This is a genomic window from Serratia sp. CY76391 (assembly GCF_052166695.1).
GTDB lineage: Bacteria > Pseudomonadota > Gammaproteobacteria > Enterobacterales > Enterobacteriaceae > Serratia > Serratia nematodiphila.
This window is the reverse complement of sequence record NZ_JBJNOJ010000014.1, coordinates 1-57,181: the sequence shown is the minus strand read 5'-3', so window position 1 is coordinate 57,181 and position 57,181 is coordinate 1. Positions and strand designations below refer to the sequence as shown.

Here is a 57,181-nt window from a genome sequence, read left to right as displayed (position 1 = left end):
CGGATCGTGGTGTTCGACATAGCGCTGCGCGAAGATATAGCGCACCAGCCTCAGTTGCTTGCTGGGTTGGCCGTGGGCGGTGAAGAAGCCGCCGCCGTCGACGTATTGGTACAGCAACGGGTCACAGCCGCGCAATACCACCAGCAACGCGCGCAGAGAAGAGTAATACCGCACCATGTTTACCACACACACCACACATAAGGCCCAAAACAGCGCGACGGTACTGATCATGATTACCCCCTCAAGGCGTTGTTATCCGCGGCCATCCGCCGGGTCCAACCGCCCTACCTCATTACCCGATACTCTGCTGGAGCTTACCGCTCTCATCCCCTTTTTTTGCCTGCACGGGCCACGCCCATAACCCACCGCCTCCAAAGACGTTGCCGCGCCGCACAGAGAGATTTGCACGGCATGGTTCTACTCAGAGGAGAAATGGTGAGGCCCATATTCATCATTGTAGGTTAATGGAACGCAAACTGGCCTGAGCAGTGGATAAAATTTACCGCCCTGTGCCGAAAAGTCACCTGCCGGGGCGTTATAAGCGATAACCGTCCGTTTCGATTATGTCGCTTTTCTGGATAGTCTATCCCGCGCCACGCCGCTGATCTTTCCCCCCACGCTGGCTAGACTCAGGTTTCCGTTACGCTCATCCAAGGAAACTGTTATGGCAAACCATTCAATCAAGGGAAAAACCGTCCTCATCGCCGGCGGCGCCAAAAACCTCGGCGGGCTGATCGCGCGCGATTTGGCTGAACAAGGCGCCAAAGCGGTGGTGATCCACTACAACAGCGCCGCGTCCAAAGCCGAAGCGGAAAAAACCGTCGCCGCCATTCAGGCCACCGGCGCGCAAGGTGTCGCGCTGCAGGCCGATCTCACCACCGCAGGCGCGGTCGAGAAGCTGTTCGCCGATGCGGTCGCCGCCGTCGGCAAGCCGGATATCGCCATCAATACCGTCGGCAAGGTGTTGAAAAAGCCGATGATCGACATCAGCGAAGCCGAGTACGACGAGATGACGGCAGTCAACGCCAAAACCGCGTTCTTCTTTCTGAAAGAGGCGGGCAAGCACCTTAACGACAACGGTAAAATCTGCACGCTGGTCACCTCGCTGCTCGGCGCCTTCACGCCGTTCTACGCCGCTTATGCCGGCACCAAAGCGCCGGTGGAGCACTTCACCCGCGCCGCCGCCAAGGAGTTCGGCGAACGCGGTATCTCCGTGACGGCGGTCGGCCCCGGCCCGATGGATACCCCGTTCTTCTACCCGGCAGAGGGTGCGGACGCCGTGGCCTACCACAAAACGGCGGCGGCGCTGTCGCCGTTCAGCAAAACCGGCCTGACCGATATCGAAGACGTGGTGCCGTTCATCCGCCATCTGGTCAGCGACGGCTGGTGGGTAACCGGCCAAACCATCCTGATCAACGGCGGCTACACCACCAAATAGTTCGACGGGGGCGGAGAGGCCCCCGCACCTGCTCGCGCGCAACCGCGCCATGCGGCTACACTTTCTGTCGGGAACGGCGCCAAGGAACAGCAGGTCAACGAGATGGACAGATTCAATCAATACCGCGTATTCGTACAGGTGGCGGAAATGGGCAGCTTTATCCGGGCGGCCCATGCGCTGGAGGTGCCGCGCGCCTCGGTGTCCGCCGCCGTTCAGCAACTGGAAACGCAGCTGGGCGTGCGCCTGCTGCACCGCACCACACGGCAAGTGCGGCTGACCGCCGACGGCGAACAGCTGCTCGAACGGCTGCGCCCGCTGCTGGCCGAGGTGGAGGATATCGATCAGTCGTTTCAGGCCAGCCAACGGCAGGCCTCCGGGCGGCTCAGCGTCGATGTGCCGAGCCGCATCGCCCGCCGGCTGATCGCTCCGGCGCTGCCCGGCTTGCTGCGGCGCCATCCTCACCTGCAGCTGGTGCTCGGCTCCGCCGATCGCGCCATCGATCTGGTGCAGGAGGGGGTCGACTGCGCAGTGCGCGTCGGCGATCTGCACGACAGCAGCCTGGTGATGCGCCCGCTCGGCCATATCGCGCTGATCAACTGCGCCAGCCCCGCCTACCTGAGCGAATTCGGTCATCCGCTCCACCCCGGCGATCTTGCCGAGGGGCACTGGAGCATCGGCTACGCCTCGCCCAGAACCGGCCGCGAATCCCCCTGGGAATACCTGACCGGCGACGGCCATACGCAACGGCTCGAACTGCCCAGCCGGGTGGTGGTCAACAACGCCGAAAGCTATATCGCCTGCTGCCGCGCCGGGCTGGGGCTGATGCAAATCCCGCGCTACGACGTACAACACCTGCTCGACGCCGGTGAACTGGTGGAAGTCCTGCCCGGTTACCGCGCCGCCTCCATGCCGATCGCCCTGATCTACCCCCATCGCCGCCAGCGTTCCCGCCGTTTGGCGGTGTTTCATGAGTGGTTTGAAAGCCTGTTGCAGCCGCATCTGGAGCGCTGATTGCACATTTAGCGCTATACTTTGTTTAATAACGCTTATAATTCAAGCGGTCAGACCGTTAAAACCCGCATAACCCATAGGCTTTTACGCCACGCGGGTGTACAACAAAAGGTATCGTGCGCAGAGATTTTCGATGCGGCGCAGTGTGATCGCCCCAACATATCATTGCGTTATCCGAATGATACTATGGAACCAACAGCGCCAGGCGGGTACACGGAACGCCTGCTAACCCTTTTTAATCGGCATGTTTATGGAAGGAGTATTCTTATGGCTTACAAACACATATTGATCGCGGTAGACCTATCCCCGGAAAGCAAGATCCTGGTAGAAAAAGCCGTCTCTATGGCGCGGCCGTATAACGCCAAAGTTTCTCTGATCCACGTCGATGTCAACTATTCCGACCTCTATACCGGCCTTATCGACGTCAATCTCGGCGACATGCAAAAACGCATCTCTGAAGAAACCCATCAGGCGCTGACCGAGCTGTCGCAAAACGCCGGCTACCCGATCACCGAGACCCTGAGCGGCAGCGGCGATCTGGCGCAGGTGCTGGTGGACGCCATCAAGAAATACGATATGGACCTGGTGCTGTGCGGCCACCATCAGGACTTCTGGAGCAAGCTGATGTCTTCCGCGCGCCAGCTGATCAATACCGTGCACATCGATATGCTGATCGTGCCGCTGCGCGATGAAGAAGACGAATAAAGTAAGCGTTTGCTAACTTAACTGACCAACGCCCGCGCCCTGCGGGCGTTTTTCATGCCGCCACGCCGATTAATCGCTTGATAATCAACCGCCCTCCGATGATATAGTCGCTAAAGACACAACATCCTCCCCCGAGCATCGCCTATACCCATATTTATAAGAAATAGCGGGGGAAATTTAATGCGAAAAGGAGTTATCCATGGAATATGCCGTATCGGTAGAGTCTTTCCTGTCCTCGTTACAACGCCATAACCCTCACCAGCCGGAATATCTGCAGGCGGTGCGCGAAGTGTTCACCTCGCTGTGGCCATTTATCGAGCGCAACCCGCGCTATCGCGAACAGGCGCTGCTGGAGCGCCTGGTGGAGCCCGAGCGTATTATTCAGTTCCGCGTCAGCTGGGTGGACGATCGCGGCCAAGTGCAGGTCAACCGCGCCTTCCGCGTGCAGTTCAACTCGGCCATCGGCCCCTACAAGGGCGGCATGCGCTTCCACCCGTCGGTAAACCTGTCGATCCTGAAGTTCCTCGGTTTTGAGCAGACCTTCAAGAATGCGCTGACCACCCTGCCGATGGGCGGCGGCAAAGGCGGCTCCGATTTCGATCCCAAGGGCAAAAGCCAGGGCGAGATCATGCGCTTCTGCCAGGCGCTGATGACCGAACTGTATCGCCACTTGGGCCCGGACACCGACGTGCCGGCCGGCGACATCGGCGTCGGCGGCCGTGAAGTCGGCTTTATGGCCGGCATGATGAAAAAACTGTCCAACAACACCGCCTGTGTGTTTACCGGCAAGGGCCTCTCCTTCGGCGGCAGCCTGATCCGCCCCGAGGCGACCGGCTACGGCCTGGTGTACTTTACCGACGCCATGCTGCAGCGCCACGGCCTGGGCTTTGAGGGCATGCGGGTGGCGGTATCCGGCTCCGGCAACGTGGCGCAGTACACCATCGAGAAAGCGCTGGAGCTGGATGCGCGCGTGATCACCGTATCGGATTCCGGCGGCACCCTGGTTGACGAAGACGGTTTCACCACCGAGAAGCTGGCGCACCTGGCGGAGATCAAGAACCAGCGTTACGGCCGGGTGGCGGACTATGCCCGTGAGCGCGGTCTGACGTATCTGGCGGGCCAGCAGCCGTGGAGCGTGCCGGTGGATATCGCCCTGCCGTGCGCCACCCAGAACGAGCTGGATCTCGAGGCGGCGCAGACGCTGATCCGCAACGGGGTGAAAGCGGTGGCGGAAGGCGCCAACATGCCGACCACCATCCAGGCCACCGACGCCTTCCTTGACGCCGGGGTGCTGTTCGCGCCCGGCAAGGCGGCCAACGCCGGCGGCGTGGCCACCTCGGGGCTGGAGATGGCGCAAAACGCCGCGCGCATCGGCTGGCGGGCGGAAAAAGTGGATGTACGTTTACAACATATCATGGCGGATATTCACCATGCCTGCGTGGAATACGGCGGCGAGGGCAAGCAAACCCACTATGTACACGGCGCGAATATCGCCGGTTTCGTTAAGGTTGCGGAGGCGATGCTGGCGCAGGGCGTGCTGTAATCGGGCGCAATGGTGATCTTGTTCACACATCGATTAAATGCTTCAATGCCGGCTCCTTCGCCGGCATTTTTTTCCGCGTCCAAGCCATCAAAATGATGCAAGAACGTTAATTAAAAGTTAATAAAAAGTTATTTACAACCGTTTGGTTGGTAGTAAATTTACCACCACCGAATAATTAAACATTTATTTAACACTAAAACCGCCAATATTTTACTTAAATGTGCGCAGATCACATTTCGTTAACTTCGGCTACGCCCCCTCTTCCATTCCTTTGTAATCTGCAGCGGTGGAAAAACCGCCACCCCTACAGATAAAAAAAGGTACAGCTAATGAAATTTAACCTCGCATTATTAAATGCATGTGTGGTTTCTGCGTGCATGTTATCGACAACACCTGTGTTCGCCGCTGATAAATATGAGATTGCCGTGGTCGCCAAAGTGACCGGCATTCCGTGGTTCAACCGCATGGAAGTGGGCGTCAACGAAGCGGCGAAAAAACTCGACGTCAACGCCTACCAGACCGGCCCTTCTACGCCGGATCCGGCCGCACAGGTCAAGGTGATTGAGGATCTGATCGCCAAGAACGTCAACGCCATCATCGTGGTGCCGAACGACGCCAAAGTGCTGGAGCCGGTGCTGAAAAAAGCGCGCGACAAAGGCATCGTGGTGCTGACCCATGAATCCCCGGACCAACAGATCGGCCAGTGGGACATCGAGACCATCGACAGCGAGAAATACGCGCAGGCCAACGTCGATGAACTGGCGAAAGACATGGGCGGCAAAGGCGGCTACGCGATCTACGTCGGCTCGCTGACCGTGCCGCTGCACAACGCCTGGGCCGATTCCGCCATCAAGTATCAGAAAGAAAAATACCCGGACATGTTTGAAGTCACCTCGCGCTTGCCGGTGGCGGAAAGCATCGACAAATCCTACGCCACCACGCTGGATCTGATGAAAACCTATCCGCAGATGAAGGGCATCATCGGCTTTGGTTCGCTCGGCCCGATCGGCGCCGGCCAGGCGGTGGCCAAGAAGCGCGCCAAGGACAAAATCGCGGTGGTGGGCATCGCCATGCCGGCGCAGGCCGCTCCTTACCTGATGCGCGGCGACATCAAGAAAGCGCTGCTGTGGGATCCGAAAGACGCCGGTTATGCGCTGGTGACGGTGGCCGACCAGCTGCTGCAGGGCAAGGACGTGAACAAAGACCTGTCGATCGAGGGCCTCGGCAAGGCCGACGTCGATATGGAACACAAAGTGATTCGGTTTAATAAGATTTTGGAAGTGACCAAAGACAACGCCCAATCGCTCGGATTCTGATTTTTCGCGTAATTTCGCCACACCGGGAAAGTAGTTAAACCCTCGTAGGGGCGCAGCCTGCTGCGCCCAGGGCTTCGGCCGCTACGCAAGCACAGGTTAACGTTATGACAGCCTCCCCCGCATTTATCACCCTGGAGAATATCAGCAAGCGATTCCCAGGCGTGCTGGCATTAGACCAGATCAACCTGACGCTGAATAAAGGCGAAGTGCACTGCCTGGCCGGGCAAAACGGCTGCGGCAAAAGCACCATCATTAAAATCATCTCCGGCGTCTATCAGCCGGAAAAAGGCGCCAATATTTCGCTGGAAGGCAAACTCTTCCACGCCCTGACGCCGCAGCTGTCCGGTTATTACGGCATACAGGTGATCTACCAAGACCTGTCGCTGTTCCCTAACCTGACGGTGGCGGAAAACATCGCCATCCATCGTTACCTGCCCGGCGGCCGCTTCTGGGTGCGCAAGCGGGTGATGCGCCAGACGGCGCTGGACGCCATGGCGCGGGTCGGCGTGCGCATCGATCCCGATAAAAAGGTGGAAAAACTGTCGATCGCCGATCGGCAGCTGGTGGCGATTTGCCGCGCCATCGCCGCCGAAGCGCGGTTGGTTATCATGGACGAACCGACCGCCTCGCTGACCCGCCAGGAGGTCGATGGCCTGCTGCGGGTGGTCAACGAATTGAAAGCAGCCGGCATCTGCGTGGTGTTCGTCAGCCACCGATTGGACGAAGTGATGGAAGTCGCCGATCGCATCAGCGTGATGCGCGACGGCAAGCTGGTGGGCACCTGGCCGGCCAGCGAACTGGACAGCCATGAACTGGCGTTCCTGATGACCGGCCAACGCTTCCACTACAGCCCGCTACCGCCACTGCCGCCGGCCGAACAGGCGCCGCTGCTCGAGGTGCGCAACCTCAGCCGCGGCGAAAAATACCGCAACGTCAATCTGGCGCTGCGCGGCGGCGAGATCGTCTCGATCGTCGGCCTGCTCGGCGCCGGCCGCACCGAACTGTGCCTCAGCCTGTTCGGCATGACGCGGCCGGACAGCGGCGAGATCCGCATCGAAGGCCGGGCGGTGCAGCTGCACAACAACCGCGAAGCGGTGCGCCACGGCATCGGCTATGTGTCGGAGGATCGTCTGACGCAGGGGTTGATCATGGAGCAATCGATCTACGACAACACCATCGTCACCGTCTTCGATCGGCTGCATACCTCGTTTGGATTGCTGGATCACGCCAAGGCGACCGAGCTGGTCAACCGGCTGATCCGCGATTTGAACATTAAGGTGTCCGACAGCGCATTGCCGGTGAAAACCCTGTCCGGCGGCAACGCCCAGCGTATCGCCATCGCCAAGTGGGTGGCGACCCAGCCGAAGATCCTGATCCTCGACTCGCCTACCGTCGGCGTGGACATCGCCAACAAAGAGGGGATCTACCAGATCGCCCGCGATCTGGCGCAGCTGGGCATGGCGGTGCTGATGATCTGCGACGAGATCCCGGAAGCCTATTACAACAGCCATCGGGTGATGGTGATGCGCAAGGGCGAACTGATCGCCGAATTCGCGCCGCACCAGAGTACCGAACAACAGATCGCCGAGGTGGTGAATGGATAAGTCATTATTGGCCCGCCTGGCCGGGCGGCACGAGTTTTATCTCGGCCTGCTGGTGCTGCTGTTGGGCATCGGCCTGAGCGCCGGCACCGACGAGTTTCTGACGCTCGGCAACCTGACCGACGTCGCCACCAGCTACGCCATTCTCGGCATCCTGGCCTGCGGGCTGTTCGTGGTGCTGATCGCCGGCGGCATCGACATATCGTTCCCGGCGGTCACCGCCATCGCGCAGTATGTGATGGCCAGCTGGGTGATCCAGCACGGCGGCAGCTTCCCGCTGGCGTTCGCCCTGGCGATTGGCGTCGGCCTGCTGCTCGGGCTGGTGAACGGTTTCCTGGTGTACTGGCTGAAGGTGCCGGCGATCATCATCACCATCGCCACCCTTAACCTGTTCTACGGCCTGCTGGTATACGCCACCAACGGCACCTGGCTGTACGGCTTCCCGGACTGGTTCATGAACGGCATTAACTGGTTCTCGTTCCAGGGCGCCGACGGCTACGACTACGGCCTGACGTTGCCGCTGCTGTGCCTGCTGGCGACCATCGTCGTCACCGGCGTGCTGATGAACCGCACCCGGCTGGGACGCCAGATCTACGCCATGGGCGGCAATCGCGACGCGGCGTCGCGCCTGGGATTGAACCTGCTGCGGCTGCATTTTTGCGTCTACGGCTATATGGGCATTCTGGCCGGCGTCGCGGCGGTGGTGCAGGCGCAGATCACCCAGTCGGTGGCGCCCAACTCGCTGCTCGGTTTCGAGCTGACGGTATTGGCGGCGGTGGTGCTGGGCGGCACCAGCATGAGCGGCGGCCGCGGATCGTTGACCGGCACCCTGCTCGGCGTGGTGCTGCTGGCCTTCCTGCAAAACGGGCTGACGCTGCTCAGCGTCTCGGCCTATTGGCACCAGGTATTCAGCGGCGCGATCATTTTGATCAGCATCAGCACCACCGCCTGGAACGAAAAACGCAAGCTGCTCAAGGAGATCTGACATGACGCAGTTAACTCGGTTGATCCCAAACGATCGGATCATTCGCCTGCAGGGCGCGATCATCATCGCGGTGGCGCTGCTGTTCGCCGGGCTGCTCGGATCGCGCTTCTTCAGCCTCGGCAACTTCCAGTCGATCGCCTCGCAGCTGCCGATCCTCGGCCTACTGGCGCTCGGCATGGGCATCACCATGCTGACCGGCGGCATCAACCTGTCGATCATCGCCGGCGCCAACGCCTGTTCGCTGGTGATGGCGGCGATCATAGTCAGCCATCCCGACCAGCCGCTGTTCCTGGCGCTGGCGCTGTTGGCCGGCCTGTTGGTGGCGGTGGCGATCGGCGCGCTGAACGGCGTGCTGGTAGCCTGGATCGGCGTTTCGCCGATCCTCGCCTCGCTCGGCACCATGACGCTGATCACCGGCCTGAACATCCTGCTGTCCAACGGCGCGGTGATCTCCGGCTTCCCGGCGGCGATTCAATTTCTCGGCAACGGCGCCGTGCTCGGCGTACCGGTGGCGCTGATCCTGTTCCTGCTGGTGGCGGTAGGTCTGTGGCTGCTGCTGGAGCACACCACGCTGGGCCGCAGCCTGTACCTGATCGGCTCCAACGAGCAGGCCACCCGCTTTAGCGGCGTGAACACCGCGCGGGTGCAGATCGCGGTGTACATCCTGTCGGCGCTGCTCGGCTGGGGCGCCGCGCTGCTGATGATGGCCAAGTTCAACTCGGCCAAGGCCGGCTACGGCGAATCTTATCTGCTGGTGACCATTCTGGCCTCGGTGCTGGGCGGCATCAACCCGGACGGCGGTTTCGGCCGCATTCTGGGGCTGGTGCTGGCGCTGATCGTGCTGCAAATGTTGGAAAGCGGCCTCAATTTGCTGGGGGTCAGCAGCTACCTGACCATGGCCCTGTGGGGCGGCGTGCTGATCCTGTTTATCGCGTTACAGAATCGAAAAGCTTAGGAGAAAACAGATAATGGCGAGCTATTTTATTGGCGTAGATGTGGGCACCGGAAGCGCGCGCGCAGGCGTATTCGATCTCAATGGGCGCATGGTCGGCCAGGCCAGCCGGGCCATCGATCTGTACCGGCCGAAGGCGGATTTCGTCGAGCAGTCGTCGGATAACATCTGGCAGGCGGTGTGCAATGCGGTGCGCGACGCGGTCAACCAGGCCGACATCAACCCAATCCAGGTCAAGGGGTTGGGCTTCGACGCCACCTGTTCGCTGGTGGTGCTGGATAAAGAGGGCAAACCGCTGACCGTCAGCCCCTCCGGCCGAACCGAGCAGAACATCATCGTGTGGATGGATCACCGGGCGATCGCCCAGGCCGAGCGCATCAACGCCACCAAACACCGGGTGCTGGACTTCGTCGGCGGCATCATTTCGCCGGAGATGCAGACGCCGAAACTGCTGTGGTTGAAACAGCACATGCCCACCACCTGGGCCAACGCCGGCTACCTGTTCGATCTGCCGGACTTTCTCACCTGGCGCGCCACCCAGGACGCCACCCGTTCGCTGTGCTCGACGGTGTGCAAGTGGACCTATCTCGGCCACGAGCAGCGTTGGGACAAGAGCTACTTCCAGCAGATCGGGCTGGAAGACGTGCTGGAACATGACGCGGCCAAGATCGGCAGCGACGTTAAAATGATGGGCGAGCCGCTGGGCCACGGTCTGACCCAGCGTGCCGCCAGCGAGATGGGGCTGATCGCCGGCACGGCGGTGAGCGTATCGATCATCGACGCGCACGCCGGCACCCTCGGCACGCTGGGCGCCACCGGCGTCTCCGGCGAGGTGGCCGACTTCAACCGCCGCGTCGCGCTGATCGGCGGCACCTCCACCGGCCATATGGCGATGTCGCGCACCGCGCGCTTTATCGGCGGCGTCTGGGGGCCGTATTACTCGGCGATCCTGCCGGAATACTGGCTGAACGAGGGCGGCCAGTCCGCTACCGGCGCGCTGATCGACCACGTCATCCAGTCGCATCCGTGCTATCAGGAGCTGCTGGCGCAGGCGAAAACCCAGGGCCAGACCATCTATGAGGTGCTGAACGCCATTCTGCGCCGCATGGCCGGCGAGCCGGAGAACATCGCCTTCCTGACGCAGGACATTCATATGCTGCCGTACTTCCACGGCAACCGCTCGCCGCGTGCCAACCCGACGCTGACCGGCATCCTGACCGGGCTGAAGCTGTCGCGCACGCCGGAAGATATGGCGCTGCACTACCTGGCCACCATTCAGGCCATCGCGCTCGGCACTCGCCACATCATCGAAACCATGAACCACAGCGGCTACAGCATCGACACCATCATGGCCAGCGGCGGCGGCACCAAGAACCCGATCTTCGTGCAGGAGCACGCCAACGCCACCGGCTGCGCCATGCTGCTGCCGGAGGAGAGCGAAGCGATGCTGCTGGGCGGCGCGATGATGGGCACCGTGGCGGCCGGCGTGTTCGACACCTTGCCGGAGGCGATGAGCGCCATGAGCCGCATCGGCAAGACGGTCACGCCGCAGACCAACCAGATAAAAAGCTATTACGACCGTAAATACCGGGTGTTCCACGAGCTGTACAACGACCACATGAAATACCGCCGGTTGATGCAGGAGGAGGCGTGATGCAGCAGGAGTGGCGGCAGGCCGTACAGGGCTGGCAAACCTACAGCCAAGAGCTGGCGCAGCTGGGCGAACGCCTCGACGCGCACACCTGGCAGCGGCTGCTGGCGCTGCTGGCCGACTGCCGCGGTAAAATCGCCGTCACCGGCGTCGGCACCTCGGGGATTGCGGCGCGCAAGATAGCCCATATGCTGGCCTGCGCGGAGCGGCCGGCGATCTATCTCGACGCCACCGGCGCGGCGCACGGCGATCTGGGCTTCCTGCGCGCCGACGATCTGCTGATCCTGATCTCGCGCGGCGGCAATTCCGACGAGCTGACCCGCCTGCTGCCGACGCTGCAGGCCAAGGGGGTGACGCTGATCGCGGTGACGGAAAACCCGCATTCCGCCATCGCGCAGGCGGCGCAGCTGACGATCGCTACCGGGGTGCAGAAGGAGATAGATCCGCTGAACATGCTGGCCACCACCTCAATTGTGCTGGTGTTGGCGATCTTCGACGCCGCCTGCGCCTGCCTGATGGCACGCAGCGGTTACGACAAGAGCGCCTTGCTGGCGGTGCATCCGGGCGGCGGCGTGGGGAAAAGTTTGCGAGAGGAAAATTGAGAGCCCGACACGGCGGGCTCGGCAGACATTACAGCGGCATGTAGATATCGAAACGGTGGCTTTTGGTCAGCGTGGCGGCGTGCGCCGGCACGTCGGCCAGCGGCGGCGCGTAGTCCGGGCGTTTCACCACCACGCGCTTGGTGGCCAAACGGCGCGCCGGTTCCAGCAGGCCGTCGGCGTCATCGTCGCTGCCCACCAGCGATTGAAACACCCGCATCTCTTTCTTCACCAGCGCGCTTTTCTGCTTGTGCGGGAACATCGGATCGAGATACACCACCTCGGGGCGCGGGCTGAGATCCGCCAGCGCCGTCAGGCTGGAGGCGTGCAACAGCGTCAGGCGTTCACGCAGCCACGGGCCGATTTCCGCATCCTGATAGCCGCGCTGCAGGCCGTCGTCCAGCAATGCCGCCACCACCGGATTGCGTTCCAGCATCCGCACCCGGCAGCCCAACGCCGCCAGCACGAAGGCGTCGCGCCCCAGCCCGGCGGTGGCGTCCACCACGTCCGGCAGGTAACTGCCCTTGATGCCGACCGCCTTGGCCACCGCCTCGCCGCGGCCGCCGCCGAAGCGGCGCCGGTGCGCCATGGCGCCGGAGACGAAATCGACATAGATCCCGCCCAGCTTCGGCTCGTCGCGCTTACGCAGCTCCAGCCGCTGCGGGGTCAGTACCAGCGCCATCGGCGCGTCGTCGTCAGACGCCAGCCGCCAGCGCTGCGCCAAAACAGACAAGGCGCCGGGATCGGCGCCTGCTTCACACAATAAACACACGCTCACGTGTCGGGTTATCCTTTAATGCCGTAATGGCGCAGCATAGCATCCAGCTGCGGCTCGCGGCCACGGAAGCGTTTGAACAGCGCCATCGGCTCTTCCGAACCGCCGCGCGACAGGATGTTGTCGAGGAAGGATTTGCCGGTCTCGGCGTTGAAAATCCCCTCTTCTTCGAAGCGCGAGTAGGCGTCGGCCGACAGCACTTCCGCCCACAGGTAGCTGTAGTAACCTGCCGCGTAGCCGCCGGCGAAGATGTGGCTGAAGGCGTGCGGGAAGCGGCCCCAGCTCGGCGAAGGTACCACCGCCACCATTTTCTTCACTTCCGCCAGCGTCGGCAGGATCTGCGCCCCTTTCTCCGGGCTGTATTCGAAGTGCATGCGGAAATCGAACAGGCCGAACTCCAGCTGGCGCAGGATAAACAGCGCCGCCTGGTAATTCTTGGCCGCCAGCAGCTTGTCGAGCATTTCCTTCGGCAGCGGCTCGCCGCTCTGATAGTGGCCGGAGATAAACGCCAGCGCTTCCGGTTCCCAGCACCAGTTTTCCATAAACTGGCTCGGCAGCTCGACCGCATCCCACGGCACCCCGTTGATGCCGGAGACGCCGGCGGTATCGATCTGCGTCAGCATGTGATGCAAACCGTGGCCGAATTCGTGGAACAGCGTCGTCACTTCGTTATGGGTGAACAGCGCCGGCTGGTCGCCCAGCGGGCGGTTGAAGTTACAGGTCAGGTAAGCGACCGGTTTTTGCAACGTGCCGTCGGCCTTGCGCAGGCTGCCGACGCAGTCGTCCATCCAGGCGCCGCCGCGTTTGTTTTCGCGGGCGTACAGATCGAGGTAGAAACTGCCGCGCAGCTCGCCGTTAGCGTCGAACAGATCGAAGAAGCGCACGTCCGGATGCCAGGTATCCACGTCTTTACGCTCTTTGGCGGTGATGCCGTAGATGCGTTTCACCACTTCGAACAGCCCTTCCACCACCCGCTGCTCCGGGAAGTACGGGCGCAGCTGCTCGTCGCTGATGGAGAACAGGTGCTGCTTCTGTTTTTCGCCGTAATAGGTGATATCCCAGGCTTCGAGCTCGTCCACGCCATAGTGCTGTTTGGCGAAGGCGCGCAGCTGCGCCAGCTCCTGCTCGGCCTGCGGGCGGGCGCGCTTGGCCAGATCGCTCAGGAAGCCGATCACCTGCTCCGGGCTCTCCGCCATTTTGGTCGCCAGCGACTTGTCGGCGTAGGTATCGAAGCCCAGCAGCTGAGCCAGCTCGTGGCGCAGCGCCAGCGTTTCCGCCATCACTTCGCTGTTGTCCCATTTGCCGGCGTTCGGCCCCTGATCGGAGGCGCGGGTGGCGAAGGCGCGGTACATCTCTTCGCGCAGCGCGCGGTTGTCGGCGTAGGTCAGCACCGGCAGGTAGCTCGGCATGTCCAGCGTCAGCAACCAGCCGTCTTGCTCTTTGGCCTGCGCCATCGCCTGCGCCTGTGCCAGGGCGCTTTCCGGCAGGCCGCTCAGTTCCGCTTCGTCGGTAATCAGTTTGCTCCAGCCCATGGTGGCGTCGAGCACGTTATTACTGTAGGTGGAACCCAGTTCGGACAGGCGCGCGACGATCTCGCCGTAGCGCTGCTGTTTATCCGCCGACAGGCCGATGCCCGACAGTTCGAAATCGCGCAGCGCGTTGTCCACCGCCTTGCGCTGCGGCACGCTCAGCGCCTCGAACGCCGCGCCCTCTTTCAGGCTGCGGTAGGCCTGGTACAGCCCTTCGTGCTGGCCGACCCAGGTGCCGTACTCGGACAGCAGCGGCAGCGCCTGCTCATAGGCGGCGCGCAGCTCCGGGCTGTTTTTCACCGAGTTCAGGTGCCCGATCGGCGACCAGATGCGCGACAGGCGATCGTCCGACTCCGCCAGCGGCTGACACAGATTGTCCCAGGTGAACGGCCCCGGCTGCGCGACCACGCGCTCTACCGCGGCGCGGCAGTCCGCCAGCGCGGATTGCACCGCTGGCACGATATCTTCAGGGCGGATCGCCGAGAAAGGCGGCAGGGAAAACGGGGTCAGCAACGGATTTGTCATAGGGCAGTCCTGATTAGCGTTGGGCCCGCCGCACAGGCGAGCCTTAAAATGCGTATGAATCTCTAACATGGAGCCGGGCAACAGGAAAATCAATGCCCGGCGTTGATCGTTCGTGCCTTAAACGGCGCATTGGCGAATGCGGGCGGCCAGCGCCGCCAGCTGCTCGTCGTCGGCGCGCGCCGCGTCGTGGGAGGAGATATAGCCTTCGTAACGCGTGAAAAACTTCGGCGAGGTCGATTCGATCGGCCGCCACTGCTCCAGCGACGCGGTGCCGTGCAGCGGGATCAGTTTGGCATGCACATGGTCGACGCCGTAGCCCTCGAACACCATGCCGCAGCGGCCGACGTCGTCGAACGCGCGATCCAGTTGCCGCGCCACCCGCTTGGTCGCCAGCATCAGCGCGCTCAGCACCTCGTCCGGCAGCTCAAACGCGTAGCTCGGGTAGTGCGCCTTGGGGATCACCACGCTGAAACCGTCGGTGTTGGGAAAGATGGACAGGAACGCCAGATGGTCGTCGTCTTCCCAGATTTTATGGCACGGCGCCTTGCCCGCCACGATGTCGCAAAAAATGCAGCTCATCCTTTCTCCTTGTGATTCACAGCGTTTCAACCCGTTCGAATTCTTCGAACACCAGCCACATGTCCGGCGCAAAAGTGCCCTCGCGGGTAAAGAATGCCTGATGCCCCTCGCGCCAAAACGCCAGGCTTTTGTCGCCTTCGCCCTCTTTGGCCGCCATCTCGGCGGTCACCTGGTCGTAGCGCACCAGGCGCAGCGCCAGGGTTCTGATCACGCAGGCCGGTTCGCCGCGGCCATCGAGAACGATGCTGTAATCGCCGATCCTCGGGGTTTGTTCCCGACGATAGCTCGCATAGGAACTGCAGGTGGCGGTTTTATCCCCGCTCAGCACCAATCCCAACAGTTCGTCGGCTAACGCGGGGCCGTCGCCGAACGCCCAGCGCGCCGCGTCGGGGTAATTCGCCAAAATCGCCTGTTTGCTCATCGTCCTGTCCCTTTCTGTTAACGTCTGCGGCAACGGAGTCCGGTTTTTCCCGGCCAGACAGTTTATACTGTGCAGATTATAAGCCTTATTGCATTGAATGCTCCGCCTGCGGAGCACAAGGAACCGCCACCCGTCATGTTAAGTTATCGCCACAGTTTCCACGCCGGCAACCACGCCGACGTGCTCAAGCACACCGTTCAGAGCCTGATCATCGAGTCGCTGAAGGAAAAAGAGAAGCCGTTCCTGTATCTGGATACCCACTCGGGCGCGGGCCGTTATCAGCTCAGCGGCGAACACGCCGAGCGCACCGGCGAATACCTGGAAGGCATCGGTTTGCTGTGGCAACGCGACGATCTGCCGGAAGAGCTGGCGGCCTACATGAGCGTGGTGCACAACTTCAACCGTTCCGGCACGCTGCGCTACTATCCCGGCTCGCCGCTGATCGCCCGCCAGCTGCTGCGCCCGCAGGATAAAATTCACCTGACCGAGCTGCACCCGAGCGATTACCCACTGCTGCGCAGCGAGTTCCAGAAAGACGAGCGCGCCAAAGTGCAGCGCGCCGACGGCTATCTGCAGCTGAAATCCCAGCTGCCGCCACCGTCGCGCCGTGGTCTGATCCTGATGGACCCGCCGTATGAAATGAAGACCGATTACCAGGACGTGGTCAAAGGCATTCAGGAAGGCTACAAGCGTTTCGCCACCGGCACCTATGCGCTGTGGTACCCGGTGGTGATGCGCCAGCAGATCAAACGCATGCTGCGCGATCTGGAAGCCACCGGCATTCGCCGCATCCTGCAGATCGAGCTGGCGGTGAAACCCGACAGCGATCAGCGCGGCATGACCGCCTCCGGCATGATCGTCATCAACCCGCCGTGGAAGCTGGAACAGCAGATGAAGAACGTGCTGCCGTGGCTGCACAAGGTGCTGGTGCCGTCGGGCATCGGCCACCATCTGGTGAACTGGGTGGTACCGGAATAATCCCCATCAGGGCGCGGTTTGCCGCGCCCTGCGTCCGCCTATCGCAGCCATCGACGCAATCTTTGCGACAAACCCCGGTCAGGCGTTAAACTCTTACCCTCTTCAAATTCACAACTCATGGAAATCCCAGATGACGAAACATTACGATTATCTAGCAATTGGCGGCGGCAGCGGCGGTATCGCATCGATCAACCGGGCAGCCATGTACGGCCAAAAGTGTGCGCTGATTGAAGCCAAAGAGCTGGGCGGCACCTGTGTAAACGTGGGTTGTGTACCGAAGAAAGTCATGTGGCACGCGGCGCAAATCGCCGAGGCCATCCATCAGTACGGCCCGGACTACGGCTTCGACACCACCGTCAACGCCTTCGATTGGAAAAAGCTGGTCGCCAACCGCACCGCCTATATCGATCGCATCCACAACTCCTACGATAACGTGCTGGGCAAGAACAAGGTCGACGTGATCAAAGGCTTCGCGCGCTTCGTGGATGCGCACACCGTGGAAGTGAACGGCGAGACCATCACCGCCGACCACATCCTGATCGCCACCGGCGGCCGCCCGAGCCATCCGGCTATTCCAGGTGCTGAATACGGCATCGACTCCGACGGCTTCTTTGAGCTGGACGCCATGCCGAAACGCGTCGCCGTAGTCGGCGCCGGCTATATCGCCGTGGAAATCGCCGGCGTGCTGAACGCGCTGGGCGCCGAAACGCACCTGTTCGTGCGCAAGCACGCGCCGCTGCGCAGCTTCGATCCGATGATCGTCGAAACCCTGGTGGAAGTAATGAACACCGAAGGGCCAAGCCTGCACACCGAATCGGTGCCGAAAGCGATCGTCAAGAACGCCGACGGCAGCCTGACGCTGCAGCTGGAAAACGGCAAAGCATTCACCGTCGACTGCCTGATCTGGGCCATCGGCCGCGAACCGGCGACCGACAACCTGAACCTCGGCGTTACCGGGGTGAAAACCAATGAGAAAGGCTACATCGACGTCGATAAGTTCCAGAACACCAACGTCAAAGGCATCTACGCGGTGGGTGACAACACCGGCGCGGTAGAGCTGACCCCGGTCGCCGTGGCCGCCGGCCGCCGCCTGTCCGAACGCCTGTTCAACAACAAGCCGGACGAACACCTGGACTACAGCAACATCGCCACCGTGGTGTTCAGCCACCCGCCGATCGGCACCGTCGGCCTGACCGAGCCGGAAGCCATCGAGAAGTTCGGTGCGGACAACGTGAAGGTGTACAAATCCTCCTTCACCGCCATGTACAGCGCCGTGACGCAGCACCGCCAGCCGTGCCGCATGAAGCTGGTGTGCGCGGGCAAAGAAGAGAAAATCGTCGGCCTGCACGGCATCGGCTTCGGCATGGATGAAATCCTGCAGGGCTTCGCGGTGGCGGTGAAGATGGGCGCCACCAAGAAGGACTTCGACAACACCGTGGCGATCCACCCAACCGCGGCGGAAGAGTTCGTCACCATGCGCTAACCGCTACGGTTACCCCACTCTCAGGCCGGCGTAAATACCGGCCTGTTCTTTTTGTGCGGTTTACTATTCCCTTCGCACCCGCCTGCTTTTTCTGCCATTATTCTGCCTGATAAATTAGCGGGACTGATACAAACCTCCCCGCGCCTCTGGAGAACGCCGATGCTGTTCAAACTATGCAAAACCCTTGCGATGGCCTGCGTGGCTCTGATTATCGCCCAGAGCAGCGCGCTCAGCTTTACCCTGGAAGTGGCGGGCAAGATCGACAACGTGACCGACCCGGTCAAAAAAAGCTATCTGTTCACCGATAAGCAGCTGTTGGCGATGCCGGTGCGCAGCATCACCACCTCCACTTCCTGGACGCCGCAGAGAAAATTTGAAGGGATTTCGGTGGCCGATATCCTGGAGCGCGTCGGCGCCAAGGGCGAGACGCTGACTTTCTACGCGCTGAACGATTATTACATCGACGTGCCGCTGTCCGACGTCAAGAAATACAACATGATCCTGGCCTACAAGATGGACGGGGAAATGCTGAAGCTCAGAAACTTCGGCCCGCTGTTCCTGGTTTACCCGCGCGACGCCGCCGGGCCTGAGCTGAACTCGCCGTTGTATAATTCACGCTTTATCTGGCAAGTCGACAGGATCGTGATCAAATGAAGCTGACGACCTTTAAGAACGGCAGCAGGCTGGCGATACCGGCCATCTTTGCCGCGCTGTTTCTGGTGGCTTCGACCGTCACGCTCTATTACTACAGCGCCACCCTGTCGAAGAAAGGGCTGTATGCCATCGCCGGCACGCAGGAGAACTACTCCTGGTCGATCGCCAAGTTCTCCATCAAGCTGGCGGAATTCGACACGTTCGTCGAGCAGCAGAGCCACGCGCCGCAGGTGGACAACGACAACCTGCGGCTGCGATTCGAAATCCTCTATTCGCGCTTTTACGTGCTGGAAACCGTCTCCGAATCCACGCAACCGCTGTACGCCGAGCCGGGCTACCCGGAAGTGGTCAAGCAGATGCGCCTGCAGATGGATCGCATCGATAAACTGCTGGATAACCCGAAAATCGACTTCAGCCAGGTTTTCGCGGCCATGAAGGCCATCAAGCCTTACGCCATCGAAATGGCCAACCTGACCGACCACGCCGAGGTGAAGCAGCGCACCGCCGCCTATGAGGACTACATCGAGAAACGGCACATCATTTTCTATGGGCTGGTGATCGTCATGTTCTCGGTGATCGCGCTGATCGCCATCACCCTGATCGTGTTCCGCCAGCAGCGGCTGACCATTCGCCAGCAGGCCAAGGCCATTGAGGCGGAGAAAGCGACACGCACCAAAAACGCCTTCCTCGGCGCCATCGGCCACGAGCTGCGCACCTCATTGCAGAGCGTGATGTCGGCCATCGACGTGCTGGTGAACACCCGGGTGTCGGCGGAGCATGCGGACACTTTCCAGCGGCTGGAGACCGCCGCGCAGCAAATCGAAAGCCAGATGAAGGATCTGACCGACTACGCGCACCTCGACAGCGGCATGATGGAGCTGCGCATCGTGCCGTTCGACGCGCAGAAGCTGATCGCGGAAACCGCCAACGAAATCGCCACCCTGACCCGCAAAGAGCAGGTCAAACTGAGCTGCGAAGTGGAGTGCAGCCACCTGTTGGTGCACTCCGATCCGCTGCGCATCCGGCAGATTATCGTTAACCTGCTGACCAACGCCTACAAATACACCGAAAGCGGCAGCATTACGCTGCACAGCTGCCTGCGCCGCCAGCCGGGCGGCAATTCGTTGATCATCGAAGTGACCGACACCGGCATCGGTATCGAAAAAGACCAGCTCGATCAGATCTTCAAACCCTTTACCCAGTTGGATCAGTCGCATACCAAACAGTATGCCGGCGTGGGGATGGGGCTGGCGATCGTGCACGGCCTGGTGACGCTGCTCAACGGCACCATCACGGTGTACAGCGAAATCAAGAAGGGCAGCACCTTTATCGTCAGCATTCCGGTGCAGATCAGTGAAGAAGAACGCGCCGACGAGCCCGCCACCGCCAATACCTCTCTGCAGCAGAAACCGCAGCAGGTGCTGGTGGTGGATGACAACAAGTCGGTGGGTGACGCCTTTGCGGCGTTGCTGGATAAGCTGGGTTACCAGCACGAACTGTGCGACTCGCCGGAGCGCGCGTTGCAGAAGCTGCTCAGACGCCCTTACGACGCACTGTTGCTGGATCTGCAGATGCCGGGCATCGACGGCGCCGCCCTGGCCAGGCAGCTGCGCAATCGTCGCGGCCCCAACCGCCATGTGCCAATCATCGGCATCAGCGCCTATACGCCGGAGCAGCTGACGGCGGATCAGCGCGCCCTGTTCGATAACTACCTGATGAAACCGGTTCGGCTGGATGCGCTGTCGAGCGCACTGGCCGAGGTGTTCCCCGCTAAAGATTAAAACAGCGTTGCAGTGCGGCTTCGATCACATGGAGCCGCACCGGTTTTTCATAAGGGCCGAGCACATCATACTCGCGCATCGCCTGAGCGATCTCCGACTCGCGTCGGTCGGTGCCCAGTTCGCCGGTCAGCACCAGTACCGGCGCGTCCGGGTTGTCGGAAGCGCGGATGGTGGCGATACAGCGATCCGCCGTTTCCTCACCGATCAGCCAGTCCACCACGTAACCGTCGAACAGGCTTTGCTGCAACGCTTGGCAGAAGCTGTCGACATCGTAAAACGCCACTGCGTTGAAACCGCAGCCGCCGAGGTACTTGGCCAGCTCATCGGCCGCCTGATGCGAATCGTCCAATACCGCGATGCTCAACCGCTCGTCATCGCCGTAGCCGGGCCGGATTTCTATCAGTTCGACGCCGTAACGCAGACCTGCCGGCGCCTCATCGGCGCGATAGATATGCCATTGCCCCTCCACACGCAGCGCCACAAATTCCGCCGGCCGCCCGGCAGAAAGTTCGTCGCCAATGTGCCCGACGCAAGGTATCGCCACCCCCGCCACGAAAAAGATGGCATCACGCGCCATGTTTGGCTCGGTCGTCTCGTGTTCAGCGCTCAAATCGGCGATCGCCGCCGGCGTTTCTCCCAACGCGGCCGCGACGCTGTTGATCTGTTCCAGCGTCCAGGGGCTTTGCCCTTTCAATTTGCGGTGCGCATGTGAAAAACTCAGATCCAAGATGCGGCTGAGTTCGCGGGCATGCTGACGTTTTCCAATCCCGTAATGTAAAAACAGCTCCCTGACCCGATTGGCAATCGACTGTGAATCGAATTTTTGATGATTGTTATCCATTTGTTCCTTCGATTTTTTTTACTGATTTATCAGTCGTTTTGATTATTTCTGCTGAAAAAGCCACACCTAAAACTAGCATCCCATGCAATTATGCGTTAAAAACGTTGCTTGACATACCATGTTGTATCGTCAAACATGGTATCAAAAGAGACATACAGCAATACACTATAAAAAATAACACCAGCACGATTTTTAATAATAACCATAGTAACACCAGGGAAAATTTGTTCCGTTGCCGCTACTGAGACGATGCTCACATCGCTTGGACTGCATAAGCAAAACGGGGCTTGAGCCTTTAGCGCTAATCTGTTTTACCCACTTTTAAGCCGGGATCCGTCAGGGTCCCGGTTTTTTATTGCCCTGGCGCCGCGCCATCATACGGACTCACCCCGCAGCCGCAAATAAAAACGGAGCCGGCATGCCGGCTCCGTTGACCCTGTAATGACCGCTTGGCTTAGAAGCGCCAGGTGAAGCCGGCGTTGACGCTGTTGTCCTGATGGTTCTGCGACAGCAGCCCGCCGTAGCCCAGCGACAGCGAGGCGTTCTCGTTCACCGCCACTTCCGCCCCCGCCTTCAGCACCATGCCGTCACGCGACACCGGCACGCTGTCCACCACGAACGGCGCGTTGCCGCCGTTGAACCGCAGCCCGGAGCCACGCTCCAGCCCGCCGTACTGGTGTTGCCACCCCAGTTCGCTGCGCAGCGCCACCGTCGTGCCCGGGCTCACCTGCCACTCAGTGTCCGCGCGCAGCCCCAGCGTCGACACCGTCGCGTCGGTGTGCTGCTTGTCGCCGCGCAGCGCCGCTGCGCCGCCGCTTTCCGCGATGCCGTTGTTTTCAAAGTTCACGTACGCCAGGTTGACGAACGGCTCCAGGTTCAGCCACTCACCCTTCACGCTGTAACCCGCTTCCGCGAACAGCTGCTCGGTGCGCGCGCTGTACTTCGCCGTGTCGCGGTCCGACTGCATCCCGTAATTCACCGACCGCTTGGTATCGATGCGGTGCCAGGTGTAGCCCGCCCCGCCGCGCAGCGCCAGCGCGCCAAACTGCTTGTCGCCGTACGCCGCCAGGTGGTAGTTGTCGCTGTCCGCCTTCGACCCGTACCCGCCGTGCAGCGAGGTGCGGGTGTAGCCGGTCGCCACCCCCAGCCGCCAGTCGGCCGCCGCCGCCGAGTCCAGCCCCACCAGCACCCCGTAGGTCGAGGCCTGGTAACCCGTGGCGTTGGCGTCGCCCGATGCATGGTCCCACGCCCCCAGCAGCTGCGCCCAGGCGCCGTCCTCGTCCGCCTTGATGGCCGACGAGCTCGCCAGCCCTTCCGCCTGACGCAGACGCCCGTTCAGCGCCTCACGCAGGTAGCGGCTATCGTTCACCAGCGCCGACGCGATGTCCGCATGGATTTGCCCCGACAGCTGGCGGAACGCCTGCCGCGCCTCGCCCGCCGTGCCGCTGTTGAGAACGCTTTCGTACACCGGGTTGCCCGCCGCCAGCGCATCCGCCGCCGCCGCCACCGCCCGCTCGTTCGACGTCTGCGCCACGCTGGCGAAGCTTGTGTCGTTGCGCCCGACGCTCAGCGTCACCCCATTCGGCTGGTAGCTCAGCCCGGTGCCGAGGAACAGGTAGTTCGGCGCCACCGCGTCAAACTGCCCGCTCACCCCCTGCTGCGCGCTCAGGATGGTGTACTGCTGGCCCAGCAGGCTGCGCACCTCGCTTTGCGTCAGCAGGTTGCTGCTGTTCTCCAGCGTGACCGCCACCTCACCGCCGCCGATCGTCGCCGCTCCGCTGCTCTGGATCCGATCGCTCTGGCCGTTCGGCCCCACTTCCACCGCGTAGCGCGAACCCGGCTCGAAGCTGACGTTGCCCGCCACGTTCAGGGTACCGATCGAGTTGCCCGGCGCCACGGTGCCGCCGCGGCGGGTGGTCAGCGAACCGACCGTGCCGCTGCCGCCGACGATGCCGCCGTTCTGCACGCTGACGGCCGAGGTGACCGAGCCATTGATCGCCAGCCGCCCCTGATTAACCAGCGTCGGGCCGGCATAGGTGTTGTTACCGGTCAGTACCAACGTACCGATGCCCTGTTTGGTCAGGCCGCCATGGCCGGAGATGTCGTTACTCCAGAAATCCAGGCCGCACAGCACATCGCTGCAGACGCGCTCGGTCGGTTTACCCTTGTCCAGCACCGCGCCGACGCCCGGCAGATCCACCACAAACTGGGTCGGGCCGTAGGCCACGCCCGTCGGATCCGGAATACGGAACTCCGCAGGAATATCTTCGGCAGTCACCAACATGCCCGGGCCGTTGATGGCTTTGCCCAGGTTGATCATCCCCCAGCCGTAGAGCGCGTCGATGCCCGGCGCGCCCATATCGGTGGCGGTGGTTTTCAGCACTTCCGCCACCTGTGCGCCACTCAGATACGGGAAGCGCTCCATCAGCACCGCGACGCTGCCGGCCACGTGCGGCGCCGCCATCGAGGTGCCGCTGTATTTGGCGTAGCCGGTTGTCAGATTCTCTAGGCTGGTGCCTTCGATTACCGAGCTGTATACCCGGGTGCCCGGCGCCGAGACGCAGAAGCTGGCGGTATAACCGCAGCGAGAAGAGAAGGTGCTGATGCTGTAATCGCCGGTATTGGTCGGGTCCTGTAAGCTGGCGACCGACAGCCAGTTCGGTGCAATCTCCGGCACAAAATAGGCCAGACCGGCCATGGCATCGGGGTTATTCAGATTGCCGTCGTTACCGGCGGCGAAGATGGTGACCACGCCGCTGCGGGCCGCGTCGATCGCACCCTGATAGGCGCCGCCAGGCTTGGTACCGAGGATCTGTTTGATCTGATCAAACTGCTTTTGCGCATCGTTTACTGTGAAATGCGGATAAGCCGGGTCATAACCGCCCTCATCAAACTTTTCGGTAATGCCGATGCCCCAGCTGTTGTTGATGATGCGCGCGCCGCTGGCCACCAGCGCATCCCAGCCGGCCTTATACACCGCGCCGTCGTTGCCGAGGATGATGCCGTCCTCCGGGCCGGGATCGCCGTTCTCCGCGCTGATGATCTGCGCGTTGAACGCCACGCCGTGCATGGCGCCGCCGTCTCGGCTGCCGGCGGCGATGCCGCCCACGTGGGTGCCGTGCGAACCGAGCGTGCCATCGGAATCCACGCTCGGCGTGCCGTCATAGCGGAAATCATCGCCTTTTTTCACCGGAATATAGGGATCGGTGTATTCACGGATGCCTTTGGTAACCAGATTGATCACCTTATTCTCACCGGCGAACTCCGGGTGCTTGGCGTAAACCGGCTGATCGAAAATGCCAAGTTTGATGCCTTTTCCGGTATAACCGGCGGCGTAGGCCTGGTCGGCGTGGATCGCCCCCAGCCCCCATTCTGCATTGAACTCACTGCTGCGCCAGCTGGCCGGATCGCCCGCTTTGCCGTTCTCTATATAGCTGGAGGCCTGCGCCCCGCCAATCGCCGTCAGGCAGATCAGCATCGCGCTCCATTGTGCGCGATGAACTCCGATTTCAGGCCAGCCGAAGGCCGCCCGAGCGGATTTGACTCCTCTACGTTTCTTCTCCATCCCAGATACCGTCCGTTGTTGTTTGCAAATGTTTTATAAGATTTTTTGTGTAACAGTTTGGTAACACCAAATAAATAAAGCACAACAATCTCAAGTGCGCTTAATGTGTCATCCGGCAGTTCGACGGGAGGAGAGAATGTTTCAGGGGTGAATCAGGCCAGTGCCGATAAGAAATGACAATGACTTTTACCGGTATCGAAACGGCGATAATAAGTGAAGGGATAAATTATAATTTACTGATAAATAAAAATATAATCCAGGCAGACATGAAGCGTGCGGCCGACTGAAAAGTGCTTAACAGGCGTCTTTTATCACTTTTAATTATAAATTTTGCCAATATTCACTCAGTGAATTATGCTGGTTTTTCACTCGGCCATCGGCAAAAATTGGATTATCCTGCTGATGTTTTTTTGCAGTTCGTCGCGTCCTCTTCCGCCTGACGCAGAATGGCTTTGGCCATCCATTGCGTGACGTCCTGAATGCCCTCAAGCTCCAGCCCCCAGATATCTTTCAGCACCAGAAACACCTCCGAGCCGTAAATCAGCGAGAAAGCATGAATCACTCTCTGCAGAGAGCCCGGCGGCAGTTTGCCCTGTAGCGGTTCCACCGCCAGCGCCAACAGACGCTTGCGGTTGCCGCGCACGAATTTCTCGCCCGGCGTCGCGTGCGCCCACTGTTGCAAAGAGAGCTGCAGCGCCGCGCGCAATGCTCCCTCGTGCCGCTCCATCTGAGGATAGGCGAAAGTCAGCAACTGCTGGATGCGTTTCAGGGCGTCATCGTCTTGCGGGCGCCATTCCAGAATAGGCCCCAGGCTTTCCGCCACCACGGCGCTAATCAGCGCACTCTGGGTCGGAAAATAGCGGTAGGCCGTCGCACGCGATACCTGCGCATGCGCCGCCAGTTCGGTGATCGAAGGAAACGCCCCTTCGTCATACAGCGTCATCGCACTGGCCAGCAACAAACGGTAGGTTTTTGCCCGGGTGGAAGTCAGTGAAGGATCAAACGGGGTGGGAAAGGCATCTATCGGCACATAAACCTCATGCATCTGCACACGCTTGCGCAACAGAGGATGCGCCTCTGTCGACTGGCTGCCGGCAAAGCGCCGGCCACGTTGAAAAGCTCAAAAATGAGACAGGAGTCCCATTTTGCACTGAGCTGCCCTTGCAAAAATGATACTGCCGTCTCATTATATAAATACATTAATCAATTTAATTTAAACGCCAACACCAGGGCACCCTAAAAAATATAACAAAATGATTTTTAAATAAAAATTAGAAACACCCCAGGAAAATGCATGAAATACACTTCAAATTTTGTCTATATTGCTACCACAGCAGATACGAAAGGACAAGAGCTGGAGTATGTACGGCGGCTGATCGCTGCCCTGAATTTACCCACGCGAACCGTCGATCTTTCCACTCGTCGCTTGCCGTTTGACTCCCCGGCCGATATCGGTCCAGAGGACGTCGCACGCCACCATCCGGCGGGCGCCGACGCGGTCTTCTGCGCCAGTCGCGGCCAGGCGATCGCCGCCATGGCGACCGCTTTCGAACGTTTTATCCTGACGCGCCGCGATATCGCCGCCTTGCTTGGCCTGGGCGGCTCCGGCGGCACCGCCATCATCACGCCGGCCATGCAGCAGCTGCCGATCGGCCTGCCGAAAGTGATGGTCTCGAGCATGGCGGCGGGAGACGTTTCCGCCTATGTCGGCGCCAGTGATATCAACATGCTGTATTCGGTCACCGATCTCGCCGGCCTGAACCGCATCTCGCGACGGGTGCTGAGCAACGCAGCGCGCCAGATAGCCGGCGCAGTGCACTTCGCCGCCGTCGACTATCACGACAACAAACCCGCGATCGGCCTGACGACGTTTGGCGTCACCACGCCCTGCGTTCAGGCGTTAGTTGCCGAACTGGGAACACAATGGGATTGTCTGACGTTTCATGCGACCGGCAGCGGCGGCAGATCGTTGGAAAAACTGATCGATAACCGCCAACTGCACGGCGCCATCGATTTAACCACTACCGAAGTGGCCGATTACCTGTTTGGCGGTGTGCTGCCCTGCAATACGGATCGTTTCGGTGCCATCGCGCGTACCGGCATCCCGTGCGTGCTCTCCTGCGGCGCGATAGACATGATCAACTTCGGCGCGCCGAATACGGTGCCGGCTCGCTATGCCAACCGTCTGCGTCACCATCACAACCCGCAAGTGACGCTGGTGCGCACCAGCGCGCGGGAGAATGCGTTAATGGGGCGTTGGATGGGCGAAAAAATCAACGCCTGCGCGGGCGAAGTGCGTTTCGTTATCCCGGCGGGCGGCGTATCGGCTTTGGATGCGCCCGGTCAACCGTTCTGGGATCCGGCGGCGCTGGCCGCCTTTACGCAAGCGCTGGAGGAGACGGTATACGCCACCGACAAACGCCGGCTGATAAAAACGCCTTATCATATTAACGACCCGCGCTTTGCACAGGCCGTTGCCGAACAGTTCCGGCACATTGTCGGCGGGGAATGATTATCACTCACTGCAGAACCTGCCGGTGATAACGCCAAATAAAAAAGGGCCAGACAAATAGCCTGGCCCTTTATTATTCACCGCGAGCGGATATTACTGACCGGAGGGCATCTGCTCCTTCATTTTATTCATGTGGTCCATCATCTTTTGCTCGCGTTTCTGATAATTCTCATTGTATTGTTTTTTCTGCTCAGGCGTCAGCAGGTTATACATTTTATTTTCCGCTTTGGCGCGTGCCAGCATGCGTTCGGATTGCGCTTTGCCGATCGCGTCAATTTGTGCCTTCGCCTTCGCTTCGTCAAAGCTGTCGGAAGCGACCAGATTGTGCAACGCCTGGCGCTCCTCTTTCATGCCCGGCCCGCGCTTCTGGTGCGACTCTTTCATAATATCGCGCATCTGCTGGCGCTGCTGCTCGGTCAGGTTCAGCCCGGCGAACGGGCCGCCTTTGCCTTCACCCTTGTGATGCATCATTTTCATCGGCGCCGCATCCGCCGCCGGGGCCGTCGCCGTATCGGCGGCGAACGCCGCGGAAGCAGAACCCAGAGCCAGCGTGGAAGCAATAAATAAAGCCGTCAATTTACGCATAATCATTTCCTTAAAAATTTTCTTCATCAGGAGCGCTGTTCGTTAACAGGCTCATTCGTTGTCGGAGATAATAATAGGCTGATAAATTTCAAGTAATGCGAGGGTGTGTAAACTTTTTAAAACCCGGCTCGGATTTATTCACCAATTATGAAAAAACTATGAAGATGGCGTTTATTTGATGGAAATTTTAATTTCTCGGCAAAAATCCCCCCGGTGGAGTTATTTTTCCGCTTTCCCCTCACCGCTATAATTTACTCACCTGCACGGCAACCTTGTATCAACCGTTTTCCGATAGCAGGGAAAATCACTAAGCATCACACGATCCGATGTTCTCCTACACTTTAAGGCAAGCGGCCGCCGGGCGACGTTTACACCGCAAAACTAATCATTGCTTATATAATAGTTTCCATCACCCGCCCCGCCTGTGAAAACCTGTTATATGATGCACAGATGCGTACGGCGATCGCTTTCGGGCCAACAGGCTGCCCGGCGCTGTGCCGGCCGCCCGCCCGTGCTCTTTTGAGGAATCGTCATGCCCGCAGACCAAGGCCCTGAGCTTCTTAGCGCTCACTTCGGCACCCAAAGCCCCCACTGGCGGCTGGCGTTTGACAGCAATGCCCTGGAGCTGTCCGCTATTAAGGGCAAAGCTCATGTCGCGGTGGCGCTCAGCGCTATGGAAGCGGCGAAAATCCGCCGTCTGACCGGCGTGACCGCCAGCCTTGAGCTGACCATTACGCTAGCCGGTGAACCGCTGCATCTGCATCTGGTCGGGCGCCGCGTCAACAACCTCGAATGGGCGGGCACCGCTTCCGCCTTCAGCGACACCCAATCCGTGGCGCGCGACCTGGTGCACGGCCTCTCCTTCGCCGAGCAGGTGGTGTCCGAAGCCAACTCGGTGATCGTGATCGTCGATCAACACGGCCGCATCCAGCGCTTCAACCGGCTGAGCGAGGAGTACACCGGGCTGCACGAACACGAGGTGATCGGCAAAAACGTTTTCCAACTGTTTATGAGCCCGGAAGAAGCCGCCGCTTCGCGGCGCAACATCGCCGGCTTCTTTCGCAACGGTTCGTCCTATGAGGTGGAACGCTGGGTAAAGACGGTCAAGGGTGAACGGCTGTTCCTGTTTCGCAACAAATTCGTGCACAGCGGCAGCGGAAAAAACGAAGTCTTTCTGATCTGCTCCGGTACCGACATCACCGAAGAACGCCGCGCGCAAGAGCGGCTACGGGTGCTGGCCAACACCGATCTCATCACCGGCCTGCCGAACCGTAACGCCATACAGGACAAGATAAATCACGCCATCGCCACGCGCGGCGAAGAGAGTTTCGGCCTGGTGTACCTCGATCTCGACAACTTCAAAAAGGTCAACGACGCCTACGGCCATATGTTCGGCGATCGGCTGCTGGTCGAGGTCGCGCTGGCGATCCTCGGCTGCCTGAGCCCGGATCAAGTGCTCGCCCGCCTCGGCGGCGACGAATTCTTGGTGCTGGCGCCACAAAGCGATCGCGAGCGCCTGCAAACGCTGGCGCAGCGCATTATCGACAGGCTGAAGACCCCTTTTCGCATCGGCCTGATTGAGGTGTATACCGGCTGTTCGATCGGCATCGCGCTGTGCCCGGAGCACGGCAACGATCTCGACAGCCTGATCCGCAGCGCCGATACCGCCATGTACGTCGCCAAGGAGCACGGAAAACGCACCTATACCGTCTTCTCGCCGGAGATGAACAAACGCGTCGCCGAGTACATGTGGCTGGACACCAATCTGCGCAAAGGGTTGGAGCAAAATCAGCTGGTGCTGTATTACCAGCCTAAAATCGACGCGCACAGCGGTGAAGTGCACAGCGTGGAAGCGCTGGTGCGCTGGGATTCGCCGGAGCGCGGCCTGATCCCGCCGCTGCAGTTCATCTCCTACGCCGAGGAGTCCGGCCTGATCGGCCAGTTGGGCCAATGGGTGCTGCAAACCGCCGCCGGGCAGGCAGCGCAGTGGCAAGAGCAGGGATTGAATCTGCGGGTGGCGGTCAACCTCTCTGCCCGTCAGCTGGCCGATGACAGCATCGTCAACGACCTCCTCGGGGTGCTGCACCGTCACCGCATGGCCCCCTGTCTGCTGGACTTCGAGTTGACCGAAAGCAGCCTGATTGAAGACGAGAATCGCGCGCGCGCGCTGATCACCCGGCTGCGCGAACTGGGCGCGCAGGTGCATCTTGACGACTTTGGCACCGGCTATTCATCGTTGGCGCAGCTGGCACGCATTCCTCTGGACGCCATCAAGCTGGATAAAAGCTTCGTGCGCGGGGTGAATTTCAATCCGGTATCGCAATCGCTGGTACGCGCGATCGTCGCGGCGGCGGAGGCGTTGGCCTTCCGCGTGATCGCCGAAGGGGTGGAGACCGAGAGCGAAAACCACTTCCTCGACGAAGTCGGCGTGGACGAAAAACAGGGCTTTCTGTTCGCGCGGCCAATGCTCCCGGAACAGCTGGAGCATTGGCTGCAGTCCTATCGCCCGCGCTCACCCTCCGCATGAGGCGGGCGCGTTAACGTTAGCCGGCACGACGCAGGTTCAGGGTATGGCGATCCTGCAACATCACCAGCCGCTCAATGTAGGCACGGTCTTTTTCCTCAATGGTAAAGGCCGAGTGCACCCAATCTTCGGTAATGTCCATCAGCTCGGAACGCGTCAGCTGCAACACGCGCTGACGCGCCCGCAGCATGGCGCGCATGCCGTTGAGCTTCGGCCGGATGGTATCAATGAAGGTGCGCGTCGCCAGGTAAGCGTCGCCGGGTTGGAACAGCTGGTCTACCAGCCCGCGGCTCTCGAACCACTCTGCGGTGTGCGACTCGCCGCCCCAAATCAGCTCCTCAGCCAAGCGCATGCCCGCCTTGCGCGCCACCAGCGAGTAACCCCCCATGCCGGGAAACAGGTTGAACGCAATCTCCGGGAAGCCCATGCGCGCATTGTTTTGCGCCAATACGAAATGGTGCGCCAGCGCCGCTTCAAAACCGCCGCCCAGCGCACTGCCTTCAACCATCGCAATGCTGACCGCGCCGGTGTCGAAACCGCGCGCCGCCGCATGCACGCAGTCGATGCAGGCGCGCGCGTAGGCCATCATCGCCTCACGCTTGCGGTTTTTGATCGCTTCGGCGAAGAACTGCAGATCGCCACCGACGTTGAACATGTTCGGCACCAGCGAGCCGGTGACCCAGAAGTCGAACCGCAGCGAAGACTCCTTCGCCGCCTGCGCCAACGTCATGATGTCTTCAATCAACGCCTGGTTGAAGCAGGGGCGCGGCGCGGCGCGCAGCAGCATCCACATAATGTGCCGCCCCTCTTCATAGTAGGCGGAGATCTGCGACAGATTGCCCGCTTCGGTAAACGGACGACAGGTGGGGTGATTAAGCAATTTCATAAGACCTTCCAGTTTTTCTGTTGATGACGGATGAGACCGTTCCAGCCCCTACGGCTGCAGCGGAGCGGCGAGCGGCAAAGCGCGACGCCACATCATGAGTAAACGCTTTCTCGCCGACGAAACAGATAAAAATTGGAGGTAGAGAAGTGAAAAAAACCGAGGCGCCACGGGGTTTTCATAGGAATTTTACCTATCGCACCATCCCCGGCATTTCATGCCGGGCGCTAACGCGTTAAGCTCGGAAATTGACCGTTTGCCGCCCCGGCGCTCAAAACGCCGCAGGGCTTTGGCTATAATCAACGCTGATACATGCCGTTTAACGTTAAGGAAATCGTGAAGTAATGCCTAGAGGACCAGACCAGGAACGCCGCCAGCCCGCACAAGACACGCCGCCGAAGCCGCTTATCGCCATCAAGACCGGCCATGAGACGCTCGACCGCCGCATCAGCGGTTTTTCACGTCTGATTGAACGCATCAAAGCCTGGCCGAGCGTGGCTCACCTGCTGCGCGCCGCCGAACGCTTTAACGATCGGCTGGGCAGCCAGTTCGGCGCCGCCATCACCTACTTTTCATTCCTCTCGCTGATCCCGATCCTGATGGTGTCGTTCGCCGCCGCCGGTTTCGTGCTGGCTTCCAACCCGGATCTGCTGGCCCGCTTGATCAACCGGATCGTCGGCAGCATCAGCGATCCGACGCTGGCCAGCACGCTGAAGAACACCGTCAATACCGCCATTCAGCAGCGCACCACCGTGGGGTTGACCGGTCTGGCGCTGGCGCTCTATTCCGGCATCAGTTGGATGGGCAACCTGCGCGAAGCGATCCGCGCGCAGTCACGCGATGTCTGGGAGCGCAATCCGCAGGATCAGGAGAAAATCTATTTCAAGTACACCCGCGATTTCATCTCGCTGACCGGCCTGGTGGTCGCGCTGATCATCACGCTGTCGCTGACCTCGGTCGCCGGGTCGGCGCAGGCGGCGATCGTCAACGCGCTGGGGTTGGACGGCATCGAATGGCTGCGGCCGGCGCTGACGACGATCGCACTGTCGATCTCGATCTTCGCCAACTATCTGCTGTTCCTGTGGATTTTCTGGATGCTGCCACGCCACAAACCGAAGAAAAAAGCGCTGCTGCGCGGCACCTTGCTTGCGGCTATCGGCTTTGAGGTGATCAAGTTCGTGATGACGATGACGCTGCCGCAGGTGGCGAAATCGCCTTCCGGCGCGGCCTTCGGCTCGGTGATCGGGCTGATGGCGTTCTTCTACTTCTTCGCCCGCCTGACGCTGTTTTGCGCCGCCTGGATCGCAACGGCCGACTACAAAGGCGACAAAGCCTTGCCGGAACGCGAGCCGCCGGCACGCTGAAGCCATGCAATCGTGCCGGTGTTATCGCACGCGCCGGCACTTTCCTCTGGTTAATAAGCAGAAAACCAGTCAATCCCTCTAAATCATGCGGCATGGAATTCGAAAAACCAGCATAACAAACTACCCAATCACTTTTCTTTCCCGTTTTTACAGCCATTCCCGCTGCATGAACCCCATTTCTCAACGTTTAACGCTACAGAAAAGAAGCCAGGTAAAACATTAGTCTTTTTAACCGGTTAGTGGCGGCGCTGCCCAGAGTTCCAGCGTTGAAAAGGCGGAATGCTGTCACTAAGATGGATTTTTACCCCCTCCAACAATAAGAAATAGATATGCAAGCCACCATCGCACCCCCACTCGACGCCGACGACGCGTCCACACCGGTGAACTCCCGCGGGAAAGTCATCGTCGCCTCGCTGGTCGGCACCGCCATCGAGTTTTTCGACTTCTACATCTACGCCACCGCCGCGGTGATCGTGTTCCCGCACATCTTCTTCCCGCAGGGCGACCCGACCACCGCAACGCTGCAGTCGCTGGCCACCTTCGCCGTCGCCTTTGTCGCGCGCCCTATCGGCTCTGCGCTGTTCGGCCACTTCGGCGATCGCGTGGGGCGCAAGGTGACGCTGGTCGCCTCGCTGCTGACCATGGGGATTTCCACCGTGCTGATCGGCCTGCTGCCGAGCTATGAAACCATCGGCATCTTCGCCCCTATCCTGCTGGCGCTGGCGCGCTTTGGGCAGGGGCTGGGGCTGGGCGGCGAATGGGGCGGCGCAGCTCTGCTGGCGACGGAGAACGCGCCGGCCAAAAAGCGCGCGCTGTACGGCTCCTTCCCCCAGTTAGGGGCGCCTATCGGTTTCTTCTTCGCCAACGGCACCTTCCTGCTGCTCTCGTGGCTGCTGAGCGACCAGCAGTTTATGGAATGGGGCTGGCGCGTGCCGTTCATCCTCTCCGCCGCATTGGTGCTGATTGGCCTGTATGTGCGGGTATCGCTGCATGAAACGCCGGTGTTCGCCAAAGCGGCCAAGGCTGGCAAACAGGTGAAAGTGCCGCTCGGCACACTGCTGAGCAAGCATCTGAAAGCCACCATCCTCGGCACCTTCATCATGCTGGCGACCTACACGCTGTTTTATCTGATGACGGTATATTCGATGACCTACGGCACCGCGCCGCAGCCGCTCGGGCTCGGTTACTCCCGCAACAGCTTCCTGTGGATGCTGATGGTGGCGGTGATCGGTTTCGGCGTGATGGTGCCGATCGCCGGTCTGCTGGCGGACGCGTTCGGCCGCCGCAAGACCATGATCGCCATTACCCTGCTGATGATCGGCTTCGCGTTCCTGTTCCCGACCCTGCTGGGTTCCGGCAACCAGGCGCTGGTGATGGGCTTCCTGCTGTGCGGCCTGAGCATCATGGGGCTGACCTTTGGCCCGATGGGCGCGCTGCTGCCGGAGCTGTTCCCTACCGAAGTGCGCTATACCGGCGCGTCATTCTCCTACAACGTCGCGTCGATCCTCGGCGCGTCCGTGGCGCCTTATATCGCCACCTGGCTGGCGGCCCACTACGGGCTGTTCTACGTCGGCATGTACCTGGCGGCGATGGCCGGGCTGACGCTGCTGGCGCTGCTGCTGATGAAAGAAACCCGCCACCAGTCGCTGTGATCCTCTGCGGCCCCCTCACTGCGGGGGGCCGCACGCGTTGTTCGTTTCCTGTCATAAAACCGGGCTATTCTGAATGTTTCTCTCGGTAACAGGATCGGCCGATGTCTCTGCGTCGTGGGGTATTTGTCTGCGTTGCGCTGCTGGCGGCTCTCGCCATCGCGCTCTATTACGGGTTGAAGCCTGACCATCCCGATGCGCTGTGGCGCATCGTCAGCCAGCAATGTCTGCCCAATCAGCAAGCGCATGACAACCCGGCGCCCTGCGCGCAGGTGGATGTGCCAGCCGGTTTCGTGGTGTTTAAAGATCGCAACGGGCCGCTGCAATACCTGCTGATGCCCAGCGCCAAAATCACCGGTATCGAAAGCCCGGCGGTGCTGGAGGCCGCCACGCCGAATTTCTTCGCCCAGGCCTGGCGCGCGCGCCACGTGATGGCGGAACGCTATGGCAAACCGATCGACGACGGCGACATTTCACTGGCGATCAACTCGGAATATGGCCGCACGCAAAACCAGCTGCACATTCATATCTCCTGCCTGTCGCCGGCGGTAAAACAGCGGCTGGCGCAGATTGGCCCCGATTTCATCGAGCAATGGCAACCGCTGCCCGGCGGCCTGTTGGGGCATGACTATCTGGGGCGGCGGGTGACCCCCGCCGAACTGGAACAACAGGGCGCCTTCCGCCTGTTGGCTTCCGGCCTGCCGCGCGCCGACGGGCGCATGGGCAGCTTCGGCCTGGCGATGACCGCGCTGCCGGACGGCGATTTCCTGCTGCTGGCGACCGAGCGCAGCCTGCTGCCGTTTACCCTGGCTTCGGCGGAAGAGATCCAGGATCACGACTGCCGGCTGCTCACGCCACCGCCGCACGCCTGATTATTTTTTGCCTTTCATCTCTCGCAGGATCTGCCCGCACGGGTTCTCCTCGCCGCCCTCACTGGGCGAGACCAGCGCCAGCAGCGCCGCCGCCGGCGTCAGTACCGCCCCCAACGCCACCGCCGCCGCGCCGCGCGCGATCAGCGGCCCGGCTTTGACCCCGGCGTCCGGGTGCTTGAAGGTGCCTTTCACGTACAGCGGCGAGCGCAGGGTCAGCACGCGCATACCCTTGCTTTCCGGATCGATGGACAAATCCAGCCGTTCGGTGGCGAGGTTGGTGTTGCCGGTGATGTTGATCACCGCGTTTTCGGTGTCGAACACGAACAGCCGCGGCGCGGCGACGCCGCTGCGGATGCCGACGTCCGCCGCCGCGCAGTTGATGCCCACCACGTCGTCACCGAACAGCTGCGCCACCAGATAGTTACCGACGTTCAGACCGAGGATCTCCATCAGGCTACGGCTGATCACCCCGTTATTGATCAGCAGGCGCAGGTCGCCATTGCTGGTCGCCAGCAGTTCGGCCACCGAATTGCCGCTGCCCGTCAACCTGGCGTCGCCGTTCATCTGCCCGAGGCTGCGCTTCATCGCCTCCACGTTCGGCAACAGCTGTTTAAGCTGAAGTTTGCGTGCATGCATATCCACCTGCCCGCGCATCGGCTTTTTGCCGCCGTCGAGGCGCACGACGGCGTTCAGGCTGCCGCCCGCCATGCCGAAGCGCAGCGGATCCAGGCGCAGTTCGCCATTGTTCAGCTTCAGGTGCGTGGCCAGATCGCTCAGCGGCAAATCGCTGCCGCGTTCAATGCGCGCGGCGGCAAACTTCACGTCCGCATCCATCTTGCTCCAGCTTTGCGTATCAAACTGTTCGACCGGCAGCACCTTATCCGCCGGCTGACGGCTTTTCTCGCCGCGCCCGGCTTTGGCGGCGTTGGAGTCCGCGCCGATCAGCGGCGCCAGATCCGCCAACCTCAGCTGCCGGGAGTTCACCGCGCCGCTCAGCGTCGGCCGCGGTTTGCCGGCAACGTATTTCAAATCGCCGTGAATGTCGCTGTCGCCGATTTTGCCATCGAATTTCTGGTACTCAAACACCGCGCCGCCCGGCTGATGCAGACGAGCCATCAGATGGCCATCGGTCGCATACGGCGGGGTATTCGGCAACAACACGCCGGTCAGGCCATAGAGGTTGCTCAGGCTTTCACCGGAAAATTTCAACTGCACGTCCAGGCCGCCGAGGTTCAGCGGATCGGACAAGGTGCCCGCGACCACCACCCGGGTGCTGCCGGAGCGCACGTCGGCCTGCAGCGGGAAGGGCAAATCGGCGCTCTGCAGCGACAGCATGCCGCCAATCTTGCCGCTGCCGCTCAACGGTTCACCGTTATATTTGCCTTTCACCTGCCAGCCGAAAACGTAATCGGGGGTGGCGGCCTTGTCGCCGCCCTGTTTGCCGGTCACTTCGCTGAACGGCAACGGTTTGCCGAGCGGATCGATGACGGCGCGAAAATCCGCCTTCAGCGTGGCGTCTTTAAAGGCGATCTGCCCCTTGTCGAATACGATGTCGTGAACGGTGAACGACCAGTCGGAAGGCGGCTGCTTGGGATCCTGGCCGGCGGCCAGGTCAAACGTCCAGTTGTTGTCGCCGTTGGCCAGGCGTTGCAACGAAGCATTCGGCTGCTTCAGCCAGATGCGCGGGATCAGCAGCTCTTTACCCAGCAGCGCCAGCGGCGCAATGCTGGCGTCGACGCGCTGCAGCGTCACCATGCTGTCGCCGGGCATGTTTTTCGGGTTACCCAGCCACACGTCTTCGGCGTGAATATGCGGCCAGGGCACCCAGGCGCGCCAACCGCCCTCATCTGGATTGCGCGACCAGTCGACGCCCAGATCGCCGCGAATGGCAAACGGTCGCCGCAGTTCGGCCGACACTTTGTCGTTGATGGTGGGCTTGAGTCGATTCCAGTCGAAGGTCGCGATGAAGATCGCCAGCGAGACGATCAGCAGCAGCACAATGCCGCCCAGCCAGCTGAAAACCTTTCCTGTTCTTGTCATAGCGGCTCCCTCAGCGCATAAATCGGGCTGCCGAATGAAAGGAAAAGGAGTTAGCAGCCCCGTTTAAGCCTAGCTGAGGATGGGCCGGAGTTCACGCCGGCGCGCCGGGTGCGGCGAACAGCGTCGGCACGCTGTGCAGCGTTTCAAAGCACGCCGGACGGGAAAGGTAGTAGCCCTGGGCGGCCAACGCGCCGGAGCGCTGCACCAGCCGCCACTCCTGCTCGGTTTCCACGCCTTCGACGATCACCCCGTCGCTGTGCTGGTTCATCATTTTGATCAGGGTGCCGAGCAGCTGGACGCCCTCTTCCGACTGTTTGAGCAAGGTGAACAATTCGCGCGCCACCTTGATGTATTGATAGCGCCAGGCACCGACGGCGGAGAAGTTGGCCAGCCCGCTGCCGAAATCGTCCAGCCACAGCCGCTCGCCGCCGACAATCTGCTGCAGCGGGCGGCTTGATGCCGTTGCGGCGTGCTCCACCAGCTCGAAGCGCAGATAGGGCATCTCGGCGATCTGCCGTTGCAAGGCGCTATGACGCTGCAATGCTTGCAGCGCGATGCCGTCGATATTGACCGACACCATCACCGCATGGCGGGTGAACAACGCCTGCCAGCGCTGCAACAACGCCAGCTGTTCCTGAACCACCCGCAAACGCTGGGCGACGCCGAGCGAGGCAAAATAGTGTTCCGGGGATTGCCGCTTGTCCGGCTCATTCGGGTGATATACCGCCGTCAGCAGTTCCACCGCCAACAGCGCGCCGCTGGTGCGATAAATCGGCTGGAAGGTATACAAGCGCCGGCATTGCCGCCAGTAGCGCCGCGATTTGGCGCAGGCATAGAGGGCAAAACAGGGCGCCAGCAGACCCGAGATCAGATTGGTTATCATCGGTACTATCGCCGTGGCGGGGAAGTGAGAGCGCTGCCGCTGTTTCTTTACCCAACTTATCGGCCACGCCGCGTAAAACTTTAAGCACGAATTGCCGCACGCTTTCCTCTTCACCCTGTTGGCGTTGGCCGATCGCGATCATAAAAAATTAAAACACTGTTTTAATTTATTGACTCCCTTACCGCCTTGCGTGGAGACTGGTGGCTGTTGCTTCTTCTTTAGCCAGGGCTTATTGACGATGACTATCCGAAACCTCGCCGTGATCGGCGAATGCATGATCGAGCTGTCGCAGCAGGGCGCACAGCTGACGCGCGGCTTTGGCGGCGATACCCTCAACACCGCCGTCTACCTCGCCCGCCAAATGCCGAAACAGACGTTGCAGGTACATTACGTCACTGCGCTCGGCACCGACAGCTTCAGCGGCGAGATGCTGCAGGCCTGGCGGCAGGAGAAGATCGAGACCGGGTTGATTCAGCAATTCGACAACAAGCTGCCGGGCCTGTACGTGATCGAAACCGACGCCGCCGGCGAACGCACTTTCTACTATTGGCGCAATGACGCCGCCGCCCGCTATTGGCTTGCTGGACCGCAGGCCGACGCACTGTGCGCGCGGCTGGCGCAGTTCGATTACCTGTACCTCAGCGGCATTAGCCTGGCGATCCTCGCGCCTGCCGACCGCACGAAGCTGCTGGCGTTGCTGCGCCGCTGTCGCGCCAACGGCGGCAAGGTGATCTTCGACAACAACTACCGCCCGCGCCTGTGGCCAAGCCGTGAGGAAACGCAGCAGGCCTACCGCGAGGTGCTGGCCTGCACCGACATCGCCTTTTTGACGCTGGATGACGAAGAATTGCTGTGGGGAGCGCAGCCGGTTGAACAGATAGTGACGCGCACGCAGGCGCTCGGCGTCGGCGAGATCGTTATCAAACGCGGCGCGGATGCCTGTCTGGTGTTCAATGTGGAGGGGGAGCGGCTTGAGGTGCCGGCGATCGCGCTGCCGCCGGAGCGCGTGGTGGATACCACCGCAGCGGGCGACTCTTTCAGCGCCGGCTACCTGGCGGTGCGCATGAACGGCGGCGGTGCCCAGCAGGCGGCGCAGCGCGGCCACCAGCTTGCTGCGACGGTGATCCAACATCGCGGCGCCATCATTCCCGCAGCGGCGATGCCCGCATAATCAATAAGGCGGCGGCGAAGTCACCCCCGCCGCCCACGCAATGGATCCCAGAAGCATTGATCAGAGGATGATTGAAAGAATTTCCCTGGCGTTGGCTTATTTCCGCCCAGAGCTGCTAAGCTCGGGTCTTGGCATTGCCGTCTTTTTGAATTTATTAGCCGAGTATAAATTTCAATCCGCCGCACTGACTAGCTGGACTTTGGTGCAGGTCGGGCTGAGCCGCCGAACGACAGGGAGGTTACCGATGGCCGCCACATTCGCCAACGCCGTCGCCGCAAGACTGCATCTTGACGGCCGGCTACAGGCCTTTAGCCAATTCAAATACGCTTACCTGACCTTCAACAAACACCATCCCGATCGCCATCTGCTGGTATCGAACTACCCGCAAGAATGGCTGGACATCTACAATGCCAATCGCTATCAGCACATCGATCCCGTCGTGCGCGCCGCCCATAGCCGCTGTGCGCCCTTTATGTGGCACGACACCGCCCTCACCACCGAGGATCGGCATTACCGGAAGATCTTCAGCCAGGCGCGGGAGTACGACATCGTGCACGGTTGCAGCTTTGTTTTGCACGATCACGACAACAACCTGGCGATCTTGTCGATCAGCGCGACGGCGGCCGATGACGCCGAACTGCGGCAGCTAATGGCGGAAGAAAGGGCCTGCCTGCAGATGGTCTTGGTCGATACCCACCAGCACGCGTTTGCGTTGGCCAGCGCCGAGGCTGGCCGAAAGGATCGGCTCTCGCCGCGCGAAGGGGAAATTCTCTATTGGGCCAGCCAGGGCAAAACCTATAACGAGATCGCGCTGATCCTGGGGATCAAAACCGGCACGGTGAAGTTTCACATCGGCAATGCGGTGCGTAAGCTAGGGGTCGCCAACGCCAAACACGCGATCCGGCGCGGCCTTGAACGGCAACTGATCGCGCCGCCGCAGGCATAAAAAAGCCGGCATTGCAGCCGGCTTTTGTTTTTTATCTTGCGGAAAATCAGCCCGCAACGGCGATACGTTTCATGTCGGTCATGTAGCCACGCAGTTTGCGGCCGACGGTTTCGATTGGGTGGCTGCGCACCGCTTCGTTCACGTCGCGCAGCTGCGCGTTGTCCACCGCCGTACCCGCCACGGCTTTGCCCAAATCGCCCGCCTGCAGGGTGGTCATGAAGTCCTTCAGCAACGGCACCGCTGCGTTGGCGAACAGGTAGTTGCCGTACTCCGCGGTATCGGAGATGACCACGTTCATTTCATACAGACGCTTACGCGCAATGGTGTTGGCGATCAACGGCAGCTCGTGCAGCGACTCGTAGTAAGCCGACTCTTCAATGATGCCGGCATCGACCATGGTTTCGAACGCCAGCTCAACGCCCGCTTTCACCATCGCCACCATCAGCACGCCATGATCGAAGTACTCTTGCTCGCTGATCTTGCCTTCAAACTGCGGCGCATTCTCGAACGCGGTTTTGCCGGTCTCTTCGCGCCAGGTCAGCAGTTTCACGTCGTCTTCCGCCCAGTCGGCCATCATGCCGCTGGAGAAGGCACCGGAAATGATGTCGTCCATGTGCTTCTGGAACAGCGGCGCCATGATGGTTTTCAGCTGTTCGGACAGCGCATAGGCACGCAGCTTGGCCGGGTTGGACAGGCGATCCATCATCAGGGTGATGCCACCCTGCTTCAGCGCTTCGGTGATGGTTTCCCAGCCGAACTGAATCAGTTTCTCGGCGTAAGCCGGATCGGCGCCTTCAGCAACCAGCTTGTCGAAGCACAGCAGAGACCCCGCCTGCAGCATGCCGCACAGAATGGTCTGCTCACCCATCAGATCAGATTTCACTTCAGCGACAAAGGAGGATTCCAGCACGCCGGCGCGGTGGCCGCCGGTCGCCGCCGCCCAGGCTTTGGCGATCGCCATGCCTTCGCCTTTCGGATCGTTTTCCGGGTGAACCGCAATCAGGGTCGGCACGCCGAAGCCGCGCTTGTACTCTTCGCGCACTTCGGTGCCCGGGCACTTCGGCGCGACCATCACCACGGTGATGTCTTTGCGCACCTGCTCGCCCACTTCAACGATATTGAAGCCGTGGGAATACCCCAGCGCCGCGCCGTCTTTCATCAGCGGCTGCACCGCACGCACCACGGAAGAGTGCTGCTTGTCCGGCGTCAGGTTAACCACCAGATCCGCCTGTGGGATCAGGTCTTCGTAGGTGCCGACCTTAAAGCCGTTTTCGGTCGCCTTGCGCCAGGAAGCGCGCTTTTCGTCGATCGCTTCTTTGCGCAGGGCATAGGCGACATCCAGGCCGGAGTCACGCATGTTCAGCCCCTGGTTCAGGCCCTGAGCGCCACAGCCGACAATCACCACCTTTTTACCTTTCAGGTAGCCGGCTTCGTCAGCAAATTCGTCGCGCGCCATAAAGCGGCATTTACCCAATTGCGCCAGCTGCTGACGCAGGTTCAATGTGTTGAAATAGTTAGCCATGGTGGTACTCCGGTTTGATGTTGTCTTGCATTGTTATTTTCATTCCCCGCCCTGTCTGTGCGGAGATTCGTTAAACTCAATGTATAACAGGAAATGCGTTGCTTAAATTGATATATTGAGAACGTGATATTGCAATTTTTGCAACACTCTCACTGCGAGCGTATCGATATGGATTTACGTGATTTAAAGCTGTTCCTGCATCTGGCCGAAAGCCATCACTTCGGGCGCACCGCCAAGGCGATGCACGTCAGCCCGTCGACGCTCTCCCGCCAGATCCAGCGGCTGGAAGAGATCCTCGGGCAGCCGCTGTTCCTGCGCGATAACCGCACCGTGCAGCTCACCGACGCCGGCGAACAGCTGAAAGAATTCGCCCAGCAAACGCTGCTGCAATATCAGCAGCTGAAGCACTCGCTCGGCCAGCACGGCCCTTCGCTGAGCGGCGAACTGCGGCTGTTCTGCTCGGTGACCGCGGCGTACAGCCACCTGCCGCCGATCCTCGATCGCTTCCGCGCGCAGCACCCGCTGGTAGAAATTAAGCTGACCACCGGCGACGCCGCCGACGCGGTCGACAAGGTGCAGTCCAACGAGGCCGATCTCGGCATCGCCGGCCGGCCGGAAACGCTGCCCGCCAGCGTGGCGTTCACCAAAATCGGTGAAATCCCGCTGGTGCTGATCGCACCGGCGCTGCCCTGCGCGGTACGCAGCCAGGCGTTTGCCGACAAGCCCGACTGGGCCGAGATCCCGTTCATCCTGCCGGAACACGGCCCTTCGCGAAAACGCATCGAGCTGTGGTTCCGCCGCCACCGCATCAGCAATCCGCTGATTTACGCCACCGTCGGCGGCCACGAAGCGATCGTGTCGATGGTCGCTTTGGGCTGCGGCATCGCGCTGATCCCGAGCGTGGTGGTGGATAACAGCCCGGAGCCGGTGCGCAACCGCATCTCGCAGCTGGATAACATCTCGATGGTCGAACCCTTCGAGCTGGGGGTCTGCGTCCAGAAAAAGCGCCTCAGCGATCCGCTGATCGACGCCTTTTGGCGGTTGCTGCATCCCCGCTGACGCGGGGTTTACAGATCCGCCGGATCGATCTGCTTCATCGTCTCTACCTGCATCAGCCAGTGGTAGAGCGGCTCAAGCTGCAAAAATGCCCCGGCCAGCCGCGGCGCCAGATCGGCGCTGAACAGCTTTTCCACTTCGCTGTCAGTCACCATCACCGCGAACGATTTGCGGTTGTACCAGGTGGCGATCTCCGCCGCCTGCTCCTTCACCAGCGGGCGCTTGTAGCTTTCGCCCACCAGCTCGAACGGCGGCCGGCAGCAGGCGGCCACCTCAAGGAAAGGCTGCGGCCGCTGCCTCAGCGTATGGCGGAACAGATCCATGGTCGGCTTGTTGGCGCTGTAGTAGCCGAGCCCATAGCGCAACATGTCCGGCCCCAGTTCAAAAAAATACACCGGCGCGTCTTTCCAGTCTTTGCTCGGACGCTTGAACGTCAGCCACATGCGGCTACGGTAGCGCGATTTATCATGAGAAAAGCGCGTATCGCGATGAATGCGCGACAGCGTTTTGCCGATCGCCGGGCGAGTCTCGAACTGCGGATCGATCGCCAGCATGCCGGGAGCCAACTGCTCCACCAGCGCGCGGAACGGCGCCAGCAGCTCGCGATCGTAGATGTCGCGGTTGCCGTCGAACCACGCCTTATCGTTTTCGATCCGCACCTGCTGCAGGAAATTCAGGCCCTGCTGACTAAAGCCGGAGAAAGGTTGCGTCATAAGCTTTTCCGTTCTGACGATTTATCGGGTGTTGCGCAGATCTTCCCTCTGCCAACGGCGTTTGATAAACACGCGCCGACGCGTGCGAAAATAAGCGACGTAGAGATAGAACGCCGCCCGATTGCTGAATAGCGCACCACCCACCGCGCCCCCCAGCAACATAGCGACGGTGGCGATGCCGGTCATGCCCGTAGCCCACGCTACTGCGGCGCCAAGGCAACACAGACCGAGCATGCCAAGATAGTATTGCAGCAATACCACCCCGCTGTTTTTCCCCTGCACCAGTTGGAACAGGATCAGCGTCATCCACACCGCCACGATCGCGCCGCTGCCCATGAGAACGGCGGCGGAAGTCTTGCCGCTCCAGGCGGCCGCCACGTCCGTGGCCAGGCCCATCACGCCCGCCAGCCCCAGCGTCAGGCATACCATCAGCAACATGACATTGCCGACGCCCGGCGGTGACAGCCGCTGGCCCGGCGTCAGGAAATGCTGCTCAAGCTGCGCATCCACGCCGGCGAAAAGCGCGCGATCGCGCGCCGCGATTTGGCTTTCCATCTCCCGGCCCTGCGCGATCAGGCGTTTAATCATCCAGTCCGCCATTACCTCACCATCTGCGGCAATTTCTGCATAATGCCTACAAAATACTGCCCGGTGGTTTTCACATTCACCGGCGCAGACAGGGTGCCGCTGATGCCGCTGCCCACGAACGTCAACGCGTTATTGAGCGCCGAATGCAACTGCTGGCGCAGCCCGTTTTGGATCGCTTCCGTCGGGTAACGCTTCGGGTATAAGCCGTTCTTCACCATTTCTTTCAAGACGTTATTGGAAATTCCCGGATTTTCCGCCCGAATGATGTTTTCGGTCAGCCGCTTCCTTTCGCTGCGGGGCATGCTTTTCAGCCATTCCGTCGCCTTGCGCGCCGAAATGCGGCGCATGGCGCGGTAGGTCATCGTCGCTTCCTTCAGGGCGGCCCCCGCGCTGGCCAGCGAGATCACATCGAGTACGGTGCTGGTGGCGATATACCACTGCTCAGAGTCGAGCTGCGCCAATTCATCGCCTTTCCCGTCATAAAGCTTGTTGACGCGGTATAGCCCATTGCCACACTGCAGCGCGCTGGCGACCATGCCGGCATAGCCCAGATAAGCCACCGCAGAGCTGGTGCCGCCGGTGAACGGCACGGCGACGCTGCCCGACGCCAGTAAAAATACCGATACCAGCAGCGTTCCGCACGACAGCGCGGCCGAGGCCAACTCTTTGCTGACGCTGGGTTTGCTCAACGCTTCCGACAGCGTATTGGTCGCGGCAACGCGCGAGGTATGAGCCACCGTTTTGCTGATGACCACGTGGGTGACCTGCGAAGCGTTCGAATAACCGGTGTGCTGCGTCGGGCGGACTAAAAATGAGTTTTGCCCGTCGGAAAAAATAATTCCCACGCCATGAAAAGCGAGGCTGCAGTCCAGCGAGTCCTGCAAGGCTTGCAGATTAATATCGCGATAGAACTCTTGTACCCCGGCATTGCCCAACAGGCGGGCAAATTCGGCGTTGGTCAAATCGTCTTCGGGAGAACCGAACGGCGTAGAAAAAGCGGTTTTCATTGTCGTGCATCCCTATACGTCAGAAGTCTTGGCAGTATAAAAATGCACGACAAAATCACAACCATGCAACCCATAAACTGACTAACGCGTCACGGTTGCTTATCAATCCGGCTCACCCCTGCAAAAAGAAGCGGAACGCCGGGTTGTCGGTTTCGTCGTGGCAATCGTAGCCCAGCGCCTGCAGGTGCCGCTCGAATTCCGGCTCGCTTTGCGCCAGTTCAAAGGCCGCCAGCACCCGGCCGAAGTCGGTGCCGTGGCTGCGATAGTGGAACAGCGAGATGTTCCAGTGTGTGCCCAGCGTTTGCAGGAACTTCAGCAGCGCGCCCGGCGACTCCGGAAACTCAAAGCTGAACAGCCGTTCGCGCAGCGGCTTCGACGGACGCCCGCCCACCATGTAGCGCACGTGCAGCTTGGCCATCTCATCGTCCGACAGATCCACCACCTGATAACCGCCGGCGTTGAGTTCGTCGATGATCTCCCGCCGTTCGGCGTGGCCGCGCGTCAGCCGCACGCCGACGAAAATGCAGGCGTTGTCGGCATCGGCGTAGCGGTAGTTGAATTCGGTCACCGAGCGCCCGCCCAGCAGCTGGCAGAACTTGAGGAAGCTGCCCTGCTGTTCCGGAATGGTCACCGCCAGCAGCGCTTCGCGCTGTTCACCCAGTTCGCAACGCTCGGAAACATAGCGCAGCCCGTGGAAGTTGAGATTGGCGCCGGACAGCACGTGCGCGAGACGCTCGCCCTGAATGTTGTGCTGCTGGACGTACTTTTTCAGCCCCGCCAACGCCAGCGCGCCGGAAGGTTCGGCAATCGCGCGCACGTCCTCGAACAGATCTTTGACCGCCGCGCAGATGGCGTCGCTGTCCACGGTGATCACGTCGTCCAGATACTCACGGCACAGGCGGAAGGTTTCGTCGCCGATGCGCTTCACCGCCACGCCTTCGGCGAACAGCCCGACGCGCGCCAGATCCACCGGATGGCCGGCATCCAGCGCCGCGCGCAGGCAGGCGGAGTCTTCCGCTTCGACGCCGATCACTTTGATCTGCGGCATCAGCTGTTTGATCAGCACCGCCACCCCGGCGGCCAGGCCGCCGCCGCCGACCGGCACGAAAACCCGATCCAGATGCGCGTCTTGCTGCAGCAGCTCCATCGCCAGCGTGCCCTGCCCGGCGATCACCGTCGGGTGATCGAACGGCGGCACAAAGGTCATGCCCTGCTGTTGGGAAAGCTCGATCGCCTTCGCCTTGGCCTCGTCGAAATTGGCGCCGTGCAGCAACACTTCGCCGCCGAAGCCGCGCACCGCATCCACCTTGATGTCCGCAGTGGACACCGGCATCACGATCAGCGTTTTGATCCCCAGCCGTTTACCGGAGAAGGCGACGCCCTGCGCGTGGTTACCGGCCGAAGCCGTCACGACGCCGCGCGCCTTCTGCTCTTCGTCCAGCCCGGCGATCATCGCATAGGCCCCGCGCAGCTTGAAGCTGTGCACCGGCTGGCGATCTTCGCGCTTCACCAAAATGGTGTTGCCGAGGCGCGAAGAGATTTTGCTCATGGCCTGCAACGGGGTGACTTGCGCCACCTCGTAAACCGGCGAGCGCAGTACCGCTCGCAGATATTCCGCGCCGCAGGGGGCGCTGGGTAGGGGTTGAGAGACCGCCATGCTGCTTATCCCCCCAGTTTGCTCTTGTCGCGCACCGCGCCTTTGTCGGCGCTGGTAGCCAACGAGGCGTAGGCGCGCAGCGCGAAGGACACCTGACGTTCACGGTTTTTCGGCGTCCAGGCCGCGTCGCCGCGCGCCAGTTCCGCCTCATGCCGCGCCGCCAGCTCCTGCTCGCTGACATCCAGCTGGATGCCGCGATGAGGAATGTCGATCGCGATCATGTCGCCGTCCTGCACCAGGGCGATCAGGCCGCCGTTGGCCGCTTCCGGCGAAGCGTGACCGATGGACAACCCGGAGGTGCCGCCGGAGAAACGCCCGTCGGTGATCAGCGCGCACGCCTTGCCCAGCCCCATCGATTTCAGGTAGGTGGTTGGGTAAAGCATTTCCTGCATGCCCGGGCCGCCTTTCGGCCCTTCGTAGCGAATCACCACTACGTCGCCCGCCACCACTTTGCCGCCGAGGATCGCTTCTACCGCGTCATCCTGGCTTTCATACACTTTGGCCGGGCCGCGGAAGGTGAGGATTTCCTTGTCGACGCCGGCGGTTTTGACGATGCAGCCGTTTTCCGCCAGGTTGCCGTACAGCACCGCCAACCCGCCGTCCTGACTGTAGGCGTGCTCACGGGTGCGGATGCAGCCTTCCTTGCGGTCGGTGTCCAGAGAATCCCAGCGGCAGTCCTGGGAGAATGCCTGCGTGGTGCGGATACCGGCCGGCCCGGCGGAGTACATTTTCTTGACGCTTTCGTCGCGGGTCAGCATCACGTCGTAGGCCTCCAGCGTCTGCGGCAGGGTCAGCCCCAATACGTTGTTCACCTCGCGGTTCAGCAAGCCGGCGCGATCCAGCTCGCCGAGGATGCCGATCACGCCACCGGCGCGGTGCACGTCTTCCATGTGATATTTCTGCGTGCTCGGCGCCACCTTGCACAGGTGCGGCACTTTGCGCGACAGGCGATCGATGTCCTCCATGGTGAAGTCCACCTCGCCTTCCTGCGCCGAAGCCAGCAGGTGCAGCACGGTGTTGGTCGAGCCGCCCATGGCGATGTCCAGCGTCATGGCATTTTCAAATGCCGCCTTGTTGGCGATATTGCGCGGCAGCGCGCTCTCGTCGTCCTGCTCGTAATAGCGTTTGGTCAGCTCGACGATGCGCTTGCCGGCGTTGAGGAACAGTTCCTTACGATCGGCGTGGGTGGCCAGCAGCGAACCGTTGCCCGGCTGCGACAGGCCCAGCGCTTCGGTCAGGCAGTTCATCGAGTTGGCGGTGAACATGCCGGAGCAAGAGCCGCAGGTCGGGCAGGCGGAACGCTCGATCTGCTCGCTGTCGGCGTCGCTGACGTTCGGGTTCGCGCCCTGGATCATCGCGTCCACCAGATCCAGCTTGATGATCTGGTTGGAGAGTTTGGTCTTGCCGGCTTCCATCGGACCGCCGGAGACGAAGATCACCGGAATGTTCAGGCGCAACGCCGCCATCAGCATACCCGGGGTGATCTTGTCGCAGTTGGAGATGCACACCATCGCGTCGGCACAGTGGGCGTTCACCATGTATTCGACCGAGTCGGCGATCAGCTCGCGCGACGGCAGGGAATAGAGCATGCCGCCGTGGCCCATGGCGATGCCGTCATCCACCGCGATGGTGTTGAACTCTTTGGCCACGCCGCCGGAGGCTTCAATCTGTTCGGCGACAAGCTTGCCCAGATCGCGCAGATGCACGTGGCCAGGCACGAACTGGGTAAAGGAGTTGACCACGGCGATGATCGGCTTGCCGAAATCGGCGTCGGTCATCCCGGTCGCGCGCCACAATGCGCGGGCACCCGCCATATTGCGGCCGTGGGTGGTGGTGGCGGAACGGTACTTAGGCATGCTCTTTTCACTCCAAATGTATTTATGGCAGGCGGCGAACGAACCGCCTGGATATTTCTTATCTTGTCTGTCTTGTCGTCCGCCACGCTGCGCGGCGAGTCTTGTCGTTACGGGTTTACCGGATCCAGCCAGCCGTATTTGTCTTCGGTCTTGCCGCTGAACAGGCCGAAGAACGCCTGTTGGATCTGTTTGGTCACCGGGCCGCATTTGCCGATGCCGACCTGAATGCCGTCCACGCTGCGCACCGGCGTGATTTCCGCCGCGGTGCCGGACATGAACACTTCGTCGGCCAGGTACAGCGATTCGCGCGACAGCACCTGCTCGCGCACCTCGAAGCCCATGTCTTTCGCCAGCTTGATGATCGCGTCGCGGGTGATGCCCGGCAGCGCCGACGAGGTGAACGGCGGGGTATAGAGCACGCCGTCTTTCACTTCAAACAGGTTCTCGCCCGCCCCTTCGGAAATGTAGCCGTGCACGTCGAGCGCGATGCCTTCCTGATAGCCGTGGCGGCGCGCTTCGCTGCCCACCAGCAGGGAGGAAAGATAGTTGCCGCCGGCCTTGGCCGCGGTCGGGATGGTGTTCGGCGCGACGCGGTGCCAGGAGGAGACCATCGCATCGATGCCTTGATCCAGCGCTTCTTCGCCCAAATAAGCGCCCCAAGGAAACGCCGCGATAATCACGTCCGTTTTATAACCGGCCGGCGGGTTGACGCCCATGCCGACATCGCCGACGAACACCAGCGGGCGAATGTACGCGCTGACCAGGTTGTTCTTGCGCAGCGTAGCGCGGCAGGCTTCCATCAGCTCGTCGACGCTTTGCGAAACCGGCATGCGGTAGATTTTCGCTGAATCATGCAGGCGCTGCATATGCTCGCGATGGCGGAACACCACCGGCCCCAAGTGCGAGTCGTAGCAGCGCACCCCTTCAAATACCGACGTGCCGTAATGCAACGCGTGCGACATCACGTGCACTTTGGCCTCGGCCCAAGGAACCATCTCACCATTGAACCAAATGTAATCGGCTTTCTTAGTCATTGTTATTTATCCTTCTCGGCGCCTCAGGCGCGTATTTGTTGTGATGTTGGCTGCTGGATCTCGACGCAGGAGACGTCCATCAGTTTACTTAATTGAGATGACAACAGGGCAACCGGGCGCGGGCTGGCAACGGTCAATTCGATATTGATGCTGTCGGCGTTGGCCGGGGAAACCATATTCATAGCACAAACCTGAAAGCCGCGATGACGCACGACCCGCAATACGCGCTCTAACATTTCGGGGCGAAAACGCGCCTGGATCGAGAGTTGATGCTGCATCATGATATTTCCTCCAACATGGTTTCGTTGCCGGCGCCCGGCGGCACCAGCGGCCAGACGTTTTCGAGTTCGTCGATAGAGACCTGCAGCAGATAAGGGCCTTCGGTGTTGAACAGCGCCTCGAGGGCGCCCTCCACCTGATCCTTGCGGCTGATGCGCTGGCCGGGAATGCCGAAGGCGGCGGCCAACATCAGGAAGTCGGGGTTATCGGACAGGTTGGTTTCGCTGTAGCGGCCGTCGAAGAACAGCTGCTGCCATTGACGCACCATCCCGAGGCGCTGGTTGTCCAGCAGCACGATCTTAAGCGGCAGCTGCTTGCGCTTGATGGTGCCCAGTTCCTGCACGTTCATCATGAAGGAGCCATCGCCCGAGACGCAGATCACCGTATCTTGCGGGCGGGCAATCTGAGCGCCTACCGCGGCCGGCACGCCGAATCCCATGGTGCCGAGGCCGCTGGAGGTGATGAAATTCTCCGGACGCTCGAACGTCATGTGCTGCGCGCTCCACATCTGGTGCTGACCGACGTCGGTGGTCACTACGCTGTTGGCCGGCTTGCGGTCAGACAGCTGGCGCAAGAACAGCGGCGCGTAGATCGGCTGGCCGGGGTGATCGTAGCGGCAGGCGTGCTCGGCTTTCAGCGCCGTCACCTGCTGCTGCCAGGCGGCGATGTCCAGCGGGTGCTGCAACGCCGGCAGCAACGTTTTCAAATCACCCTGCAGGGCCACATGCGCCTGGCGCAGCTTGCTCATTTCCGCCGGGTCGATATCCATGTGGATCACTTTGGCGTGCGGCGCGAAGGCGTTCAGTTTGCCGGTCACGCGATCATCGAAACGCGCGCCGACGGCGATCAGCAGATCGCACTCCTGCACCGCCAGGTTGGCAGCCTTGGCGCCATGCATGCCCAACATGCCGAGATACAGCGGGTCTTGCGCGTCCGGCGCGCCCAGCCCCTTCAGGGTGGCGACGTTCGGCATGCGGGTCACCGCGATAAATTCACGCAGCGCCGGCACCGCCTGCGCCATGCCCACGCCGCCGCCGACGTACAGCATCGGTTTGTGCGCCTGCGCCAGCAGCGCGGCCGCCTCTGCCAACGCCGCCGCCGGGAACGCCGGCGCTTCGTCAACCGGCATCAGATGCGGGTGCAAGTCCCCCTGCGCCAGCTGGATGTCTTTCGGGATATCGATCAGCACCGGGCCGGGGCGGCCGCCTGCGGCGATGGCGAACGCTTCCGCCATGATGCCCGGCAAGGCGTCCAGCGACTCCACCAGGAAGCTGTGCTTGGTGCAGGCCAGAGACAGGCCGAGAACATCGATCTCCTGAAAGGCATCGGTGCCGATCAGCGCAGAACCCACCTGGCCGGTGATGGCGACAACAGGAACGGAATCGAGCAGCGCATCAGCCAGGCCGGTGATCAGGTTGGTGGCACCAGGGCCGGAAGTGGCGATACAGACACCGACTTTGCCGGTGGCGCGGGCGTAGCCGATGGCGGCCATGGCGGCGCCCTGTTCATGGCGGCACAGCAGGTGTTCCACGCCGCCGTCATACAACGCATCGTACACCGGCATGATTGCCCCGCCCGGATAGCCGAATACGGTATCCACACCCTGCGCACGCAACGCTTGAACTACCCACTGAGCGCCATTCATAGTTATTTCCCCGCCTTTCTTCGACAATTGCAGGATTTTGTTCTGTTTTTCATGCTCTGCCCCTTGCTCCACTTTTCTCTTGCCAATAAAAAACCCCCGGACCTGACGGTGCGGGGGTTCTCTTGCGATTCCGGCTTGTTTGCTAAGCCTTTCTTCGTCCAAGTGCAGCCCCGCACGGTGGGATAATAATCACCACCACGCTAATCACGACTAGGCTAATCACTTGGGCAAAGGCTTTCATAATGGGTTTGTTCACTGTGCTCATTCAGAACTAATGCTTACAGAGGTACCACAGCCGCGCGCGACATGACAACACTTTTTTTGCGTTATTATTCGGCGCAATCTGGTCATACCTCACGCGAATCGCCCCTCTTTCACACGTTGGCGCGCATACCCGGATTTTCTACCGCGTCGGTGATCGTCTTGCCGCGCGTATCCTTGCCGAAGAACACCAACAGGGCGATCGCCACCGCCACCGTACCGGCGACGATCGCCATCGCCAGGCCGTAATTATGCCCATGATGCTCGGCGATGGTGGCTTGCAGCGTGGCGTTGACCGAGGCGATCAGGTTACCCAGCTGGTACACGAACCCCGGCAGCACTGCGCGGGTGTTGGCCGGCACCAGCTCGGTCAGATAGGTCGGCACCACGCCCCAGGCGCCCTGCACCATGAACTGCATCAGGAAAGCGCCGATCCCCAACATCAGCGAACCGCTGGAAAACGCCCACAGCGGGATCACCGGCAGCGCCAACAGCGCGGCAATGATGATCGCTTTTTTGCGGCCGATCTTTTCTGACAACGAACCGAAGAAAACACCGCCGATAATTGACGCGATATTGTAGCTAATGGCGATAATACTGACGGTTTTAGGGTCGAAACCGTGCTGAACTTTCAGAAACACCGGATACAGATCCTGCGTACCGTGGGAGAAGAAATTGAACGCCGCCATCAGCAGCACCAGATAGCAGCACAGCTTCCAGTGGCTCTTCAACACCGGCAGCAAGGCGGTGCTCTCTTTGCGTTCACGCGCCGCCAGCCATACCGGCGACTCCTGCACGCAATAATAAATAAACGGCAGCAGCAGGATCGGCGCCGCGCCGATGACGAACATGCCGCGCCAGCCGACCGTTTCGAACAGCAGGCCGTACACCACCGCCGCCAGCAGATAACCAAACGGATAGCCGGCCTGGAAAATACCCGACATCAGGCCGCGTGAGCGGTCCGGTATGGTTTCCATCGCCAACGATGACGCCACGCCCCAAATGCCGCCCATCGCAACACCGTACAACACCCGCAACAGCAAGAAGACCGTCAACGAGGGCGCAGCGGCGGAGAGCAGCTCAAACACCGAGAAGAAGACGATATTCAACATCAGGATCGGCTTGCGGCCATATTTTTCTGCCGCACGCCCGAAGATCAGCGCGCCAATCGGGCGCACCGCCAGCGTGAGCAGAATCGCCAACGTGACCTGTTCCAGACCGACGTGAAAGGACTGCGCGATGTCGCTGAGTAAGAATACCAGCACGAAAAAATCGAAAGCGTCGAGCGTCCAGCTTGAAAAGCTGGCGATTGCCGCGTTGCGTTGCAGCGGGGTCCAACCAAACATAGTGTTATCCCTACCGTAGAGTACGAAGTCAGGAGGTTTAGCGGCTGCCGGGCAGAATGCGGCGGCGGTCGGGGCTTGTTAAAGAAGTGGTTTTTCTTTTAATCAATTGTTAAATACACCCGTTAACCCTATGATTGCAATGTGTATGGGCCGCTAATGTGTTGCAGCCTTCAGCGAATTGTTAATGGGTATTGCCGCAGGATGCGAGGCGGCTCGCACAATCTCATTTACTTCGATGAAAATGAGCAATTACGCTGCGAACCCCCTAGAAAAACCACCAATAACGCCGCGCAATGCCAGAATGAATCACGCATCATGTCGTCCTCAGCAAGGAGAGCGATATGTCACTGGCGTTAATCTATAGCCGCGCCATCATCGGCGTTCAGGCCCCTTCCGTGACGGTGGAGGTGCATATCAGCAATGGCCTGCCCGGCCTGACGCTGGTCGGCCTGCCGGAAACCACGGTAAAAGAGGCGCGCGATCGGGTGCGCAGCGCCCTGATCAACAACGGTTTCACCTTTCCCGCCCGGCGCATCACCGTCAATTTGGCCCCCGCCGATCTGCCGAAAGAAGGCGGGCGTTACGATCTGCCGATAGCGCTGGCGATCCTCGCCGCCTCCGAGCAGTTACCCCTCGCACCGTTGGCACGCTACGAGTTTCTTGGCGAGCTCGCGCTGTCCGGCTCACTGCGCGCGGTCAGGGGAGCAATCCCGGCGGCACTGGCGGCGGCTGATGCCGGGCGGCAACTGATCCTCTCGACGGACAACGCCGCCGAAGTCGGCCTGATCGCGCAGTCACACTCCCATACTGCCCAACACCTGCTGGAAGTCTGCGCTTTTCTGCTCGGCCAAGGCGAACTGCCGGTGGCGGCCACGCCCCCCGATGCAGACAACGCGTGCGAAAACGACGACCTGCGCGACATCATCGGCCAGGAACAGGCCAAGCGGGCATTAGAGATCGCCGCCGCCGGCGGGCATAACCTACTGTTGATTGGGCCACCGGGCACCGGTAAAACCATGCTCGCCAGCCGTCTCACGGGCTTACTGCCGCCGCTGACGGAGACTGAGGCGCTGGAAAGCCTGGCGGTCGCCAGCTTGCAGCATCATATTCCCGCCGCTCTACCATGGCGTCAGAGGCCGTTCCGCGCACCGCACCACAGCGCCTCGATGGCGGCATTGGTCGGCGGCGGCTCACTGCCGCGACCGGGCGAGATCTCGATGGCGCATAACGGCGTGCTGTTTCTGGATGAACTGCCGGAATTCGAGCGTAAGGTACTGGATGCGCTGCGTGAGCCGTTGGAATCCGGCGAGATCGTGATTTCACGTGCCAACGCCAAGGTCTGTTTCCCCGCCAGGGTGCAACTGATCGCGGCAATGAACCCCAGCCCGACAGGGCATTATCAGGGGTTGCACAATCGCGCCTCACCGCAGCAGGTGTTGCGCTATCTGGCCCGGCTGTCAGGGCCTTTTCTCGACCGTTTCGATCTGTCTATCGAAGTACCGTTGTTGCCGCCGGGTACGCTCAGTCATCGGAAAACCCATGGAGAAAGCAGCGAACAAGTACGGAAAAGGGTGCAGCAGGCACGCGCCCGGCAGCTCGAACGCGCCGGTAAAGTCAACGCGCTGTTGAGCAACCGCGAAGTGGAACGAGATTGCGTTTTGCAGGCGGCTGACGCCGAGTTTTTGGAAGCAACATTAAACACGCTGGGGTTATCGGTTCGCGCCTGGCAGCGCATCTTGAAAGTGGCGCGCACGCTGGCGGATTTGGCGGGAGATGCTGAACTCGACAGGCACCACCTCAGCGAAGCACTGGGCTATCGCAGTATGGACCGTCTGCTGTTACAACTGCATCGCAGTCTGGAATGAAAATGGGGCCCGCAGGCCCCATCGTCTTTAGTCTTCGCTGTCGCTGTAATCTTCTACTGCGTCAGCCTGCGGTTTACCGCCGGACAGAGTATGGAATTTCTTCGGGCGACGTGTGCGCGCCAGATATTTAGCCCATACTTTTTCCTGCTCGGTAGCCGCTTCGCGCTCACCGCGGCACACTGCGACGAACAGCCGTTCTTCTTCAGTGGCCGGCTGGCGTTTGCCCGAGTCCAACTCGTTAAACGCGTAGCCGAAGCGCTCTAGCAATTGCGCCTCTTTAATGGTGAAATCGCCGTGACGGGAGAACCCGCGAGGGTAATGTTTATTATCAAAAAAACGATTGGTCGTGGTGAAGCTATCCGCCATCTGACACGCTCCTAATTCTCTTATGGCCGTGCTGTTTATGGCGCGGAGTATTAGATAGGCTTGACAGCGTGTAAAACAAAACATTTAAATCTTAACGACAAATTTTTTTGGAGATAGGTGTGGATACCGAATTACTGAAAACCTTTTTGGAGGTCAGTAGAACGCGTCACTTTGGCAGAGCCGCAGAATCTTTGTACTTAACGCAGTCCGCGGTCAGTTTCCGCATCCGTCAGTTAGAAAACCAGTTGGGCGCAAATTTATTTACCCGTCATCGCAATAACATCCGCCTGACGCCTGCCGGCGAGCGGCTTCTGCCCTATGCCGAGAGCCTGATGAACACCTGGCAGTTGGCGAAGAAGGAAGTCGTGCGTTCGCTGCAACACACCGAGTTATCGATCGGCGCTACCGCTTCGTTGTGGGAGGCCTATCTGACCCCCTGGTTGCAAGCACTCTATCAACAACGCGAGGCGCTGCAGCTAGAAGCCAGGGTGGCATTAAGGCACTCTTTGGTAAAACAACTGCATGAAAGGCAGCTCGATTTACTGATCACCACTGAACCGCCGAAGATGGATGAATTGGCCAGCCAGCAGCTGAGCAATTTCTCATTACGCCTGTTCTCATCCGCTTATCGTGACAAACAGGCCCCAATGCCCTACATCAAGCTGGAATGGGGAGCCGACTTCCACCAACAGGAAAACCGCATGTTGGAAGGTGATAACGTACCGGTGCTTACCACCACCTCCGCTCACCTGACGCGTCAGCTGTTGGAAACCACGGGCGGATGCGCTTTCCTACCCAGCCATTGGGAAAAAGAGTACCCACAGCTGGTGGCCGCCACCGAGATCCCGCCGATTATCCGCCCACTGTATGCCGTCTGGTTGCAAAATAGCGATCAACAACCTTTGATTCGGCAATTACTTAAAATACCTTTAAATACCGCAGCCTAAAGCGCTATGGCGGCCTTAAAAGCCGCCACCGTGGTCTTGGCTGTCTATCATGCCAAAAGCCGCCCATCGCCTTCTGAGAGAAGAAAATGCAAAATGGTAGGAGAATCAGGAGCTCTGCGGAGGTAAAGATCGAAAGGTTATGGAGCAACTCGGATCAGATAAACATCAGCATAGAGCAGCCGATGCGCTCTTTTCCAAAACGATAACGCGCTAAGGAAACGGATAATAGATAAAAAAAAACCCTTTGCTTTCGCAAAGGGTTCTTAATATGGCAGGGGCGGAGAGACTCGAACTCGCGACACCCGGTTTTGGAGACCGGTGCTCTACCAACTGAGCTACGCCCCTAAATCTCGCTTAACATTATGCCTGCTAATAAAGCAGGCATAATTAAATAAGTGGCGGAACGGACGGGGCTCGAACCCGCGACCCCCTGCGTGACAGGCAGGTATTCTAACCAACTGAACTACCGCTCCACCGATTCTTTTACGTTGCATCTTTCGATGCCGGCAAATCACGTTCTGCGACTTGCGCATTACCAGTCGTCACACTGATAACGTTTATTTGATGCCTGGCAGTGTCCTACTCTCGCATGGGGAGACCCCACACTACCATCGGCGCTACGGCGTTTCACTTCTGAGTTCGGCATGGGGTCAGGTGGGACCACCGCGCTATTGCCGC

48 protein-coding genes, 2 tRNA genes and 1 rRNA gene (1 of these 51 cut by a window edge) are annotated in these 57,181 nt (G+C 60.6%); 24 read left to right on the top strand and 27 right to left on the bottom strand.

Annotated features, from left to right (window positions below; all coding sequences use genetic code 11):
* On the bottom strand, nucleotides 1-231 hold the 5' portion of the coding sequence (gene uspB, locus ACJ8PN_RS22205) for a universal stress protein UspB (protein WP_004930978.1). The gene continues 105 nt to the left of window position 1, outside the view; only the first 231 of its 336 coding nucleotides appear in the window; it begins with the start codon at nucleotides 229-231; its stop codon lies beyond the left edge, outside the window.
* A 433-nt stretch (nucleotides 232-664) separates the two neighbouring features.
* On the opposite strand from uspB, the gene ACJ8PN_RS22200 reads away from it, so the two are divergent.
* From ACJ8PN_RS22200 to ACJ8PN_RS22155, 10 genes are all read left to right on the top strand, one after another.
* Complete coding sequence (locus tag ACJ8PN_RS22200; RefSeq protein ID WP_171454916.1) at nucleotides 665-1,438, top strand: SDR family oxidoreductase; 774 nt, start codon at nucleotides 665-667, stop codon at nucleotides 1,436-1,438.
* A 102-nt stretch (nucleotides 1,439-1,540) separates the two neighbouring features.
* A complete protein-coding gene (locus tag ACJ8PN_RS22195) occupies nucleotides 1,541-2,449 on the top strand; it encodes a LysR family transcriptional regulator (RefSeq protein WP_015379363.1) in 909 nt (302 codons plus the stop codon).
* Between the two features lie 267 nt (nucleotides 2,450-2,716).
* A complete protein-coding gene (gene uspA / locus ACJ8PN_RS22190; RefSeq protein WP_004930988.1) occupies nucleotides 2,717-3,154 on the top strand; it encodes a universal stress protein UspA in 438 nt (145 codons plus the stop codon).
* 199 nt (nucleotides 3,155-3,353) lie between these two features.
* The gene (gdhA, locus tag ACJ8PN_RS22185) at nucleotides 3,354-4,697 is read left to right on the top strand and encodes an NADP-specific glutamate dehydrogenase (RefSeq protein WP_016930438.1); all 1,344 of its coding nucleotides are present in this window, start codon (nucleotides 3,354-3,356) and stop codon (nucleotides 4,695-4,697) included.
* A gap of 329 nt (nucleotides 4,698-5,026) precedes the next feature.
* A complete protein-coding gene (locus ACJ8PN_RS22180) occupies nucleotides 5,027-6,013 on the top strand; it encodes an autoinducer 2 ABC transporter substrate-binding protein (protein WP_171454917.1) in 987 nt (328 codons plus the stop codon).
* A 104-nt stretch (nucleotides 6,014-6,117) separates the two neighbouring features.
* On the top strand, nucleotides 6,118-7,617 hold the full coding sequence (locus ACJ8PN_RS22175; protein ID WP_171454918.1) for a sugar ABC transporter ATP-binding protein: 1,500 nt from the start codon (nucleotides 6,118-6,120) through the stop codon (nucleotides 7,615-7,617).
* Entirely contained in the window at nucleotides 7,610-8,599 is a 990-nt protein-coding gene (locus ACJ8PN_RS22170; protein ID WP_171454919.1) for an ABC transporter permease, read from the top strand. Before ACJ8PN_RS22175 ends, ACJ8PN_RS22170 begins: the two co-directional genes overlap by 8 nt.
* 1 nt (nucleotide 8,600) lies before the next feature.
* Nucleotides 8,601-9,554, top strand: coding sequence for an ABC transporter permease (locus ACJ8PN_RS22165; protein WP_015379368.1), 954 nt, complete (start codon nucleotides 8,601-8,603; stop codon nucleotides 9,552-9,554).
* A 13-nt stretch (nucleotides 9,555-9,567) separates the two neighbouring features.
* Nucleotides 9,568-11,205, top strand: a complete 1,638-nt coding sequence (locus ACJ8PN_RS22160; RefSeq protein WP_004931001.1) for an FGGY-family carbohydrate kinase — start codon at nucleotides 9,568-9,570, stop codon at nucleotides 11,203-11,205.
* Nucleotides 11,205-11,804: an SIS domain-containing protein gene (locus ACJ8PN_RS22155; RefSeq protein WP_351109051.1), complete on the top strand. Its 600-nt coding sequence runs from the start codon at nucleotides 11,205-11,207 to the stop codon at nucleotides 11,802-11,804. Before ACJ8PN_RS22160 ends, ACJ8PN_RS22155 begins: the two co-directional genes overlap by 1 nt.
* A gap of 28 nt (nucleotides 11,805-11,832) precedes the next feature.
* Here ACJ8PN_RS22155 and rsmJ read toward each other — a convergent pair whose 3' ends face one another.
* The 4 genes from rsmJ to ACJ8PN_RS22135 form a co-directional block, all read right to left on the bottom strand.
* Nucleotides 11,833-12,579 (bottom strand): 16S rRNA (guanine(1516)-N(2))-methyltransferase RsmJ, encoded by a 747-nt coding sequence (gene rsmJ, locus ACJ8PN_RS22150; RefSeq protein ID WP_004931005.1) that lies wholly within the window; start codon nucleotides 12,577-12,579, stop codon nucleotides 11,833-11,835.
* An 8-nt stretch (nucleotides 12,580-12,587) separates the two neighbouring features.
* Nucleotides 12,588-14,630, bottom strand: a complete 2,043-nt coding sequence (gene prlC, locus ACJ8PN_RS22145) for an oligopeptidase A (protein WP_411261710.1) — start codon at nucleotides 14,628-14,630, stop codon at nucleotides 12,588-12,590.
* 117 nt (nucleotides 14,631-14,747) lie between these two features.
* Nucleotides 14,748-15,209 (bottom strand): HIT family protein, encoded by a 462-nt coding sequence (locus tag ACJ8PN_RS22140; RefSeq protein WP_437189540.1) that lies wholly within the window; start codon nucleotides 15,207-15,209, stop codon nucleotides 14,748-14,750.
* A gap of 16 nt (nucleotides 15,210-15,225) precedes the next feature.
* Complete coding sequence (locus ACJ8PN_RS22135) at nucleotides 15,226-15,630, bottom strand: ASCH domain-containing protein (RefSeq protein WP_325961200.1); 405 nt, start codon at nucleotides 15,628-15,630, stop codon at nucleotides 15,226-15,228.
* Nucleotides 15,631-15,765: 135 nt separating this feature from the next.
* Here ACJ8PN_RS22135 and ACJ8PN_RS22130 point away from each other — a divergent pair, with 135 nt between their 5' ends.
* From ACJ8PN_RS22130 to ACJ8PN_RS22115, 4 genes are all read left to right on the top strand, one after another.
* Complete coding sequence (locus ACJ8PN_RS22130; protein ID WP_437189539.1) at nucleotides 15,766-16,608, top strand: 23S rRNA (adenine(2030)-N(6))-methyltransferase RlmJ; 843 nt, start codon at nucleotides 15,766-15,768, stop codon at nucleotides 16,606-16,608.
* Between the two features lie 130 nt (nucleotides 16,609-16,738).
* The gene (gorA, locus tag ACJ8PN_RS22125; RefSeq protein ID WP_021505213.1) at nucleotides 16,739-18,091 is read left to right on the top strand and encodes a glutathione-disulfide reductase; all 1,353 of its coding nucleotides are present in this window, start codon (nucleotides 16,739-16,741) and stop codon (nucleotides 18,089-18,091) included.
* A 159-nt stretch (nucleotides 18,092-18,250) separates the two neighbouring features.
* Nucleotides 18,251-18,745 carry a molybdopterin-dependent oxidoreductase gene (locus tag ACJ8PN_RS22120; protein ID WP_033631849.1) on the top strand — a complete coding sequence of 165 codons (495 nt, stop codon included), beginning with the start codon at nucleotides 18,251-18,253 and terminating at the stop codon, nucleotides 18,743-18,745.
* Nucleotides 18,742-20,526 (top strand): ATP-binding response regulator, encoded by a 1,785-nt coding sequence (locus tag ACJ8PN_RS22115; RefSeq protein ID WP_171454923.1) that lies wholly within the window; start codon nucleotides 18,742-18,744, stop codon nucleotides 20,524-20,526. Before ACJ8PN_RS22120 ends, ACJ8PN_RS22115 begins: the two co-directional genes overlap by 4 nt.
* On the opposite strand, the gene ACJ8PN_RS22110 is transcribed toward ACJ8PN_RS22115, so the two are convergent.
* The 3 genes from ACJ8PN_RS22110 to ACJ8PN_RS22100 form a co-directional block, all read right to left on the bottom strand.
* The gene (locus ACJ8PN_RS22110) at nucleotides 20,516-21,367 is read right to left on the bottom strand and encodes a helix-turn-helix domain-containing protein (protein ID WP_004931021.1); all 852 of its coding nucleotides are present in this window, start codon (nucleotides 21,365-21,367) and stop codon (nucleotides 20,516-20,518) included. The genes ACJ8PN_RS22115 and ACJ8PN_RS22110 overlap by 11 nt on opposite strands.
* A gap of 454 nt (nucleotides 21,368-21,821) precedes the next feature.
* On the bottom strand, nucleotides 21,822-24,845 hold the full coding sequence (locus ACJ8PN_RS22105) for an autotransporter outer membrane beta-barrel domain-containing protein (protein ID WP_442535225.1): 3,024 nt from the start codon (nucleotides 24,843-24,845) through the stop codon (nucleotides 21,822-21,824).
* 478 nt (nucleotides 24,846-25,323) lie between these two features.
* Nucleotides 25,324-25,977 (bottom strand): TetR/AcrR family transcriptional regulator, encoded by a 654-nt coding sequence (locus tag ACJ8PN_RS22100; protein WP_171454925.1) that lies wholly within the window; start codon nucleotides 25,975-25,977, stop codon nucleotides 25,324-25,326.
* Between the two features lie 249 nt (nucleotides 25,978-26,226).
* Here ACJ8PN_RS22100 and ACJ8PN_RS22095 point away from each other — a divergent pair, with 249 nt between their 5' ends.
* Complete coding sequence (locus ACJ8PN_RS22095; protein ID WP_351109066.1) at nucleotides 26,227-27,444, top strand: Tm-1-like ATP-binding domain-containing protein; 1,218 nt, start codon at nucleotides 26,227-26,229, stop codon at nucleotides 27,442-27,444.
* 93 nt (nucleotides 27,445-27,537) lie between these two features.
* On the opposite strand, the gene spy is transcribed toward ACJ8PN_RS22095, so the two are convergent.
* On the bottom strand, nucleotides 27,538-28,029 hold the full coding sequence (gene spy / locus ACJ8PN_RS22090; protein WP_044031925.1) for an ATP-independent periplasmic protein-refolding chaperone Spy: 492 nt from the start codon (nucleotides 28,027-28,029) through the stop codon (nucleotides 27,538-27,540).
* Between the two features lie 532 nt (nucleotides 28,030-28,561).
* Here spy and pdeR point away from each other — a divergent pair.
* Nucleotides 28,562-30,556, top strand: coding sequence for a cyclic di-GMP phosphodiesterase (pdeR, locus tag ACJ8PN_RS22085; RefSeq protein ID WP_442535224.1), 1,995 nt, complete (start codon nucleotides 28,562-28,564; stop codon nucleotides 30,554-30,556).
* Nucleotides 30,557-30,572: 16 nt separating this feature from the next.
* On the opposite strand, the gene ACJ8PN_RS22080 is transcribed toward pdeR, so the two are convergent.
* The gene (locus ACJ8PN_RS22080; protein ID WP_004929989.1) at nucleotides 30,573-31,439 is read right to left on the bottom strand and encodes a crotonase/enoyl-CoA hydratase family protein; all 867 of its coding nucleotides are present in this window, start codon (nucleotides 31,437-31,439) and stop codon (nucleotides 30,573-30,575) included.
* Nucleotides 31,440-31,780: 341 nt separating this feature from the next.
* Here ACJ8PN_RS22080 and yhjD point away from each other — a divergent pair, with 341 nt between their 5' ends.
* From yhjD to ACJ8PN_RS22065, 3 genes are all read left to right on the top strand, one after another.
* Nucleotides 31,781-32,800 carry an inner membrane protein YhjD gene (gene yhjD, locus ACJ8PN_RS22075; protein ID WP_171454927.1) on the top strand — a complete coding sequence of 340 codons (1,020 nt, stop codon included), beginning with the start codon at nucleotides 31,781-31,783 and terminating at the stop codon, nucleotides 32,798-32,800.
* Nucleotides 32,801-33,129: 329 nt separating this feature from the next.
* Nucleotides 33,130-34,452: an MFS transporter gene (locus tag ACJ8PN_RS22070; RefSeq protein WP_016930463.1), complete on the top strand. Its 1,323-nt coding sequence runs from the start codon at nucleotides 33,130-33,132 to the stop codon at nucleotides 34,450-34,452.
* 101 nt (nucleotides 34,453-34,553) lie between these two features.
* Nucleotides 34,554-35,321, top strand: a complete 768-nt coding sequence (locus ACJ8PN_RS22065) for a CDP-diacylglycerol diphosphatase (protein ID WP_171454928.1) — start codon at nucleotides 34,554-34,556, stop codon at nucleotides 35,319-35,321.
* Here ACJ8PN_RS22065 and ACJ8PN_RS22060 read toward each other — a convergent pair whose 3' ends face one another.
* Both ACJ8PN_RS22060 and pdeH read right to left on the bottom strand, forming a co-directional pair.
* Complete coding sequence (locus tag ACJ8PN_RS22060; protein WP_351109070.1) at nucleotides 35,322-37,361, bottom strand: AsmA family protein; 2,040 nt, start codon at nucleotides 37,359-37,361, stop codon at nucleotides 35,322-35,324.
* 91 nt (nucleotides 37,362-37,452) lie between these two features.
* On the bottom strand, nucleotides 37,453-38,244 hold the full coding sequence (gene pdeH / locus ACJ8PN_RS22055; protein WP_021505226.1) for a cyclic-guanylate-specific phosphodiesterase: 792 nt from the start codon (nucleotides 38,242-38,244) through the stop codon (nucleotides 37,453-37,455).
* A 238-nt stretch (nucleotides 38,245-38,482) separates the two neighbouring features.
* Here pdeH and ACJ8PN_RS22050 point away from each other — a divergent pair, with 238 nt between their 5' ends.
* Together ACJ8PN_RS22050 and ACJ8PN_RS22045 are read left to right on the top strand one after the other, a co-directional pair.
* Entirely contained in the window at nucleotides 38,483-39,415 is a 933-nt protein-coding gene (locus ACJ8PN_RS22050; protein WP_351109073.1) for a sugar kinase, read from the top strand.
* Nucleotides 39,416-39,659: 244 nt separating this feature from the next.
* Nucleotides 39,660-40,361, top strand: coding sequence for a LuxR family transcriptional regulator (locus tag ACJ8PN_RS22045; protein WP_275095267.1), 702 nt, complete (start codon nucleotides 39,660-39,662; stop codon nucleotides 40,359-40,361).
* Between the two features lie 46 nt (nucleotides 40,362-40,407).
* Here ACJ8PN_RS22045 and ilvC read toward each other — a convergent pair whose 3' ends face one another.
* Nucleotides 40,408-41,883, bottom strand: coding sequence for a ketol-acid reductoisomerase (ilvC, locus tag ACJ8PN_RS22040; protein ID WP_004929973.1), 1,476 nt, complete (start codon nucleotides 41,881-41,883; stop codon nucleotides 40,408-40,410).
* A 168-nt stretch (nucleotides 41,884-42,051) separates the two neighbouring features.
* Here ilvC and ilvY point away from each other — a divergent pair, with 168 nt between their 5' ends.
* Entirely contained in the window at nucleotides 42,052-42,942 is an 891-nt protein-coding gene (gene ilvY, locus ACJ8PN_RS22035; RefSeq protein WP_004929971.1) for an HTH-type transcriptional activator IlvY, read from the top strand.
* 8 nt (nucleotides 42,943-42,950) lie between these two features.
* Here the strand turns inward: ilvY and ACJ8PN_RS22030 are convergent, their stop codons facing one another.
* The 10 genes from ACJ8PN_RS22030 to ACJ8PN_RS21985 form a co-directional block, all read right to left on the bottom strand.
* The gene (locus ACJ8PN_RS22030; RefSeq protein WP_004929969.1) at nucleotides 42,951-43,652 is read right to left on the bottom strand and encodes a DUF2461 domain-containing protein; all 702 of its coding nucleotides are present in this window, start codon (nucleotides 43,650-43,652) and stop codon (nucleotides 42,951-42,953) included.
* A 21-nt stretch (nucleotides 43,653-43,673) separates the two neighbouring features.
* Entirely contained in the window at nucleotides 43,674-44,252 is a 579-nt protein-coding gene (locus ACJ8PN_RS22025; protein WP_346596687.1) for a hypothetical protein, read from the bottom strand.
* Nucleotides 44,252-45,247 (bottom strand): hypothetical protein, encoded by a 996-nt coding sequence (locus tag ACJ8PN_RS22020; RefSeq protein ID WP_442535223.1) that lies wholly within the window; start codon nucleotides 45,245-45,247, stop codon nucleotides 44,252-44,254. Before ACJ8PN_RS22020 ends, ACJ8PN_RS22025 begins: the two co-directional genes overlap by 1 nt.
* Before the next feature lie 112 nt (nucleotides 45,248-45,359).
* On the bottom strand, nucleotides 45,360-46,904 hold the full coding sequence (gene ilvA / locus ACJ8PN_RS22015; RefSeq protein ID WP_004929963.1) for a threonine ammonia-lyase, biosynthetic: 1,545 nt from the start codon (nucleotides 46,902-46,904) through the stop codon (nucleotides 45,360-45,362).
* Between the two features lie 5 nt (nucleotides 46,905-46,909).
* Nucleotides 46,910-48,760 (bottom strand): dihydroxy-acid dehydratase, encoded by a 1,851-nt coding sequence (ilvD, locus tag ACJ8PN_RS22010; RefSeq protein WP_015379395.1) that lies wholly within the window; start codon nucleotides 48,758-48,760, stop codon nucleotides 46,910-46,912.
* A 107-nt stretch (nucleotides 48,761-48,867) separates the two neighbouring features.
* The gene (locus ACJ8PN_RS22005; RefSeq protein ID WP_016930475.1) at nucleotides 48,868-49,794 is read right to left on the bottom strand and encodes a branched-chain amino acid transaminase; all 927 of its coding nucleotides are present in this window, start codon (nucleotides 49,792-49,794) and stop codon (nucleotides 48,868-48,870) included.
* Between the two features lie 23 nt (nucleotides 49,795-49,817).
* Nucleotides 49,818-50,075, bottom strand: coding sequence for an acetolactate synthase 2 small subunit (gene ilvM, locus ACJ8PN_RS22000; RefSeq protein WP_004929955.1), 258 nt, complete (start codon nucleotides 50,073-50,075; stop codon nucleotides 49,818-49,820).
* The gene (ilvG, locus tag ACJ8PN_RS21995) at nucleotides 50,072-51,718 is read right to left on the bottom strand and encodes an acetolactate synthase 2 catalytic subunit (protein ID WP_351109084.1); all 1,647 of its coding nucleotides are present in this window, start codon (nucleotides 51,716-51,718) and stop codon (nucleotides 50,072-50,074) included. The genes ilvM and ilvG overlap by 4 nt, the downstream gene beginning before the upstream one ends.
* Before the next feature lie 142 nt (nucleotides 51,719-51,860).
* Complete coding sequence (gene ilvL, locus ACJ8PN_RS21990) at nucleotides 51,861-51,959, bottom strand: ilv operon leader peptide (RefSeq protein ID WP_013814970.1); 99 nt, start codon at nucleotides 51,957-51,959, stop codon at nucleotides 51,861-51,863.
* A 133-nt stretch (nucleotides 51,960-52,092) separates the two neighbouring features.
* Nucleotides 52,093-53,325 (bottom strand): MFS transporter, encoded by a 1,233-nt coding sequence (locus tag ACJ8PN_RS21985; RefSeq protein WP_411261717.1) that lies wholly within the window; start codon nucleotides 53,323-53,325, stop codon nucleotides 52,093-52,095.
* Between the two features lie 341 nt (nucleotides 53,326-53,666).
* Between ACJ8PN_RS21985 and ACJ8PN_RS21980 the strand changes: the two genes are divergently transcribed.
* Nucleotides 53,667-55,190 (top strand): YifB family Mg chelatase-like AAA ATPase, encoded by a 1,524-nt coding sequence (locus ACJ8PN_RS21980; RefSeq protein WP_154871846.1) that lies wholly within the window; start codon nucleotides 53,667-53,669, stop codon nucleotides 55,188-55,190.
* A gap of 27 nt (nucleotides 55,191-55,217) precedes the next feature.
* On the opposite strand, the gene ACJ8PN_RS21975 is transcribed toward ACJ8PN_RS21980, so the two are convergent.
* Nucleotides 55,218-55,556 carry a DUF413 domain-containing protein gene (locus ACJ8PN_RS21975; RefSeq protein ID WP_171454934.1) on the bottom strand — a complete coding sequence of 113 codons (339 nt, stop codon included), beginning with the start codon at nucleotides 55,554-55,556 and terminating at the stop codon, nucleotides 55,218-55,220.
* A 119-nt stretch (nucleotides 55,557-55,675) separates the two neighbouring features.
* On the opposite strand from ACJ8PN_RS21975, the gene hdfR reads away from it, so the two are divergent.
* A complete protein-coding gene (gene hdfR, locus ACJ8PN_RS21970) occupies nucleotides 55,676-56,503 on the top strand; it encodes an HTH-type transcriptional regulator HdfR (protein ID WP_028128092.1) in 828 nt (275 codons plus the stop codon).
* A 269-nt stretch (nucleotides 56,504-56,772) separates the two neighbouring features.
* Here the strand turns inward: hdfR and ACJ8PN_RS21965 are convergent.
* The 3 genes from ACJ8PN_RS21965 to rrf form a co-directional block, all read right to left on the bottom strand.
* Nucleotides 56,773-56,848, bottom strand: a tRNA-Trp gene (locus tag ACJ8PN_RS21965).
* A gap of 51 nt (nucleotides 56,849-56,899) precedes the next feature.
* Nucleotides 56,900-56,976, bottom strand: a tRNA-Asp gene (locus ACJ8PN_RS21960).
* Nucleotides 56,977-57,069: 93 nt separating this feature from the next.
* Nucleotides 57,070-57,181: ribosomal RNA gene (gene rrf, locus ACJ8PN_RS21955) — 5S ribosomal RNA — on the bottom strand; the annotation flags it as partial.

Bases quoted from the DNA above. Each gene is read 5' to 3' on its own strand.
- ACJ8PN_RS22200 (WP_171454916.1), top strand. From the start codon at position 665: ATGGCAAACCATTCAATCAAGGGAAAAACCGTCCTCATCGCCGGCGGC.
- ACJ8PN_RS22195 (WP_015379363.1), top strand. From the start codon at position 1,541: ATGGACAGATTCAATCAATACCGCGTATTCGTACAGGTGGCGGAAATG.
- uspA (WP_004930988.1), top strand. From the start codon at position 2,717: ATGGCTTACAAACACATATTGATCGCGGTAGACCTATCCCCGGAAAGC.
- gdhA (WP_016930438.1), top strand. From the start codon at position 3,354: ATGGAATATGCCGTATCGGTAGAGTCTTTCCTGTCCTCGTTACAACGC.
- ACJ8PN_RS22180 (WP_171454917.1), top strand. From the start codon at position 5,027: ATGAAATTTAACCTCGCATTATTAAATGCATGTGTGGTTTCTGCGTGC.
- ACJ8PN_RS22175 (WP_171454918.1), top strand. From the start codon at position 6,118: ATGACAGCCTCCCCCGCATTTATCACCCTGGAGAATATCAGCAAGCGA.
- ACJ8PN_RS22170 (WP_171454919.1), top strand. From the start codon at position 7,610: ATGGATAAGTCATTATTGGCCCGCCTGGCCGGGCGGCACGAGTTTTAT.
- ACJ8PN_RS22165 (WP_015379368.1), top strand. From the start codon at position 8,601: ATGACGCAGTTAACTCGGTTGATCCCAAACGATCGGATCATTCGCCTG.
- ACJ8PN_RS22160 (WP_004931001.1), top strand. From the start codon at position 9,568: ATGGCGAGCTATTTTATTGGCGTAGATGTGGGCACCGGAAGCGCGCGC.
- ACJ8PN_RS22155 (WP_351109051.1), top strand. From the start codon at position 11,205: ATGCAGCAGGAGTGGCGGCAGGCCGTACAGGGCTGGCAAACCTACAGC.
- prlC (WP_411261710.1), bottom strand. From the start codon at position 14,630: ATGACAAATCCGTTGCTGACCCCGTTTTCCCTGCCGCCTTTCTCGGCG.
- ACJ8PN_RS22140 (WP_437189540.1), bottom strand. From the start codon at position 15,209: ATGAGCTGCATTTTTTGCGACATCGTGGCGGGCAAGGCGCCGTGCCAT.
- ACJ8PN_RS22135 (WP_325961200.1), bottom strand. From the start codon at position 15,630: ATGAGCAAACAGGCGATTTTGGCGAATTACCCCGACGCGGCGCGCTGG.
- ACJ8PN_RS22130 (WP_437189539.1), top strand. From the start codon at position 15,766: ATGTTAAGTTATCGCCACAGTTTCCACGCCGGCAACCACGCCGACGTG.
- gorA (WP_021505213.1), top strand. From the start codon at position 16,739: ATGACGAAACATTACGATTATCTAGCAATTGGCGGCGGCAGCGGCGGT.
- ACJ8PN_RS22120 (WP_033631849.1), top strand. From the start codon at position 18,251: ATGCTGTTCAAACTATGCAAAACCCTTGCGATGGCCTGCGTGGCTCTG.
- ACJ8PN_RS22115 (WP_171454923.1), top strand. From the start codon at position 18,742: ATGAAGCTGACGACCTTTAAGAACGGCAGCAGGCTGGCGATACCGGCC.
- ACJ8PN_RS22110 (WP_004931021.1), bottom strand. From the start codon at position 21,367: ATGGATAACAATCATCAAAAATTCGATTCACAGTCGATTGCCAATCGG.
- ACJ8PN_RS22105 (WP_442535225.1), bottom strand. From the start codon at position 24,845: ATGCTGATCTGCCTGACGGCGATTGGCGGGGCGCAGGCCTCCAGCTAT.
- ACJ8PN_RS22100 (WP_171454925.1), bottom strand. From the start codon at position 25,977: ATGCATGAGGTTTATGTGCCGATAGATGCCTTTCCCACCCCGTTTGAT.
- ACJ8PN_RS22095 (WP_351109066.1), top strand. From the start codon at position 26,227: ATGAAATACACTTCAAATTTTGTCTATATTGCTACCACAGCAGATACG.
- spy (WP_044031925.1), bottom strand. From the start codon at position 28,029: ATGCGTAAATTGACGGCTTTATTTATTGCTTCCACGCTGGCTCTGGGT.
- pdeR (WP_442535224.1), top strand. From the start codon at position 28,562: ATGCCCGCAGACCAAGGCCCTGAGCTTCTTAGCGCTCACTTCGGCACC.
- ACJ8PN_RS22080 (WP_004929989.1), bottom strand. From the start codon at position 31,439: ATGAAATTGCTTAATCACCCCACCTGTCGTCCGTTTACCGAAGCGGGC.
- yhjD (WP_171454927.1), top strand. From the start codon at position 31,781: ATGCCTAGAGGACCAGACCAGGAACGCCGCCAGCCCGCACAAGACACG.
- ACJ8PN_RS22070 (WP_016930463.1), top strand. From the start codon at position 33,130: ATGCAAGCCACCATCGCACCCCCACTCGACGCCGACGACGCGTCCACA.
- ACJ8PN_RS22065 (WP_171454928.1), top strand. From the start codon at position 34,554: ATGTCTCTGCGTCGTGGGGTATTTGTCTGCGTTGCGCTGCTGGCGGCT.
- ACJ8PN_RS22060 (WP_351109070.1), bottom strand. From the start codon at position 37,361: ATGACAAGAACAGGAAAGGTTTTCAGCTGGCTGGGCGGCATTGTGCTG.
- pdeH (WP_021505226.1), bottom strand. From the start codon at position 38,244: ATGATAACCAATCTGATCTCGGGTCTGCTGGCGCCCTGTTTTGCCCTC.
- ACJ8PN_RS22050 (WP_351109073.1), top strand. From the start codon at position 38,483: ATGACTATCCGAAACCTCGCCGTGATCGGCGAATGCATGATCGAGCTG.
- ACJ8PN_RS22045 (WP_275095267.1), top strand. From the start codon at position 39,660: ATGGCCGCCACATTCGCCAACGCCGTCGCCGCAAGACTGCATCTTGAC.
- ilvC (WP_004929973.1), bottom strand. From the start codon at position 41,883: ATGGCTAACTATTTCAACACATTGAACCTGCGTCAGCAGCTGGCGCAA.
- ilvY (WP_004929971.1), top strand. From the start codon at position 42,052: ATGGATTTACGTGATTTAAAGCTGTTCCTGCATCTGGCCGAAAGCCAT.
- ACJ8PN_RS22030 (WP_004929969.1), bottom strand. From the start codon at position 43,652: ATGACGCAACCTTTCTCCGGCTTTAGTCAGCAGGGCCTGAATTTCCTG.
- ACJ8PN_RS22025 (WP_346596687.1), bottom strand. From the start codon at position 44,252: ATGGCGGACTGGATGATTAAACGCCTGATCGCGCAGGGCCGGGAGATG.
- ACJ8PN_RS22020 (WP_442535223.1), bottom strand. From the start codon at position 45,247: ATGAAAACCGCTTTTTCTACGCCGTTCGGTTCTCCCGAAGACGATTTG.
- ilvA (WP_004929963.1), bottom strand. From the start codon at position 46,904: ATGGCGGTCTCTCAACCCCTACCCAGCGCCCCCTGCGGCGCGGAATAT.
- ilvD (WP_015379395.1), bottom strand. From the start codon at position 48,760: ATGCCTAAGTACCGTTCCGCCACCACCACCCACGGCCGCAATATGGCG.
- ACJ8PN_RS22005 (WP_016930475.1), bottom strand. From the start codon at position 49,794: ATGACTAAGAAAGCCGATTACATTTGGTTCAATGGTGAGATGGTTCCT.
- ilvM (WP_004929955.1), bottom strand. From the start codon at position 50,075: ATGATGCAGCATCAACTCTCGATCCAGGCGCGTTTTCGCCCCGAAATG.
- ilvG (WP_351109084.1), bottom strand. From the start codon at position 51,718: ATGAATGGCGCTCAGTGGGTAGTTCAAGCGTTGCGTGCGCAGGGTGTG.
- ilvL (WP_013814970.1), bottom strand. From the start codon at position 51,959: ATGAAAGCCTTTGCCCAAGTGATTAGCCTAGTCGTGATTAGCGTGGTG.
- ACJ8PN_RS21985 (WP_411261717.1), bottom strand. From the start codon at position 53,325: ATGTTTGGTTGGACCCCGCTGCAACGCAACGCGGCAATCGCCAGCTTT.
- ACJ8PN_RS21980 (WP_154871846.1), top strand. From the start codon at position 53,667: ATGTCACTGGCGTTAATCTATAGCCGCGCCATCATCGGCGTTCAGGCC.
- ACJ8PN_RS21975 (WP_171454934.1), bottom strand. From the start codon at position 55,556: ATGGCGGATAGCTTCACCACGACCAATCGTTTTTTTGATAATAAACAT.